This is a genomic window from Embleya sp. NPDC127516, assembly GCF_044765325.1.
In the GTDB taxonomy this organism is placed as follows: Bacteria; Actinomycetota; Actinomycetes; order Streptomycetales; family Streptomycetaceae; genus Embleya.
In genome coordinates, this window is the sequence record NZ_JBIWJT010000003.1 from 1 (window position 1) to 56,326 (window position 56,326).

Consider the following 56,326-nt stretch of genomic DNA (forward strand, 5'->3'; position numbering starts at 1 on the left):
GCGGATCCCGCGCAGTCGTTCCAGCAGACCAAGGAACGCGTCAACCAACTGCACAGCGACGTGATCAAGGCCACCGACGCCGCCAACGGCGTCGAGGAGCAGATCACCAAGCAGCAGGGCACCGCGAACCAGACGCAGGCCCGGATCGCCGAGGAACAGGCCGCGCTGAACGCCCTGCGCGACCAGATCGGTGTCCTGGCGGCCAACCAGTACCGCAGCGGCGGCCTGCCGCCGTCGCTCTCGCTCGCGCTCAGCGGCGACCCCGAGGGTTACCTGCAGAAGTCGCAGATGATGTCCCAGCTCGACGGCCAGCAGGCCGCCAAGCTGAAGCAGATCGCGGCGCAGGCCCGAGTTCTCCAGCAGGACCGCACCGAGGCCTCCTCGCAGCTCGCGGAACTGGAGAAGCTGCGGACCGAGCTGAACAAGAACAAGGCCGACATCCAGGCCAAGCTCTCCGAGGCCCAGCGGCTGCTGAACACGCTCACCGAGCAGCAGAAGAAGGAAGTCCTCGACTCGGACGAGCACGCGGGCGACACCTCGCGTACGCCCGACCGCAGCTCGCGGGACAAGGAGAAGGACACCGCGCCGGCGACCAACATCCCGGCCTCCGGCCGGGCCCAGGCCGCGATCAGCTACGCGTTGGCGCAGATCGGCAAGCCGTACGTCTCCGGCGCCGAGGGCCCCGGCTCGTTCGACTGCTCCGGCCTGACCCAGGCGTCCTGGAAGGCGGCGAACGTCTCGCTCAGCCGCACCACCTGGACCCAGATCAACGACGGTCCCAAGATCGCCAAGAGCGCCCTCCAGCCGGGCGACCTGGTGTTCTACTACTCGGACAACCGGCACGTGGGCATGTACATCGGCAACGGCCAGATCGTGCACGCCCCGCGTCCGGGCAAGACCGTGACCAAGGCGCCGCTGGACTCGATGCCGTTCCTCGCGGCCATTCGACCCGGCTAGGCCCACGGGGACACCGGCGACACGTCGACGGCGCCCGTCCTCGGATTCGTTCCGAGGACGGGCGCCGTCGTGTGTGCCGGGGTATACCGCCGGTCCGGTCAGACCAGCCGGCGGTCGGTCGCCCAGCGGGTCAGCTCGTGCCGGTTGGAGAGCTGCAACTTGCGCAGTACGGCGGACACATGGGTCTCCACCGTCTTGACCGAGATGACCAGCCGCCGGGCGATCTCCTTGTACGCGTAGCCGCGCGCGATCAGCCGCAGCACCTCGCGCTCGCGCTGGGTGAGTCGGTCCAGGTCCTCGTCGATCGGCGGCACGTCGGTGGCCGCGAACGCGTCCAGCACGAAGCCCGCCAGACGCGGCGAGAACACCGCGTCGCCCTCGCCGACCCGGCCGATCGCGCGGATCAGCTCGTCGCCGGTGATCGACTTGGTCACATAGCCCCGGGCGCCGCCGCGGATCACCCCGATCACGTCCTCGGCCGCGTCCGAGACGGACAGCGCCAAAAAGCGCACGGCCGGGATCAACGACGCGCACTGGCGCAGCACCTCGACCCCGCCGCCGCCGGGCAGGTGCACATCGAGCAGGACCACCTCGGGACGGGTCTCGGTGACCACGGCCACCGCGCTCGCGACGTCGTCGGCCTCGCCGACCACCTCGACCGCCTCACCGATCTCGGCGCGCACGCCGGTCCGGAACATCCGGTGGTCGTCGACCAGGACCACCCGGGTACGCGGCGCGTCCTCGGGGTGCTCGGTGCTCGTCTCGGTGGCGTTCACGTGTTCGTCCTTCCCACAGCGGCCCGGCCGGCCTCGGCTCGGCGCATCTCCAGCTCGACCTCGGTGCCCTCGCCGGGTTCGCTGCGGATGTTCGCGGCGCCCCCGTTGCGGCGCATGCGCCCCAGCACGGACTCTCGCACACCGAGTCGGTCGGCGGGCACCGCGTCCGGGTCGAAGCCGGGTCCGCGGTCCCGCACGAAGACGGTGACCGTGTCCTCGTCGGCCTCGCCGAACACCGAGATCGCCGCGCCGCCCGCGTACTTCGCCGCGTTGACCATCGCCTCGCGCGCGGCGGCCAGCAGAGCGGCCAGCTTGTCGTCCACCGGGCAGTCGCCCACGGACACCACCTCGATCGACACGCCGTGCGCGTCCTCGACCTCGGCGGCGGTCGAGCGCAGCGCGGCGGCGAAGGTGCGATCCGGTTCCTCGCCGTCGGGGCGGTACAACCACGCGCGCAGCTCGCGCTCCTGCGCGCGGGCCAGCCGGGCCACCTCGCGCGGGTCGTCGACCTGACGCTGGATCAGCGTCAGCGTGTGCAGCACCGAGTCGTGCACGTGCGCGGCCACCTCGGCCCGCTCCTGGGCCCGGATCCGGGCCCGACGCTCGGCGCCCAGCTCGCGCGTCTGTCGCAGCAGATACGGGCCGAAGATGACCAGCAGCCCGACCAGGAGCAGCCCGGCCCCGCGCATCGCGGCCAGCGCGTCGCCGAGGCCGCCCCGGCCGAACGAGAAGAACACCAGACCGGCCAGCACCAGCGTGGCGCCGACGAAGGTGCGCAGCGCGCCGGCCACCCGGCTGCGCCCGTCCAGCGAGAACCACCGGTTGCGCTGCGACTCGTCCGCCTGGCGCCACAGCAGGATCACCCCGGGGCCGGCCACCAGCAGCGGCCAGATCCAGTCCCCGACCTTGCTTCCGCTCGTGGTCGCGCCCACGCCGGTGAGCATGGTCGCGGCGATCAGCACGATGATCAGGGCGAGTGCCTGATGCCGCTCCCGACCACGTTCGCGCGGTGGCGGGGTCGTGGCCCCCGCGCCCTGCGGTACGAAGATCCAAAAGGCCGCGTAGAGCGCGATCCCCAGACCCGCGAAGAACGCGAGCGCGACGAAGGCGACCCGCAGCAGCAGCACCTCGACACCGAGGTGCTCGGACAGACCACGCGCGACGCCGCCGGCGAACCGGTGGGAGGCGGCGCGCCGGAGCCGCGGGGTCGGCGGCACGGGCCGGACGGGCGCGGCGGGCGGGGGGTGGACGGCGGTCACACGACCGATCGTCACACGCCGGCAAGCCCCGACGCATCAGGGCTCGACCCTGATTCGCCCTCAGGGTCGAACCAGGGGCGGGCCAGGGCGGAGCCCGATGGGAACGGGGCGGCGGGAGCGCCACGATGGACCCATGAACGACGACATGAAACCCGGTATCTCGGCCGGCGACCGGGCCGGCGACGTCCCGGGCGGCCCTCCGGGGTCGTCCGCGGCGCCCACGACGACGCTTCGCCCGCAGCTCCTGCGCAGCACCGAGGACCGGATGGTCTCGGGTGTGTGCGGCGGCCTCGGCGAGCACTTCGGCCTCGACCCCGTGATCTTCCGCATCGTGTTCGCGGTGCTGTCGCTCTTCGGCGGGGTGGGCGTACTGGTGTACAGCCTGGGCTGGCTGTTCATCCCGGCCCGGGGCGAGGAACAGCCGCTGCTGCGGCGGATCCTCTCCAGGAAGTTCGACCACGGGGCATTGGCCGCCGCCGCGGTCGCCGTCATGGGGGTCGCCTTGTTCTTCACCTACCTGGACTCGGGCTTCGGTCCGTCCATCCCGCTGCTGATGATCACCGCCGTGGTGTTGTTCATGGTGTGGTCCGACACGAAGAAGAAGCACGAGGCCGCGGTCCGCACGGCCGGGGTCGTGGCGATGACGCCGGCTCCCACCCAGGTGGACGCCCGGCCGGAGGGCGCGACGGTGCCCGGGCCGCCGATGTGGTGGCAGGTGCCGGGCTCGGGGTCCGCGGAGGAGAACCGGCCCGCCTCGGCGCCGGAGCCGGTGCGGCCCAAGCGCCCGCGCTCGTGGCTGCGGTTGGCCACGCTGTCCGCGGCCACCGCCGCCGGCGGTCTGCTGTGGATCCTGGACCACACGGGGGCCGCGGACGTGACGCTCACCGTCGCGCTCGCGATCCTGCTCGGCATCGTCGGCCTGGGGCTGCTCGCGGGCTCCTGGTTCGGCCGGGCCCGGCTGCTGATCGTGCCCGCCGTCGTGCTCACCGCGCTGCTTGCCGCGGTCACCGCGATCACCGTGCCGCTGACCGGCCCGTCGGGTGAGCGCACCTATACGCCCACCTCGGTCTCGGCGCTGCCGACCTCGTACGAGCTGGGCGTGGGCACGATGGACATCGACCTGCGTCGGCTCGACCTCGGGGCCGGCGGCAGCGCGACGGTCAAGGCCCGGATCGGCGCGGGGCGGATCCAGGTCTGGGTGCCCAAGGACGTCACGGTGGTCTTCCGGGGCGGCGCCGACGTCGGCCAGGTGCGCACTCCGGCGGGCCGGGACGACGGCTACCGACCGCGGCGCGTGGAGACCACGGCTCCGGAGGCGGGGCCGGGGCGCGGGACGATCACGCTCGACCTGAAGGTCGGCGCGGGCGAGGTCGAACTGCTGAACGGCGACGACGGCCGGGAGCCCCGATGAGCGCGCCGACGGCCGACCCGATCGGCATCCGCAGAACCCGACAGTGCACCGCGACCCGGATGGAGGGCGATTTCCGATGAGGCTGAACAGGTACCGCTTCGACCCCATGGCCCTGATCGCGGGCGCGGTCTTCACCGGCATCGCGGTCGCCTACCTGCTGCGGGCGACCGGTGCCGTGTCGGTGAGCGCGCAGTGGGTCCTGGCCACCGCGGCGATCGGGGTGGGGCTGGCCGGGCTGGCGGGGGCGCTGTGGGCGCTGCTGCCCAAGGGCGGGCCGGAGCCGGTGGCGGCGTCGATGCCGCCGATGGCTCCCACGACGACTTCGCCGGAGTCGGTCGCGTCGTTCGAGCCGGGAGCCTCGTCGGAGCCGACCGCGTCGTTCGCATCGAGCGCGTCGCTCGAGCCGCCGGTTTCGCTCGGGTCGACCGCTTCGCTCGCGGTCCACGATGTGAGCGAGGACCTCGCCGAGCCGCACGCCGACGACACGGCCGAGAACGCACCCGGGGCCGAGGCGGCGGGGGACGCGCCGGGCGAGGCCGACACCGGGGACGACCGCCCCGACCCGGAGCCGCCGACGGTGGACCTGGGCAAGTAGGCGCCGGCGGGTACGAGCGCGCGGGGGGCCGACGGCCCCCCGCGCGCTCGTCGTGTCCGCGTTCAGCCGCGTCCGTGCGGCGTGAGCCACAGCGCCGCGTCCGGCCCCTTGGGTACGACGCCGGTCGGGTTGATCATGTCGTGGGTGACGTAGTAGTGCCGCTTGATGTGGTCGAAGTCGACCGTGTCGCCGAAGCCTTCGGTCTGGAACAGGTCGCGGGCGTAGGCCCACAGGACCGGATACTCGGTCAGCTTGCGCAGGTTGGTCTTGAAGTGGCCGTGGTAGACCGCGTCGAAGCGGACCAGCGTGGTGAACAGCCGGATGTCCGCCTCGGTGATCGTGTCGCCGACCAGGTAGCGCCGCCCGGCCAGCCGCTCCTCCAGCGCGTCCAGGCGGGCGAACAGCGCGTCGAACGCGGCCTCGTAGGCCTCCTGCGTGGTCGCGAACCCGCAGCGGTACACGCCGTTGTTGACGTCCCGGAAGACGTCCGCGTTGATCGCGTCGATCTCGGCGCGCAGCGGCCGCGGGTACAGGTCCGGCGCGCCGGCGCGGTGCAGCGCGGTCCAGCGGGTGGCGAGGTCCAGGGTGATCTGCGGATAGTCGTTGGTGACCACGTGCCCGGCCCGCAGGTCGATGATCGCGGGCACGGTCACCCGGCCGGCGTAGGTCGGGTCACTGGCCCGGTAGGCGTCGGCGAGGAAGGCCAGTCCGGTGGCCGGATCGCGCCCGTCGGGGTGATTGGTGAACCGCCAGCCGGTCTCGTCCCGGATCGGGTCCACGACGGACAGCCCGAGCGCGTCCTCCAGCCCGAGCAGGCGCCGCACGATCACTGCCCGGTGCGCCCAGGGACACGCCAACGACACGACCAGCTGGTATCGGCCGGCCTCCGGGTCGGGACGTCCGGTGAACCGATTGGCCTGCCGGACGAACTCCCCGCGCTTTCCCGTCTCGGCCGCGAACTGCGGCTCGGAAGTGGTCATGCGTCCACGGTAGATCGCCGGGGCCCGGACCGGCGGGCGGCGAGCCGACGCCGGCCCGACGGGCCCGCCGTCAGGTCGGGTCGAGGCCGTTCGCGCGGAGCCAGGGGAGCGGGTTGATCGGGGCGCCGCCGCCCGGGCGCACCTCGAAGTGCAGGTGCGGACCGGTGCTGTTGCCGGTGTCGCCGCTGTAGGCGATCACGTCACCCGCCTTGACCGGGCCGGAGCGGATCTTGGCCCGGGTCAGGTGGCAGTACCAGAACTCGGTGCCGTCCTTGGCGGTCAGGATCACCATGTTGCCGTAGGCCGAGTTCACCTCGGTGCGCACCACGCCGTCCATCACCGCGAACACCGAGGTGCCCAGGTCCACCGGGAAGTCGATGCCGGTGTGGGTGTGCGCCCAGCGCGAGCCGGAGGAGCCGAAATAGGCGCTGAGGCCGCGCTGAGTGACCGGGAGGAAGTACTTGGGCCTGAGGGACTCCTTGCGCTGGCGCTCGGCTTCCTGGGCCCGCTGAGCCTCTTCCTGGGCCCGCCGGGTCTCGTCCTGACGCTCCTGGAGGGAGATCCGGGTCTGCGCGCGGCTGGCACGCTCGGCGAAGTCCTCTGCGCCGACCTGGAGATCCACCAACTGCTTGTCCATCGGCGACATCAACGGCAGGTCCTCGCCGCCCGCCACCGGGTCCGCGTCCTTGGTCTCGGCACCCGCGGTGTGCAGGCCGCCGATCGCGGCGACGGCCATCGCCGCCGCGCCCATCACCGCGAGCGGCGCGCCGGCGGTGAGCGGGAGCGCGCGTTTGCGCTTGACCTTGGCCTTGGCCGGGCTCTCCTTCGGTCGCGTGTCCGCGGCCGGCCGGTCCTGTCGCCGACTCCGCTCGTCCGGCTCGTCGGCCGCGTCGTCGTCCGGCTCGACCTCGTTGTCGGTGCGGGCCGGCACGCTGTCGCCGTGGTCACCGAGATCGAAGGCGGGCTCGATCGGCGCGGGCGTCGTGCCGTCGTCGAACAGGTCCGTCGTCGAGCGGTTGCCACCGGACCACATGTCGGCGTCGTCGCGCACCGGGACGGGGGAGAACCAGGTGTCGGACTCCCACGCGGCGGTGTCCGAAGCGGCGTACCACATACCGGTGTTCGAGCCGTTGTCCCAGGACGGGTCGACGTACGGCGCGGCCGGCGCGTCCTGGACCGCGGTGTCGGTCACCGCCCAGGCCCGGGTCTGCGTCTGCGCGTCGTAGGCGGCGTACCCGCCGCTGTCCGGGACCGCCGCGTAGCCGTACGTGCCGGAGCCGTCGTAGCCGGTCACGGCGTCGTAGCCGCCCGAGACGGCGGCGTGCGCGCCGCTGTCGTACCCGTCCGACGACCCGCCCGGGATCGCCCGGCCGTACGCGTCGTAGCCCGACACCGAGGCGTATCCCGAGGCGTCGTAGGCGGGTTGGTACCCGGACGCGTCGTAGCCCGAGGAGCCGTAGGCCGAGGTGTCGTGGCCGGGCGTGGCGTAGCCCGCGGGATCGTGGTTCGTACCGGCGTACGTCGCCGTCGCGTCGTAACCGTCGTACGACGGAGCCTGCGCGCTCCAACCGCCCGAGGAATCGACCGCCGGGTAACCGCCGTTCGTACCGGCCGGGTACACGTTCGCGTCGTACCCCGAGGTCTGGCCGTATCCCTGGTCGTAGCCGCCCTGGAACGAGCCGGACGGGCCGTAGGGGGAGTACGCACCCTCGGCGTCCGGAACGTAGCGACCCTGCTGATCCTCGCTCGGATAGCGAACGTCCGTCACCTACGTCGCCTTCGTCTCGGGGGCTGGTCGGAATCGGACTGTAGTGCTCTTGACGTTCGCAGGACAATCCTCGCGATGAGAACCGCAGGTCAGGCCGCCGAGCGGGTGACGAGGTCCGGCGGCGTCGAAGCCGGTCGCACGGCCGTGGGCGCGGCGTCGCGCCCGATCGGGCGCACGGTGCAGAGCAATCGGGTGATCTCCGCCGACACGGGCGCGTGCACGGTCGGTGTGACATGCCCGGCACCGGGAACCAGGACGTTCACCGCGTCCGGGTCCGGGTGGTCGATCGCGCCCGACCACAACGGCAGTACGAACGGATCCAGGCCGCCCCGGTAGGCCACGAAACGCGTCGCGCAGCCGGGCGCCGGCCCCGCCGGCGCGGCGATCGGCGCGCCGGCCGGGAGCAGTTCCCGGACCAGCGGGTGCGCGCTGAGCAACCGTGCTGTGCGGGTGCCGCCGTGCGGGGTGCCCAGGGTCACCACGGTGCGTACCAGCGCGTCGCCGCCGAGCAACTGGGCGTGGTAGCGGGCGATCAGGCCGCCGAGGCTGTGGCCGATCACATGCACACCGGTCGCGCCGTCACGTGCGCACACCTGCTCGATGTACCGGCCCGGCAGTGCCGCCTTGCCCGCCACGTCGCCGCCGACAGGGTTGTGGTTGACCGCGTGTACGTCCGCACCCGCGCGCAGCAGCGACCGGCGCAGCGGGCCGAAGATCGAACGGTTGTCGGCCGGCCCGTGCACGAGCACCACCGGGAGCCGCTCGCCGGCCTCGATCGGCGCCGGGTCGGCCCGCCCGCCGGTCCCGCGACGGGCGGTCGGGCGCGTCGGCAGCAGGCCGCCGGGGTGGCGGGCGAGGTGTCCGGCGATCAGCACGACCTCGCGCGCCGCGCCACGCAGGATCGCGGCGGGCGGCAGTACGGGGGCGGGGCGGTCGGGAGCGGGGGACGCGAGCGCCATGCGGGCCTCCGGGTGGCGACGCGGGACGGGCCCGGCGGCTGTGGCGCGCGAGGCGCCTACCGACGGTCGCGAACCGCCTACTGGTGGGTATCCCCGACGACACGCGGACGAAGCGGTGGGTTCATCGACATGACGGTCATTCAGGGTCTCTGTTGCCAAAGGGACTTCGCCCGGCGGGTGCTCGTCCCGGGGACCACCCCGGGCGGCCCGCCCCGGTCGGGGGTTACGCTCCGGGCGAGGGCTTCGCGATGTACATGGAGGCAGTGATGGGTGTTCCCGGACCGATCAGGATCGTGGTGGCCAAGCCCGGTCTCGACGGGCACGATCGCGGCGTCAAGGTGGTCGCCCGAGCGCTGCGCGACGCGGGCTTCGAGGTGGTCTACACCGGATTGCACCAGACCCCGGTCCAGATCGTGGAGACGGCCATCCAGGAGGACGCCGACGCGATCGGCCTCTCCGTGCTCTCCGGAGCGCACATGACGCTGTTCGCCAAGGTCATCGAGTTGCTCAAGGAGCGCGAGGCGGAGGACATCCTGGTCTTCGGCGGCGGGATCATCCCGGAGGAGGACGTCCCGGAGCTCGAGCGGATCGGCGTCGCGGCGGTCTTCACGCCGGGCGCGCCGACCACCGACATCGTCGACTGGGTGCGCGCGCACGTGGCGACCACGCCCGCCTGACCGGGCACTTCGCCCGGATCAGGACAACCGGCGGTCGGGTTCGGCCGGCACGTACACACGTGTCGGTGCGGGCCCGTACCGTGACCGTCATGCTGGAACGGTGGACCGCGGAACAGGTGCTGGCTCTCGCTCCCGACGCGGCGTCACGCAAGGCCGGGAGCAAGCTGGCGACAGCACACCCATGGTCGGCCGCAGGTGCCACGACCTTCGCCGGCGGGGGCGGTGCGGTGTGGGGCGTGTGCGCGGGAAGCGGGTCGACGCCCTACCGCACGGTGGTCGACTTGAGCGGACCCGCGTCGCAATGCTCGTGTCCCAGCCGCAAATTCCCGTGCAAGCACGTGCTCGGGCTGCTGCTCCTGTGGGCGGCCGACCCGACGGCCGTGCCCGCCGACGCGGGAGCCCCGGACTGGGCGGACGTGTGGTTGACCGGGCGGCGGGAGCGGGCCGGGAAGGCCGCGTCGGCCGGATCCGCGCCGGCCGACCCCGTCGCGGCCCGACGGCGGGCCGAACAGCGCGCGGCGCAGGTGGCCGAGGGCGCCGAGCGGTTGCGCCGCTGGCTGGCCGACCGGGTCCATCAGGGCCTGGCGGGCACCGAGCGCGAGGGGTACGCCATGTGGGACGGCATCGCCGAGCGCATGGTCGACGCCAAGGCACCGGGGTTGGCGGCCCGGTTGCGCGCGGCCGGCGCGATACCGGCATCCGGGGCGGAGGGCTGGCCGGGCCGACTGCTCGAGGACTACGCCGAGTTGTGGCTGCTGCTGCGCGCCCACGAACACGCCGACGACCTGGACCCGTCCCTGGCGGCCGGGCTGCGGGCGCGGATCGGCTGGACCGTGGACGCGGAGGACGTGCTGCGCAAGGCCCGGGAGGCGGGCACGGTGGTGCGGGATCGCTGGCTGGTGCTGGGCAGCCGGGACAGTGTGGACGGCAATCTGACGGAGCGTCGGATCTGGTTGCGCGGCACGGAATCCGGTCGGCCGGCGCTGGTGCTGGCCTTCGGGCCGCAGGGCCGCGCGCCGCAACTGGCCCTGCCGGTGGGCCGATCGATCGAGGCCGACGCCGCCTTCCACGACGACGCGGTGCCGCTGCGGGCGGCGTTGGGCGAGCGGAGCGGCGCGTCGTTGGAGGGCACGGAGCCGGCGGGGGTCGGGCCGGAGGAGGCCACCGTGGGCTACGCCGAGGCGTTGCGCAGCGAACCGTGGCTGGAGGCCTGGCCGGTGGTGTTGGCCGACGTGGTCGCGGTGCCGGAGCCGATGGGCTGGCGGATCGCGGGAGCGGACGGCTTCTGGCTGCCGGTGGACCGCGCGCGGACCGGCGAACAGGCGCTGTGGCGGCTGTCCGCGATGTCGGGCGGCGCCGGGCTGACCGTGTTCGGCGAGTACGGCGCGCGCGGGTTCGTCCCGGTGACCGCGTGGCACGAGGGCCAGGCCGTGCAGTTGTAGCCGGTCGCGCGGCTCGGCCCGGGTGCGGGACGGCGCCTCGGCGGCCGGCGGCGCCTCGGCGCGCGGTGCGCGGGATCGGTCCGGAAGGGCCCGGAGACCATCGGCGGTGTGTCGGTCGGCGTTGCCGATCGGCCTGTGCGGAAGGGGAGTTCGGATGCGGGTGGCGGATCCGGTGTGGGACGACCTGGTGTCGGCGGCGTTGGTGGGCACCGGACGGCGACCGGCCGCGGAACTACCCGCGCGGGACGCGCTGGGCACACTGGCCGCGCGGGTGGACCGGGCGGACGAAGCGGTGCGGCTGCTCGACCTGGCCGCGATCGTGATGGTGCATCGGCGTGCGGGCCGGCGAGCCCCCGCGGGTGCGCCGCCGGCGCCGTGCACCGAGGTGGACCCCCGGCCGGCCGTGCCGGAGCCGGCCCGGGCGCGGCTGCGGATCCTGCTCGAGGGCGACGGGATGGACTTCCTGCCCGAGTGGCTCGCGCTGGCCCGCGCGGCCGGACTGCGCGCGCCGGAATCCGAACTGCCGGCGTTGTTGACCGCCGCCCGCTCGCGGACCGACCTGCGCGAGACCGTGGCCGACCTGGCCGGACCGCGGGGACGCTGGCTGGCCGGGCTCAATCCGGAGTGGGTGTGGCTGACCCGGATCGCGGCCGGTGCCATCGACGATCCGGTCGAGCAGTGGCGACACGGACGGTTCGGTGAGCGGCTCGCGGCGTTCGAGGTGCTGCGCGGCGACGATCCGGACGCGGCCCGGGGGCTGTTGGCCCAGGTGTGGCACGCCGAGCCGGCCGAGGACCGCTCGGTGCTGGTGGCGGCGCTGCGCACCGGGTTGTCGGGCGGCGACGAGGCGTTCCTGGAGCAGGCCCTGGACGATCGGGCCAAGGTGGTGCGGGTGGCCGCCGCGCGGTTGCTCACCGAGTTGCCCGGTTCGGCCTTCGTGGCCCGGATGCGTGAGCGGGCGCTGGCCTGTCTGCGGCCCGGCGGCGCGGGTCGGGTGCTGGTGGTGCCGCCGAGCGAGTGCGACGAGGCGATGCTGCGGGACGGCATCGCGGAGACCTCGCCGACCGGGCGCGAGGACCACTCGTGGTGGCTGGGCGAGATCGTCGCGGCCACGCCGCTCGGGGTGTGGCGGGAGGTGTTCGGGGCGAGCCCCGAGGAGATCGTGGCCCGCCCGCTGCCGCGCCGTTTCGTGGAGGACGTCCGGGAGGGCTGGGCCCGCGCGGCCGTGCTCCAGCGGGACGTCGCCTGGGCCCGGGCGCTGGCCGGGCGCGGCGCGCCCACCCGGCTGCTGACCGTGCTGCCGGCGGCCGAGTGCGCCGAACAGGTGGCCCGGCACATCGCCGCGCACGGGCTTTCCGAGGCCCTGCAACTGCTGACCAACTGCCCGGCGCCATGGCCGGACACGCTGGGCGACGCGGTCCTGGACGCGCTCGCGAGCGCGGCCGAGGGCGGCGGCTACCCCTGGAGCTTCAGCGGTGCCCGCGACGTGGCCGGCCGCGGCCTGGACCCGAGCACGATCGACCGGGTGGAGCACCTGGCCGAGGGAGAGGGCGAATGGCCCAAGGCCTTCCGCGCCCTGGCCGACACCCTGCGCTACCGGGCCACGATGCGCGCGGAACTCCTGGGCGGCTGAACCTCGGGCGCCCTCGGCCCGGACGCCCGGTGGTCGACCGGGCGGCCGAATCATTCGTCCGGGTGGACCGCCCGTCGTCCCCTCCTCGGCGGACCTCGCCGCGAGAGGATCGGCGGGTGACCGACGACGCGGATCAGATCGACCCACTGGCGAACCTGCGCCTCACCGCCCTGCGGATGCTGCGCGACTCCGGCGAGTTTCCCGAGAGCGTGCGGTGGGAGGCGTCTCCGGCGGGCCTGGTCATGCAGGCATCGCCGGACTGGGAGCATGCCCGGATCCTCACGGGCCTGCGCCATCTGCTCGAACCCTCGCTTCCGGCCGAGATCCTGGTGCTGGAGGGTGTTGCCTTCGTGGTGGGCGTCGGCACCGAGCGCACACCCGACCTCGTCGTCCTCGATCCCCGAAAGAAGGCCGAGTTCCGGGACGGCCACGCGTTGTCCGCGTCCGGGGTCTGGATGTTCGTCGAGGTGACCTCGGACAGCACGCGCCGCGTCGACGTGCGGGAGAAGCCCGGCGAGTACGCACGAGCCGAGGTGCCGGTGATGCTGATCGTGGATCGGCACAAGCACGAGGTGATCGTGCACTTCGAGCCGGTCGACGGGCGCTACACGTTCACCGAGCGAGTGCGGGCGGGCGCCGCGGTGCGCCTGCCCGAGCCGTTCGACGCGACCGTCGAGACCGGGTTCCTGCTCGAACACCTGTGAGATCGGCGGCCCCGAACGTGTCGGACCCGGGCGGCAGGATGGGGTCTGTTCGGGTTTGTTCGAGCCCTGGGGGAGCGCTGTGACCATGTCCGCCGAACCGGTTGAGCAGAGTGTCCTGCGGGCGCACGCCGAGGACGCGTTCGCCGCCGAACTGGCCGCGCTCGCCGCCGCCGACGAGCGGCCCCGGCCGCCGCGCTGGAAGCTTTCGCCGTGGGCGGTGGCCACCTACCTGCTGGGCGGCACACTCGCGGACGGCACGGTGATCTCGCCCAAGTACATCGGCCCCCGGCGGATCGTCGAGGTCGCCGTCACCACGCTGGCCACCGACCGCGCGCTGCTGCTGCTCGGCGTGCCGGGCACGGCCAAGACGTGGGTGTCCGAACACCTTGCCGCCGCCGTGTGCGGCGACTCCACGCTGCTGGTCCAGGGCACCGCGGGCACGCCCGAGGAGGCCATTCGCTACGGCTGGAACTACGCACAACTGCTCGCGCACGGGCCCAGCCGCGAGGCGATGGTGGCCGGCCCGGTGATGCGCGCGATGAGCCGCGGGCAGGTCGCCCGGGTCGAGGAACTGACCCGCATACCGGCGGACGTACAGGACTCGCTGATCACCATCCTGTCCGAGAAGACCCTGCCGGTACCGGAGTTGAACGACGAGGTCCAGGCCGTGCGCGGGTTCAACCTGATCGCCACCGCCAACGACCGCGACCGGGGCGTCAACGAGCTGTCGTCCGCGCTGCGCCGCCGGTTCAACACCGTGGTCCTCCCGTTGCCCGCGACCGCGGACGCCGAGGTGGACATCGTCAGCCGCCGGGTGGCCCAGCTCGGCTCCTCGCTCGATCTGCCGCCGGTGGCCGCCGCCGAGGCCGAACTGCGGCGCGTGGTCACGGTGTTCCGCGAACTGCGCGGCGGTCTGACCGAGGACGGCCGGACCAAGCTGAAGACCCCGTCCGGGACGCTGTCCACCGCCGAGGCGATCTCGGTGGTGACCGGCGGCCTCGCACTGGCCGCGCACTTCGGCGACGGCGTACTGCGCTCGGCGGACGTGGCCGCGGGCATCGTGGGCGCGGTGGTCAAGGACCCGGCCGCGGACACCCTGGTCTGGCGCGAGTACCTGGAGACGGCGGTGCGGCCGCGGGCCGACTGGCAGGACTTCTACCGGGCCTGCCGCGACGCGGACCGTGCCTGATGCCCACCCCCGCGCCCGAACCGCCGATCCTGCTCGGCGTCCGGCACCACGGCCCCGGGTCGGCCCGGGCCGTCGCCGCCGCGCTCGCGCAGGTCGAGCCGGACATCGTGCTGATCGAGGGCCCGCCCGAGGCGGACGTCCTGCTCTCCTTCGCCGCAGACCCCGACATGCGACCGCCGGTCGCCCTGCTCGCGCACGCCGTCGACGATCCGGCGCAGGCCGGATTCTGGCCGTACGCCGACTTCAGCCCCGAGTGGGTGGCCATCCGGTACGCCGGCGCACACGGCGTACCCATCCGGTTCATCGACCTGCCGGTCGCGGTCTCCTTCACGCTCGACCGGGCCCGCCGCGAACGCGCGGCCGACGACCCGCCCCGGGACACCGAGGCCGCGCCCACGCCGCCGCGCCTCGACCCGATCGCGGAGCTGGCCCGACTGGCCGGCCAGGACGACCCGGAGCGCTGGTGGGAGGACGTGATCGAGCACCGGCTGCCCACCGGCGGGGACGCGCTGACCCCGTTCGCGGCACTCGCCGACGCGATGGCCGCGCTGCGCGAGGACGAACCCACGCCCGCCCCCGCCCCCGTCTCCGGGGCCGAGCCCGACGTCGAGCGGCTGCGCGAGGCGTACATGCGCCAGTGCGTGCGGTCCGCGCGCCGTGCCGGACATCGCCGGATCGCCGTGGTGTGCGGCGCGTGGCACCTGCCCGCGCTCGCCGCGCCGGTCTCGGCCGCCGCCGACCGCGCGCTGCTCGCGCCGCACCGGGCCAAGGTCAAGGTGGAGAGCACATGGGTGCCGTGGACGCACCGCCGACTCGCGCACAGCTCCGGCTACGGAGCGGGCGTCGCCTCGCCCGGGTGGTACCGACACCTGTACGCGAGCACCGACGAACGCGAGCTGCTGCCACGCTGGTTCGTGCGGATCGCGTCGCTGCTGCGCGACGCCGGCCACCCGGTGTCCTCGGCGCACGTGATCGAGGCCACCCGGCACGCGAGCGCGCTGGCCGCGCTGCGCGATCGGCCGTTGGCCGGCCTGGACGAGACGATCGAGGCGGTCCGCGCGGTGATGTGCGACGGCGTCACCGGGCCGCTCGCGCTGGTCCACGACGCGCTCGTGGTGGGCGACGTGATCGGCGAGGTGCCCGACGCGGTGCCCGCCGTACCGCTCCAGCGCGACCTGTCCCGCGAACAGCGCCGTCTGCGGCTGCGGCCCGAGCCCTCGGCCCGCGAACTCGAACTCGACCTGCGCAAACCCTCGCACGCCGACCGCAGCCGACTGCTCAACCGACTCGCGCTGCTGGACGTGCCGTGGGGCGTGCCGGCTCGGGCCCGGGAGGGCAAGGGCACCTTTCGCGAGACCTGGCGCCTGGACTGGCAACCGGAGTTGGCGATCCGGGTCGCCGAGGCGGGCGTGTGGGGAACCACCGTGGTCGCCGCCGCCGCGGCCCGCACGGCCGACCTGGCGATCCGGGCCGAATCGCTGGCCGACGTGACCGACGTCGCCGAGCGCTGCCTGCGAGCCGACCTGCCCGGCGCGCTGCCGCTGATCATGCGCGTACTGGAGCAACGCGCCGCGTTGGACACCGACGTGAGCCGACTCGCCGAGGCACTGCCGGGCCTGGTGCGCGCGCTGCGCTACGGCGACGTACGCGGCACCGACACCTCCGCGCTGGGCACCGTGGTGGCCGGTCTGGTGGTCCGGATCTGCGTCGGGTTGCCGCCCGCCTGCGCGGGCCTGGACGAGGACGGCGCCAAGGCGATGCGCCGACGCCTGGACGACGTGCACGCCGCCGTGCAACTGCTGCCCGACGAGCAACAGTTCGAGTGGCACGCGACCCTGGACCGGCTCGCCGACCGGGAGAACCTGCCCGGCCTGCTCACCGGCCGAGCCACCCGGCTGCTCCTGGACCTGGGCCGGCTCGACCCGGAGGCGGCCGCCCCGCGCCTGGCCCGGGCGCTGACCCGAGGCGTCCCGCATCGCGAATCGGCCGCCTGGATCGAGGGCTTCCTGGCCGGCGGCGGCATGCTGCTCGTGCACGACGAACGCCTGCTCGCGCTGGTCGACGAGTGGATCACCGGCACCCCCGACGACCTGTTCACCGAGATCCTGCCGCTGCTTCGACGCACCTTCACCACCTTCGCCGCGGCCGAGCGCCGAATGCTGGGCGAGCGGGTCCGCACCCCGGCGCACGCCGCCGTACAGGCCGCGACCGCCGACCTGTTCGACACCGCGCGCGCCGACGCCGTACTGCCGTTGCTGGCCGGGATCCTCGGCCTCGAACGCCGAGAGGCGGCCACCCGATGAGCGAGAGCACGAGCGACGAGCGACTGCGCCGCTGGCGCCTGGTGCTGGGCGGCGACGCGGACGGCACCGGCTACGGCCTGACCGGCCAGGACACCCGGATCGACCGGGCCCTGGCCGCGCTCTACCGCCCGGGAAACCCGGCCCCGCGCGGCAGCAGGCGCGGCACCGGCCCACGCGCCGCCGGCCTGGGCGCCTCCGCCCCGTCGGTGGCCCGCTGGCTCGGCGACATCCGCGAACACTTCCCGGCGGGCGTCGTACAGATCCTGCAGCGGGACGCGATCGAGCGGCTCGACCTGACCCGGCTGCTTCTGGAACCGGAGATGCTGGCCGCCGTCGAACCGGACGTGCACCTGGTCGGCACGCTGCTCGCGCTCAACAAGCTGATGCCCGAGGCCACCAAGGAGGCCGCCCGCGCGGTGGTCCGCACCGTCGTCGACGACCTGGAGCGCCGGGTCGCGCAGCGCACCACGAGCCTGGTCCAGGGCGCGCTGGACCGGGCGACCCGGATCAACAGGCCGCGGCACCACGACATCGACTGGAACGCCACGATCAAGGCCAACCTCAAGCACTACCAGGCCGAACACCGCACGATCGTGCCGGAGCGCCTGGTCGGCTACGGCCGGCAGCGGCACGGCGTGCGCAAGGACGTGATCCTGTGCGTCGACCAGTCCGGCTCGATGGCGGCCTCGGTGGTCTACGCGTCGGTGTTCGGCGCGGTGCTGGGCTCGATGCGCTCGCTCCGGACCTCGCTGGTCGTCTTCGACACGAACGTGGTCGACCTCACCGGGCAACTGGACGACCCGGTGGACGTGCTGTTCGGCACCCAACTCGGCGGCGGCACCGACATCAACCGCGCGCTGGCCTACTGCCAGTCCCTGATCACCCGACCCGCGGAGACGGTCGTCGTGCTGATCAGCGACCTGTACGAGGGTGGTGTCCGCGACGGGATGTTGCGTCGCGCGGCGGCCATGCAGGCGGCCGGCACCTCGTTCGTCACCCTGCTTGCCCTCTCCGACGAGGGCGCCCCGGCCTACGACCACACCAACGCGGCAGCCCTGGCCGCTCTCGGCAGCCCCGCCTTCGCGTGCACTCCCGACCTGTTCCCGGAGGTGATGGCGGCGGCGATCCAGGGCCTGCCACTCCCGATCCCGGAGCCGTAGCGTCCGGGCCGACGTGTCACGCCGGTTCCCCGGGTGGGGGCAGGACCATCCAGAGCCCTGGAACGTCAGGTCAAGGCAGCGGTGTCCAGGGCGGGGAGGTCGTCGGGGAGTCGCAGCTTTTCGCCGAGCGCCACCGGGTCGGCGGATCGATAGTAGGATTCCTCGCCCCGATCCACCGGGTCCGAGTGGCAGACGGCCAACCTCTTCTGTCGGTCGATGAGGACGTAGATGGGGATACCGGCACGGGCGTACGTGCGGTACTTCCCCTCTCGGTCCACCTTCCCGTTGCTGGGAGACGTGATCTCACCGGCGAGGTGGACCATGCTCGCCGGATACCAGCCGTCGTGACTGGTGCGGTAAGCCTCATCGGAGTCGTTCGGCAGACGGTACGGAATCACGAAATCCGGGATGAAGGCGCCGGTTACGTGCCTTTCCCCGGCCGGTTCCGAGCAGTATCCGTTGCCGATCAGAGCCAAGTCGACGCCTGCCATCCGCAACTGAACGATCAGTTCGACGGCCCAGCGATTGTGCTGGTCGTTTGCCGGCGGTGTCATGTGATAGTTCCCCTCGATGAACTCCACGCGCACGCCCTTCGGGGCCGCCAGCGTTGCGATGAACGCGGTGGGCCGCGTGGTGAAGACATCGAGCGGCGAGGCGATCCCCGGCTCGTGGGCGAGCGCCGTCATCTCGACTCCTTCTTCGGGACTGGGTTGCGTGTCCATGCTGTCCGCTCCGTTCGTCCGTCTGTCGGGATTCCCTGTAAGTGTGATTGTCGGCCGCAGGGCTTCGGCGTGGGATGGGACACATTGCCGCGATCACGGTCCGTTTCGGTGTGTTCCCTGTGTCACGGTGGAACAGGCCTAAACGGGCGGATCTCGACACCCGGCAGGGTTGGTTTCGAGCTTTGCTCGCGGAGTGTGATCAAGACCCTGATTCGGGGCCCGCGCTCTTGCCCGATAACCTGCCAGGCGGATCAGCTACGCGTGCGGACGCCGTCCACCAGAGTCTGGGGGCGAGCCTGCCGGACCCTGCGCGACGACGGACGCGGCTGCGCATGTTCCGCATATCCGATCGCGATCACAAGGACGGACCCGCGTGGACCTGTTCGAGTACCAGGCGAGGGATCTCTTCGCTAAGCACGGTGTGCCGGTTCTGCCCGGTGAAGTCGTCTTCACGCCGGAGGAGGCACGGGCCGCCGCCGAGCGCATGGGCGGCAAGGCCGTTGTCAAGGCGCAGGTGAAGGTCGGTGGCCGCGGCAAGGCCGGTGGCGTCAAGCTGGCGTTCAGCACCGACGAGGTCGTCGAGAAGACCGAGCAGATCCTCGGCCTCGACATCAAGGGCCACATCGTCAAGAAGGTCATGCTGGCCGGGCTGGCCAAGCCGGTGGACGAGTACTACGTCTCGTTCCTGCTCGACCGTACCAACCGCACCTTCCTGGCGATGGCGTCGGTCGAGGGTGGCGTCGAGATCGAGGTCGTCGCCGAGGAGAACCCCGACGCGCTCGCCAAGATCCCGGTCGACGCGATCGAGGGCGTGACCGAGGCCAAGGCCCGCGAGATCGTCGAGGCGGCGAAGTTCCCGGCCGAGCTGCACGACCAGATCGTGGCGACCCTCAAGACGTTGTGGACCGTCTTCGTCGAAGAGGACGCCACGCTCGTCGAGGTCAACCCGCTGATCAAGTCCGAAGAGGGCAAGATCATCGCGCTGGACGGCAAGGTCTCGCTGGACGAGAACGCCGACTTCCGCCACCCCGACCACGAGGCGCTCGAGGACAGGGACGCGGCCGACCCGCTGGAGGCGGCGGCCAAGGCCAAGGGCCTGAACTACGTCAAGCTCGACGGCTCGGTCGGCATCATCGGCAACGGCGCGGGCCTGGTCATGTCCACGCTCGACGTGGTCGCGTACGCCGGGGAGAACCACGGCGGCGTGAAGCCGGCCAACTTCCTCGACATCGGCGGCGGCGCGTCCGCCGAGGTGATGGCGAACGGCCTGGAGATCATCCTGGGCGACGCCGACGTCAAGTCGGTGTTCGTCAACGTCTTCGGCGGCATCACCGCGTGCGACGCGGTCGCGAACGGCATCGTGCAGGCGCTCGAACTGCTCGAGCAGAAGGGCGAGGCGGTCACCAAGCCGCTCGTCGTGCGTCTGGACGGGAACAACGCGGAGCTGGGTCGGCAGATCCTGACCGACGCGAACCACCCGCTGGTCCAGCAGGTGGACACCATGGATGGCGCGGCCGAGCGGGCCGCCGAGCTCGCTGCCGCGAAGTAAGGGAGACCGACCCAGCATGGCTATCTTCCTGACCAAGGACAGCAAGGTCATCGTCCAGGGCATGACCGGCTCCGAGGGGATGAAGCACACCCACCGGATGCTCGCCTCCGGGACGAACATCGTCGGTGGCGTGAACCCGCGCAAGGCCGGCACCACGGTCGACGTGGACGGCACCGAGGTACCGGTATTCGGCACCGTGGCCGAGGCCATGGAGGCCACCGGCGCGGACGTCACGGTGGTCTTCGTGCCGCCGAAGTTCACCAAGGACGCCGTGGTCGAGGCCATCGAGGCCGGGATCGGCCTCGCGGTGGTGATCACCGAGGGCGTGCCGGTGCACGACACCGCGCAGTTCTGGGCGCTCGCCGGCGCCAAGGGCAACAAGACCCGGATCATCGGCCCGAACTGTCCCGGCCTGATCACCCCGGGTCAGTCCAACGCGGGCATCATCCCGGCCGGCATCACCAAGCCGGGCCGGATCGGTCTGGTGTCCAAGTCGGGCACCCTGACCTACCAGATGATGTACGAGCTGGCCGACATCGGCTTCTCGACCGCCGTCGGCATCGGCGGCGACCCGATCATCGGCACCACGCACATCGACTGCCTCCAGGCGTTCCAGGACGACCCGGACACCGACGCGATCGTGATGATCGGCGAGATCGGCGGCGACGCCGAGGAGCGTGCCGCGGCCTACATCGCCGAGCACATCACCAAGCCGGTCGTCGGCTACGTCGCGGGCTTCACCGCCCCCGAGGGCAAGACCATGGGCCACGCCGGCGCCATCGTCTCGGGCTCCTCGGGCACCGCACAGGCCAAGCAGGACGCGCTCGAGGCCGTCGGCGTCAAGGTCGGCAAGACGCCGTCCGAGACGGCGCGCCTGATGCGCGAGATCATGGCGGGCTGACCCACCGGTCGCCCGTAGCCGACGACGCCCCGCGAACCGCTTTCCAGGCGGTTCGCGGGGCGTCGTGGTTTCCTCCAGCCCGTACGGGACCCGGTCAGAGCGGCGGCGTGCGCCGGAGACCGTTGTCCAGGCAGCTCGTGTCGAGCACGAACGCGCTCTTCGGGGCGGGCATCGTGTCCGGCCCGCTCGGGGCCGCCGACGCGAGGGTGAACACCCCGGTCGGGGTCGGCCCGAACGTGCGTTGCACGGTGGGCGCCACCGGCCGGACCAGCGGCTTGATCGGCTGTGTCGGCGCGGCGGCCGGCTCCGGGCCGACGGGCTGCGCCGCCGGTTCCGCCGCGGGTGCCGGCTCCGGTTCCGCGGGCGCCGGCGCGGCCGGCGGAGTGGGTGCCTCCGGCGCCGGCGGTGCGGCGGCCGGTGCGGGCGGTGCGGCGGCCGGCGCCGGTGGGGTCTCCACGTCGCCGGGTACCGGTGGCAGGCGTCGGGCCACCTCGGGACCGGTGATCGGGCGGACCCGGTAGCCGCCTCGCGAGTCCCGCGAGGTGGCCGGGTCGAGCAGCCGGGGCAGCGACGTGATCACGAGGGCGAGGACCGCCGCCGCGACCATCGCGACCAGCACCGAGGTCCGCGTCCTGCTGCCCAGCCTGGCCGCGTGCGGCCCGGGCACACGCGGTTCGTACCGTGCCGCGAGATCGCACGTGATCGTGCTCAGGAAGTCGTGCGCCTCCTGGCAGTTCGGTGACGGCCCGGTCAGCGCCGGGACCAGCTCGGCCAGGTCCTCGTGCGCGTGCACGAGCCGCATCAGGGTCGCCTCGGTGGTCGCCTCGGTCTCGACCGCGACCTGCTCCGGCGACATCCCGAACAGGTGACGCAGCACGAACACCCGCCGACGGTGCCCGGGCACCCGTTGGAGCGCGCGCAGGAGCGCGATGTCCTGCTCGCGACGCGCGTCGTCGTCCGTGTGCGGGACGACCCGGTCGGTGTGGTCCGGATGCGGCACCAGGCGCCACATCGCGCGCCGCAGCAGGAACCGGTGGCCGAGCGCGAGGTCGCCGGCGAGGGTGCGTACGTGGCCGGCGTCGGCCGGAGTGTTCGCGACGTCCGGCAGGTCGCGCCAGACCAGCGCGAAGGCGCGCCGGGTCACGTGTGCGGCCCGGGTGGGGCTCGCGGTCAACAGGTACGCGTAGCGCGCGATGTCGGATGCGATCGCCGCGTGCAGGGCCTCGAAGCCCGGGGCACGCTCGCGGGAGGTGTTCCGCTCGTTGTCGATGCCCATAGGGGCCTGAGGTACCCGAGGGGCGATTGATAATGCATATTAAATGACCCCAATCGAGCAAATGGGGTGTCTTGCCGCGCTCGGCGGCCATATGCGGCCCGGATCGGATCCGCGTTGGCAGCATGGGGCCGTGACCGAAATGCCGGAAAACGAACGCGGCCCGTCGGCGCCCTGGACGGTGGCCCGATCCACCCCGTGGGCCGGCGTCGAGCGCCTTCCGGCCACCCCCGGGATGTCCCCGCCCCAAGCTCTGGGGGAGTCGCCCGGGTCGCTGCCGGAGGCGGAACCCGGGTCGGTCGTCGATCCCCCCGAAACCGCCGAGACGCCGGGACCGTCCGGGCCGCCGGACCCGGTGGACCGGGTGGACCCGGTGGCTCCGGGAGACCCGGGAGACCCGGGAGACCGGGAGGACTCGGTGGACCCCTCCGAACCCGGGGAGTGCGCCGCCGAGTACTCGGGGTCCACCGAGGCCACCAAGCCCGCCGAGGTCCTCCTCGCCCCGCCCCGCCCCGAGACTCCGCCGATCGTCGTCCCGTCCAAGCCGGACCGTCCGCCCGCCGCGCTCCCGGTGCTGAGCCCCGTCGAGACCCCCGGTGGGCCCGAGTCGCCCGCCGATCGCCCGTGGGGCCCACCGGAGCCCGGCCGCTCGCCGGCCGCGGTCCTGGCCGCCCTGCCGGGCCTGCCTGCCCTGGTCGCCCTCGCCGACCGCCGCCCCGACACCGCCCGGATCGCGCAGGCGCTGGCCCGAGGCGTGGTGTCGGCGCTGCTCGCGGTCGGGGCCGGGCTCGGCGGCGTGGCGGTGCTCGTACTGATCGTGGCCACGTGCGGCGCCACCTCGGGCGGCTTCGATCACCCGCAGGCGCTGCTGCGGGTGATCGGCGGCATTTGGCTCGCCGCGCACCACGTGGGCTTCGAGTTCGTCGAGATCAGCCATCGGGCGACCGGATCGGTCGAACCGATCGTGACCGTGGTACCGCTGCGGCTCACCCCGCTCGGCCTGACCGTGCCGCTGATCTGGGTGTTGTGCCGGATCGGCCGGCGGCTCGCGGACGGTCTGGCCGGGACCGCGATCGTGCTCGCGTCCCAGGTGCTGGTGTACACCGGCCTGCTGTACGCGGTCGCCCTCGGCGTCGGTACGGCGAGCGTGCGGCCCGTGTTCGACACGGTCGTGCCGGCCGCGCTCGGGGTCCTGGCGGCCGGGGTGCTCGGCGCGTTCGGGCCCGCGCTGGTCCGGGTGCCCGCCGTCCGGGCCGCCCTGGCCTCGGCCGCGGTGCTCGCGGCGGGCGGGGCGCTCCTGGTGCTCGCGTGCCTGTTCGCGCACGCGGGCCAGGTTCGGGTCGCGCTGGCGCTGACCACCCACGACCCGGTCGGCTTCGCGGCGCTGGCCGTACTGTGCGCCGCGCTGGTGCCCAACGCGATCGTGTGGGCGGTGTCCTACGCCGCCGGCACCGGGTTCGCGCTCGGCGCGGCCACCACCATCGCGCCCACCGGCGGCACCCTGGGCACGCTGCCCACCCTGCCGCTGCTCGCCGCGCTGCCCGGCCCGGCCACGGTGCCCTCCACCGCGTGGGCGCCCGCGGTGCTCCCGGTGCTCGCGGGCGTCGCGGCGGGCTTCTTCGCGGCCCGCGCCGAGCCGCCCCGGGCCTGGCTCGCGGTCACCTCGCACGCCGCGGGCGCGGGCCTGGGTGTCGGCCTGCTCGCCCTCGCCTCGGCCCGGCTCGCCTCCGGCACCGCCGGCCTGGCCAACCTCGCCGACCTGGGCCCGAACGTGTGGCGCACCGCCGCCGCGCTGACCGTCGAGATCGCGCTGATCGCCGCCCCGACCGCGCTGGCCACGACCTGGTGGCGCGGCCAAAAAAGCCCGAAGGCCGCCCCCGCCGAGACGGAGACGGCCCTCGGAACCACCGGCCCTTCCTAGCCGAGCGCGGCACGCAGGAAGAACTCGGCACCCAGCGGCACCCGGCGATACCTAGAACGTGCCGTCCACGACCCAGTGGTAGCGCTCGGGCAGCTTGTCCAGGCAACGCTGCTCGCCGGTCTTGGTGAGCGCGCTGTCCATGCAGTCGTAGTAGTCCTTGTTGACCGCCTCGAACGTCCACACGCCCAGCACGTAGACCACCGCGATCGCGCCGGTGACCAGACCCGCGAGCGCGGCGCCGGAACGGGCGCCCGCCGGTCGGCGAACGCGCGGCCGATGCGCCGGACCGCCCGGGGCGTGCCCCGGATGCCGCGCGGTGCCGCCGGGACCCTCCTCGATTCGCGGTCCGGCCGTGGCCGGCGTCGTCCCGCGCACCGTGCGGATGCCGAGCACCAGCGCGACCACGCCCAGCACCACGCCGAGCACCAGACCCAGGTCGGACGGCAGGAACAGCGCGAAGAACACCGCCCACACCCCCGACCACAGCGCCAGTCGGCCGTTGCGGACCCGGATGTCCTTCGGGTCGGGCTGCTCGCGCGGTTCGCGCGGAGCCCGTTGCGGCCGGTCCTCGCGACCGTGCCGATCGCCCCCGTTGCCGCCGTCCCCTCGCCCGTTGCCGGGCACGTTCCACGGGGCGGCCGGCGGGCGATCGGGCGTACCCTCCGGCGGCGGGGCGTAGGGATCCCGCTCGTCGGTCTCGTTGCCGGTACTCATCCTCTGCCTGCCCTCGTCGTGCCGGATCGCGGGATTCCCTTCCCAGGATCGTACGTGTGCGGGGTGCACCGTAGCCGGGCGGCGGCGCCCAAGTGGCCTCAAGGGCCCGTCGGGCGGATGCCGCCGGGTCCGCCGATGCCGTCCCACCCCGCCGGTTCGGTACTGCCTACCCCCTGACGCTATCGTTGCCGACGTACGGGCGTCGCTCCGTGTTCCCGCCTCTTGTCGGGGAACGCCCGCCGGCCCCGTACGAGATCCCGGCGAGAGCCCGAATCCATGTGGTGCCTCTCCCGCCCTTCCTTCCGGAAAGAGCCTGAAAGCAGTGGCCGTTCACGCCCCGCGCACCCCCGGGCCGGCCCGGCTCGTCGTCCTCGTATCCGGCTCCGGCACCAACCTCCAGGCCCTGCTCGACGCGTGCGCGGATCCCGCGTACGGCGCGAGTGTGGTGGCCGTGGGCGCCGACCGTGACGGCATCGCGGGGCTGACCCGGGCCGAGCGGGCGGGCGTGCCCACCTTCGTCGAACGCGTCGCCGATCACTCGGACCGGGCAAGCTGGGACGCCGCGCTGGCCGACGCGGTCGCCGGGTACGAACCCGATCTGGTGGTGTCGGCCGGCTTCATGAAGATCCTGGGCCCGCGCTTCCTGGCCCGCTTCGAGGGACGCACCCTCAACACCCACCCCGCACTGTTGCCCTCGTTCCCCGGCGCGCACGGCGTCCGGGACGCGCTCGCGTACGGCGCCAAGGTGACCGGTTGCACGGTCCACCTCGTGGACGCCGGCGTGGACACCGGGCCGATCATCGCTCAGGGCGTCGTCACGGTCGAGGACGGCGATCACGCCGACGGCGGCGACGCGTTGCACGAGCGCATCAAGACTGTCGAGCGCACCCTGCTCGTCGAGGTCGTGGGCCGGCTGGCCCGCGAGGGCTACCGCATCGAAGGAAGAAAGGTCCGGATCCCCGCATGACTTCCGCCGCCCCCACCCCCACTCCCGCCACCGAGGACGAGGCTCGCCGCCCGATCCGTCGCGCGTTGATCAGCGTGTACGACAAGAGCGGCCTGGAGGAACTGGCCCAGGGCCTGCACGCGGCCGGCGTCGAGCTGGTCTCCACCGGCTCCACCGCCGGGCGGATCGCCGCCTCGGGCGTGCCGGTGACCAAGGTCGAGGAACTGACCGGTTTCCCGGAATGTCTGGACGGCCGGGTCAAGACGCTGCACCCGCGCGTGCACGCCGGCATCCTGGCCGACCTGCGCCTGGAGTCGCACCGGGCGCAGCTCGAGGAATTGGACGTACGGCCGTTCGACCTGGTCGTGGTCAACCTGTACCCGTTCACGCAGACCGTCGAGTCGGGCGCGACCCCGGACGAGTGCGTCGAGCAGATCGACATCGGCGGCCCGTCGATGGTCCGCGCCGCGGCCAAGAACCACCCCTCCGTCGCGGTGGTGACCAGCCCGGACCGCTACGCCGACGTGCTGGCCGCGCTCGAGGCGGGCGGCTTCGACCTGGCGCAGCGCAAGCGGCTCGCGGGCGAGGCGTTCGGGCACACCGCCGCCTACGACGTCGCGGTCGCCTCCTGGTTCTCGAACAGCTACGCGCCGGCCGACGAGGAGAGCTTCCCGGCCTTCCTCGGCTCGGTCCGCCGCCGGGAGAACGTGCTCCGCTACGGCGAGAACCCGCACCAGGCGGCGGCCCTGTACGTGGACGGCACCGGCGGCCTCGCGGGCGCCGAGCAGTTCCACGGCAAGGAGATGTCCTACAACAACTACATGGACACCGACGCGGCCCGGCGTGCCGCGTACGACCACGAGCAGCCGTGCGTGGCGATCATCAAGCACGCCAACCCGTGCGGGATCGCGATCGGCGCGGACGTCGCCGAGGCGCACCGCAGGGCGCACGCGAGCGACCCGGTGTCCGCCTACGGCGGCGTGATCGCGGTCAACCGACCGGTGAGCGTCGCGATGGCCGAGCAGGTGGCGGGGATCTTCACCGAGGTGATCGTCGCGCCGGACTACGAGGACGGCGCGGTCGAGGTGCTCGCCCGCAAGAAGAACATCCGGGTGCTGCGCGCCCCCGAGGCGCCGCGTACGCCCGCCGAGTTCCGCCAGATCGACGGCGGCCTGCTGTTGCAGAACGCGGACCGCTACCAGGCGCCCGGCGACGACGCCGCCGCCTGGACGCTGGCCACCGGCGAGCCCGCCGACGCCGAGACGCTGCGCGACCTGGTGTTCGCCTGGCGCGCGGTGCGCTCGGTCAAGTCCAACGCGATCCTGCTCGCGTCCGGCGGCGCGACCGTGGGCGTGGGCATGGGCCAGGTGAACCGGGTCGACTCGGCCAAGCTGGCGGTCACGCGCGCGGGCGAGCGGGCGGCCGGTTCGGTCGCCGCGTCCGACGCGTTCTTCCCGTTCGCCGACGGCCTGGAGGTGCTGATCGCGGGCGGTGTGCGCGCGGTGGTCCAGCCCGGTGGGTCGGTTCGCGACGAAGAGGTGGTCGAGGCGGCACGTACGGCCGGGATCACCATGTACCTCACCGGGACCCGGCACTTCTTCCACTGATTCCACCGCTCGATCGCGTCCCGGGTGACCGGGGCGCGGTGAAGGCCCGCGAGGCGCGACCCCGGTCGGGGTCGCGCCTCGCGCGTGTGCTGAGGGTGGTGCTCAGACCTTGACCACGACCGTCGAGCAGACCTTGTCCGCGAACGTCTGCTTCTTGTCGTCCCACAGCGGCCACAGCCAGCCCAGGAAGCACGCGATCGTGTCCAGGAAGTGGGCGAGACCGCGAACGAACGCCATACCGAAGCCGGTCGGCATCCCGTCGCTCTCACGCAGCACCTTGATGCCCACGGCGCGCTTGCCGATGGTCTGCCCGGTCTTGCCCTGGCGGTACAACTGCCAGAGTTGGAAGGCCAGCGAGATCAGGCCGCCGATGACGATCAGGAGGACCGGACCGGCACCGCCGTCGTACTCGGTCGTCTCGCTGCCGTCGAGGTTCTCGGTGACCGTGGTCTTGTCCATGAACCAGATGTAGCCGCCGATATAAGGTATCGAGACCGGCAAGGCGACGAGCGCGTCGACCAGCAGCCCGCCTGCCCGACGGCCCCAGCTCGCGCACCACTCGCCGATGTTCGGCGGCGGGCCGTAGCCGGCGGGTGGACCGTAACCGGGCTGGCCGTAGCTCGGCTGGCCATAGCCCGGCTGGCCGTAGCTCGGCTGGCCGTAGCCGGGCTGACCGTAGCCCTGGCCTTGGCCCTCGGCACCGTAGCCGGACGGCGGGCCGTACGGACCCGGAGGTTGGGACATGCGGAACTCTCCCCTGAGAACGCGCGTACACGCGATACGCGGCGCCGATGGTTCCGGGTTTCGTCGACACGCGAACGCCGAAACGGGCCGCGATGTCGCCCCCACCGCCCGGAGCCTGTTGGAGGCGGCACCCTACACCTCGACGGTTGGCGCGCGGAAGGTCCGCGGCGGCTGCCGTGACCGGGGTCATGGTGGGGGACTTGGCATTCCGTGCGAAAGGTGCGTTGCATAGGAGGATGCAGGATCAGGCGACACCCGGACCCCAGCCGAAACGCGCACCACTCGCGTTGCCGCCGGGGCCCTCGGCGACCTCGTCCGATCCGCCGACGCTGCCGCCGTTCCCGGCGGTGCACCCGCCCGAGCTGGGTCCGCAGAACCAGATCAAGCCGCTGGTCACACTCACCGGCAAGGGCTTCACCTGGGCGTCCGGGGCACGCGCCGCACTCGGCGTGGGCATCCCGTTCGCGATCGTCACCGCGACCCTTGGCCTGGGCTACGCCACCTTCGCCGCGCTCGGCGGCTACACCGTCCTGTACGCGGCCAAGGAGCCGTACGCGCGCCGGGCGATCACCCTCGCGCTGGTGGGTCTGGGGCTGGCCCTGTCGCTGACCCTGGGCTCGCTCGCGGCCGGCACCGCGTTTTTGTACGTCCCGGTGATCACCCTGGTCGCCACCGTCGCCACCTTCCTGTGCGGCGCGTTGCAGGTGGAACGCCCGGGCGGCTACATGTTCACCCTGGTCTGCGCGATGGGCGCGTTTTTGCCGCACCAACCCGACATGGTCCCCGAACGGGCCGCGCTGGTGCTCGCGGGCGCGGCCGGCGCGTGGCTGGTGTCGATGTCCGGCTGGCTGGTGCGCCCGCGCCACCCCGAGCACATGGCGCTCGCGGCCTGTTTCGAGGCGCTCGCCGACTTCTTCGCCGCGATCGGCGACCAGCCCAGCGACGCCGCCCGACACCGCGCGTCCGAGACGGTGCACAGCGCGTGGGTGACCGTGTTGCGCGCGGACACCAAGCGCAACCGGCGTACCGGCGAGGCACGTCGGCTGCGGGTGTTGTGTCGGCGGGCGCTCGACCTGTTCCAGGCCGCGCAACTGCTCGCCGTCGAGCGCACCCGGCCGCTGCCGCCGGAGATCCCGGACACCGTGCGCGCGCTGGCCGGCGCGGTCGGCCGGCCCAAACTGGTCCCGGTCATGCCCGCGGTGCTCGCCGACACCGAGACCGCCGCCGAACGCCTCCTGCGCACGGTGCTCAAGGCCGCCGCCGAGGCGGCCGGCCGACCGGCGGTCAAGGAGGGCGAGATCATCCCCGGTCGGCGGCCCACCGCCGGCGAGCGCATGCGCGCCGCGTTCGACCGCGCGTCGCTGGTCCCGCCGACCGCGCTGCGCACCGGGCTCGGGGTCGGTTCGGCGACGCTGGCCGCCGCGCTGTTGCCGGTGGTGCACCCGGTGTGGGTGGCCATCGCGGCCGGTGCCGCGCTCCAGGGCGGCAATGTCGTGCTCGACTTCGGCCGTGTGTTGCAACGGGCGATCGGCACGCTGGTGGGCGTGGCGGTGATCGCGCTGTTCTTCCACGACCTGATGCCCAACCAGTGGCTGGTGGTGATCGCGGTCGCGCTGCTGTTCGGCGCGACGCAGACGGTGATCGCCCGCAACCTCGCCGTGGCCGCCGCGTGCGTGACCCCCGTCGGCCTCTTCCTGGCCGCCGCCGGCCAACCCGGCGCGCACGTGGGCGATCTGGCCGCCACGCGCCTGATCGACACCGTGCTGGGCCTGGCCGTCGGTCTGACCGCGAGCCTGGTGTTGTGGCCGCGCGCGTCCGCGACCCGACTGCCGCGCCAACTGGGCCGGACCATCCGCGCCGAGGGGCTGCTGCTGCGGGCCACGGTCACCGGGCAGATCGTGGACGATCGCGCGTGGGGCAGCACCCGCCGGGCGGCCCGCCGCGAACTGCTCGACCTGTGGAGCGTGTACGAGGCGGCACTGGGCGAGTTCACCGGCCGCCGACTGGACGCCGAACGGCTGTGGCCCGCGATCGTGACCGCCCAGCGGCTCGGCTACCGGCTGATGACCGCGCCCGAGACCTATCGCAGCACACCGCCCGAACCCATTCCCGAGGACGACCTGGCCCGCCTGGACGCCTATCTCAACGAACTGGCGTCGGCCGCCGAGGAGCGCCGTCCCCCGACGCCGCCCGAACTGCCGGACCTGTGGGGGCATCCGGTGCCGCGCCAACACCTCAAGCGGCTGGCCCAGGCGATCGCCCGGGCGAACGAGCCGGTGCCGACGTGGCAACTGCCCGAGTTCGTCCAGCAGCGCATCCTGGCCCCGCCGGCACGCCTTCTGCACGGGGCCCGCCGCGCGGCCGGCTCGGATACGGGACAATCTCAACGACCGGCCCGGAACCGTGGACCAGGAGACAGAACTTGAAGGCGCAGATCCTCGACGGCAAGGCCACCGCCACCGCCATCAAAGCCGAACTGGCCGTACGGGCCGAGGCCCTGAAGGCCCGAGGCATCACGCCGGGTCTGGGCACCGTGCTCGTGGGCGACGACCCCGGCAGCCACTCGTACGTGCGCGGCAAGCACCGCGACTGTGCCCAGGTGGGCATCGCGAGCATCCAGCGCAACCTGCCCGCGGACGCGACGCAGGAACAGGTCGAGGACGTGGTGCGCGAGCTCAACGCGGACCCGGCCTGTACCGGCTACATCGTCCAGCTCCCGCTGCCCAAGCACCTGGACGCCAACCGGGTCCTGGAGCTGATGGACCCGGACAAGGACGCCGACGGCCTGCACCCGATGAACCTGGGCCGGCTGGTGCTGGGTCAGGAGGCGCCGCTGCCGTGCACCCCGCGCGGCATCGTCGAACTGCTCCGCCGGCACGACATCCAGATCAACGGCGCCGAGGTGTGCGTGATCGGCCGAGGCGTCACCGTCGGCCGCCCGATCGGCCTGCTGCTCACCCGCCGCACCGAGAACGCCACGGTGACCCTGTGCCACACGGGCACCAAGGAACTGCCGTTCCACGTGCTCCAGGCGGACATCGTCATCGCCGCGGCAGGGGTGCCCGGACTGATCAGCGGCGACATGGTCAAGCCCGGCGCGGTGCTGCTCGACGTGGGCATCACCCGTACCGAGCAGGGCCTGGTCGGCGACGTGCACCCGGAGGCGTACGAGAAGGCCGCTTGGGTCGCCCCGATGCCCGGCGGGGTGGGTCCGATGACCCGCGCGATGTTGCTCACCAACGTCATCGAGGCCGCCGAGCGGCAGGTCACCAGCCTGTGATCGGACCGTGCCGGACCCGGGGCGGGGGCCGCGCGGGCACGGGCCCGCGGCGCGCGCCCGTCGCACCCGGGTCCGGCGCGGATCCGCTGCCGGCGAGATGAGAGAGGTGGGACCTGTGGCAACCGCTCGGGGGCGACGCAAGGACGGCAGGAGGAAGGAGCCGGGTACCTACCCGCCGGAGGGCGGTGCCTCGCCGGCCGGACCGGGGCCGTTGCGGGAGTGGCCCGCGATGGTGGTCTTCGGCTGCCTGCTCGCCGCGCTGCTGACCGCCGCGCTGAACGGCTTCCGGATCGCCGCGATCCTGATCGCCGGCACCTTCCTGATCGCGGCGATACTGCGGCTGTTCGTCTCCGACGTGGGCGTGCTCGCGGTCCGCAGCCGGTTCACGGACGTGGGCGTGCTGCTGTTCTTCGGCGTCGCGGTGCTGCTGCTCGGGCTGAGCATCCCCGATCCGCTCGTCGACCTGCCGTGGGTGCCCAAGCGCACCGGCTCCTAGGGGTGTCCTCGATGCCCTCGGCGTGCTCGGTCGCCCGACGGGGGATCGGGGACGCGTCCCGGGCACCGTCGGCGTCCGGCGGCGCGTCGAGGGGTCGGCTCCCGGATGTGCCGGTGGGCGGCGGGGCGGTCAGTACAGCAGGCGTGCGTCGGCCGCGATCTCGCTCGGGGTCATCCCGGCCGAGCGGGCGATCTCGGCGCGGCGGACCGCCGTGATCGCGTCGAACAGGGTCTCGCCGAGCGCCTCGCGCAGTACCGCGCTCGCCTCCAGCGCCGCCAGCGCGGCGGCCGGCGACTCCGGCAGACGGGGCACGCCGGCGACGGCCGACGGGTTGCCCGCCACCTCCACCGGCAGCCGCAGCTCGTCCTCGATGCCGGCCAGTCCGGCCGCGATCACCGTACCCACCACCAGGTAGGGATTGGCCGTCGCGTCGAAGCACTTGAGTTCGGCGTTCGCGGCGTGTTGCCGTTCGCCCGCCATCCCGGTGATCAGCCGCAGCGCCGCCTCCCGGTTCTCCAGGCCCCAGCAGCGGTACGCGCCCGCCCAGCGGTCCGGGACCAGACGCAGGTGGCCGGCCGCGCCCGGGGCGCCGATCGCCAGCAGCGCGGGCAACTCGCGCAGCACCCCGGCCAGGAACGCCTCGCCCTCGCGGGTCAGCCCCCGTGGTCCCTCGCCGCCGTGGCACAGGTTCACCCCGTCGCGCCACGGCGAGAAGTGCAGGTGCGCGCCGTTGCCGACCTCGCCGGGCAGCACGCACGGCGCGAAGGAGACCGCGTGTCCGTGCCGGGCGGCGACCGCGCGGATCGTCTCGCGCACCAGCACCGTGGTGTCCGCCGCGCCGACCGGGTCCTCCGGAGCGACGGAGACCTCCAACTGGCCCGCCGCGTACTCCGGATGCACCTGCAACACGCTCACGTCCTGGGCGGCGAGCGCGCGGATCAGCTCGCGCAGTTGATCGGATACCCGAACCATCCGGGTCATCCCGTACGCGGCCTTGTGGAACGCGGGGACGAAGGAGCCGTCCGGGGCCTCGGTGCCGGTGATCCACTCGACCTCGAAGCCCATCCGCAGCGACAACCCGCGCAGCCCGGCACGCGCGGTCATCCGCCGGGCGAAGGCACGTTGGCAGCCCGGGTAGGGCACGCCGTCCTGGGTGTACCGGTCACCCGGCGCCCAGGCCCAGCCCGGCTGCGCGGCCAGCGGGCGCAGCGCCGCCAGGTCGGGGATCAGCCGCAGATCGCCGGCCGGGCCGCCGACCAGCGAGCCGGCGGTGATCGAGTCGTCGGCGAGGAAGACGTCGAACACGGGGGAGAAGCCCACACCGTGCGTGGCGACCGCGTCCAGGCGCGAGTACGGGATCGCCTTGACCCGGGTGATGCCGGCGTTGTCGACCCAGCCGAGCACGACCGCGTCGATCGTCTCGAGCGCGGCGGGCCGCACCGGCGGCTCGAGTCGGCCGGGGGTGGGCACACAGGTCGTCTCGGGGAGGTCCGACAGGTGCATGTGGTCACCCTCCGGGTGTGGGCGGCTGCGCGGAGTCACGAACCTATCCGCCGGCTCCGCGGAAACGAAAACCGGGCGGTGCAATAGGCTTCGGGGCGAACCTCACACCCGGGGTTGGCCGAGCCGCCCCGGGGCGGGAGTAATGTGGCGGCGAAAAGTATCTCGATGCCGAGCTACCGGCGGACTGCCATCGGCGTCGGATCCCGCCGCAGCAGAGGAGACCCGCGCGCAATGTCCCGTACCCCCGTCAACGTCACCGTCACGGGCGCGGCCGGTCAGATCGGCTACGCGTTGCTGTTCCGCATCGCCTCCGGTCACCTGCTCGGTCCCGAAACCCCGGTGCGCCTGCGCCTTCTGGAGATTCCGCAGGCGGTCAAGGCCGCCGAGGGCACCGCGATGGAGCTCGACGACTGTGCGTTCCCGCTGCTTGCCGGGATCGACATCTTCGACAACCCGACCGACGGCTTCGCGGGTGCGAACGTGGCCCTGCTCGTCGGTGCCCGCCCGCGCACCGCGGGCATGGAGCGCGGCGACCTGCTGGCCGCCAACGGCGGCATCTTCAAGCCGCAGGGCGAGGCGATCAACGCCGGTGCCGCGTCCGACATCAAGGTGCTCGTGGTCGGCAACCCGGCCAACACCAACGCGCTGATCGCGCAGCAGCACGCGCCGGACGTACCGGCCGAGCGCTTCACCGCGATGACCCGCCTGGACCACAACCGCGCGCTGACCCAGCTCGCGAAGAAGACCGGCGTCGCGGTCACCGACATCGCGAAGCTGACCATCTGGGGCAACCACTCGGCCACCCAGTACCCGGACGTCTTCCACGCGCAGATCGCGGGCAAGAACGCCGCCGAGGTGGTCGACGACCAGACCTGGCTCGCGGACACCTTCATCCCGACCGTCGCCAAGCGCGGCGCGGCGATCATCGAGGCGCGCGGCGCGTCCTCGGCGGCGTCCGCGGCGAACGCGGCGATCGACCACGTGCACACCTGGGTCAACGGCACCGCCGACGGCGACTGGACCTCGATGGGTGTCGTCTCGGACGGTTCCTACGACGTGCCCGAGGGCCTCATCTCGTCCTTCCCGGTGGTCTGCAAGGACGGCAAGTGGGAGATCGTCCAGGGCCTGGACATCAACGAGTTCTCCCGCGGCCGGATCGACGCCTCGGTGCGGGAGCTGGCCGAGGAGCGCGACGCGGTGCGCGAGCTGGGCCTGATCTGAACCCGAGCCGAATCCGGGCCGGGAGCCGTTCGCCGATTTCGGACGGGGCCTGGTCGGTGGTGACCAAGGGCGGGCCGAGCGGCCCGCCCTTGGTGTGTTCCGGGAGCCTGCCGAGCACGATCGTGCTGCGGGTGTCGAGCACCAGGGGTTCGTCCCGGAGCCGGTCCGACACCTCCTCCGGGTGCCGTACGTCGGTCGCGGTGGTCCGCGACACCGCGTCCATGTCGCCGGCCACGCTGTCCGCGCCGATCACCTCGGGATGCCGGCGCAGACAGGCGAGCAACTGCGCGGGAGAGGTGCGCGGCGCGCAGGAGATCCGCACGAGCGCCTCGGTGGTCCGGCCCAACGCGTGCGGATCCACCCGGCGTGGAAGCCGCGGATCACGCCGGCCTCGCGCAGTCGGTCCACCCGCCGCTCGACCGCGGGCGCCCAGAGGCCGACCTCGGCCCCGATCCCGGCGAAGCTCGCCCGGGCGTCGCGGACGTGGTGAGCCACGATCTGCTTGTCCAGGCCGTCCGGTCGCACGCCTCCATCGTGACCCCGAACGGCGAGGTTACGGGCGGGTTTGCTCGTGCCGCCCGATTCGACCGGGTTGCTGCCCGGCTCCGAACGGTTCGGCCGGCGCCGCGACCGGGAGCGGCCCGGGGCGGTAGCGGTTCCGTGGCAGTACGCCGCCGGTGTCGACCCAGGTCGGGAGCGGTTCGCGGGCGGCGAGCCAGCTGTCGGGGATGCCGCGCAGGCCCGTGCGCGACGCGACCACGCCGGCCGTGATCGCGCACGTGGTGTCCACGTCGCCCATGCCCCGTGCGGTGTCCCACAGGGCGTCCTCGAGCGCGTCGAGCCGGCGTGCCGCCGTCCACAGCGCGAACGGGACCGTGTCGGGCGCGCTCATCCGGGAGCCGTTGCCCAGCACGCTCACCGCGTGCGGGACCGAGGACGTGGCCGGCAATCGGGACGCGGTCCGAATCCCCGAGGCCACGTCGCCCTCCGGCGTGTGCCCGGCCACCTCGGTCAGGAACTCGACCGGATCCGGGGCCGGTTCGTCCCGCCCCCGGGTCGCCAGCGCCGCCGCGATCGCCACCGCGATCGCGCCCGCCGCCGCCTCCGGGTGGGCGTGCGTGGTCGCGGCCGAGCGCTCGGCCTCGGCCGCGACGTGGGCGAGTCCCGCGTCCGCGTGCCAGGCGCCCAACGGCGCGACCCGCATCGCGGTGCCGTTGCCCCACGAGCCCTGGCCCTCGAATTGACGGCGCGTCACCTCGCGCCACGGTTCACCCTCGCGGATCGCGCGCAGCACGCCGTGCATCGAGGCGCCGTAGCCGCGATGCGGGTCGGCCTCGTACGACGCGGCGAAGTGCGCGGCCAGCGCGTCCTGATCCACGTCGTCGCACAGGTGCAGGATGCGCAGCACGGACAGCGCCATCGCGGTGTCGTCCGTCCACTGCCAGAACGCGGCATCCGGCGCGATCCGGCGCGCCTGACGTTCGGTCGGGTCGGGGTGCCTGCGCCTGAGGACGAACCACTGTTCGCCGAAGGCGTCGCCCAGAGCCAGGCCATGCAGTGCACGTGCCGCGTCGGCGACGCGTCGGGTACGGTCCATACGCTCAGCCTGTCAGCCGGTCCCGAGCCGGACCAGGCATTTCCGGCGCGCCCGAAGCCGCTCGCTTCCGGGAGAAAGGTGTCGGATATTGCTCAGTCTTATCTCGATATCAAGAGGCTTGGCGTCGAACGACTCGCTAGAATGAGTTCATGAAAGACGAGGTCGATCGGCTTGTCGCGGCGTGGAAGCGGGAGCGCCCGGACCTCGACGTCGAACCCCTCGAAGTACTGAGCCGGGTCACCCGACTGGCGCGCCACCTGGACCGCGCCCGGCGTACCGCGTTCTCCGCGCGCGACCTCGAACCGTGGGAGTTCGACGTGCTCTCCGCGCTGCGTCGCGACGGTGCGCCGTATCAGCTCTCGCCCGGCCAATTGCTCACCCAGACCCTGGTGACCTCCGGGACGATGACCAATCGCATCGACCGCCTCGCCGCCAAGGGGCTGGTGTTGCGGCTGCCCGATCCCGACGATCGGCGCGGCGTGCTGGTCCGGCTGACCGACGACGGCCGCGATCGCGTCGACGCGGCGATGGCCGAGCTGCTCGACCAGGAGCGGGCCATCCTGGCCGGCCTGACGATCGAGCAACAGGCGGTCCTGGCCGGGCTTTTGCGTTCCCTTGTCGCGCCGTTCGACAACCACGCCTGAAACAAACCTCTTTGACCATTTCGTAGCCTTGATTCACTCTTAGTGATCAAATGTGTCAAGGACCCGTTGTGTGTCGGGAACGGCTCCCTGTAGACAAGTCCCTGTTGGGAAGCGGACCGCAAGGGTCCGCCTCGGGGAACAGGAGCAGGGCATGACGTCCATCATTCGCCCGGTCGGCGGAACGCGTCGCGAGCGGCGTTCGGCGTACGACCGGACCGACCGACCCACTCCCGCCGAACTCGCCGCACTGACCGGGCACGACTAGCCCCGGTCGACCGGGGCTCGGGCCGGGGGGTCGGCTCGGGGATCGGACTCGGGTTCGGGCCGGGGGGTTCGGGCTCGGGGGTCGGAGGAGCCGGGAGGGGTTTCGTCAGGGGGAGCGACTCCGCACCCGATCCGTGAAGGCGTCTTGGGGAAGTAACGCCGGAGTGGGTCGGAACGCGGTTGTCGAGGAGTGACACGCCGGGGGGCGTGGGGGGTGCAGGGCACAGCGCGAACGCGGGGGACACAGGGGAAATGGGGCGGGGAACCGGGGCGGGGACGACCGGGGCGGAAAAGTGGGAGGGAAACCGGGCGGGGAAGCGCACGCAGGGGGCGATTCGGGGAGAAAGGCAGCCGGGATCACGCACGACGGCGGGCCGGTGGATGACGATCCACCGGCCCGCCGTCGACGTCGTCCATACCCGCGGCGGAGGCCATGGCGACTACGTCTTCGCATGCCTGTCCGACTACGCCTCCGGCGTGAACGTCACCGGCAGCCGTTGCAGCCCGCGCATGATCAGCCCACCCCGCCACCGCAGTTCGTCCTTCGGCAGCGCGAGTCGCACGTCCGGCAGCCGATCCAGCAACGTGCCGATCGCGATCCGGCCTTCGAGCCGGGCCAGCGGCGCGCCGATGCAGTAGTGGATGCCGTGCCCGAACGCGAGGTGCTGGTTGTCCGCGCGTGCCGGATCGAGCAGATCGGGCTCGGCGAACCGGCGCGGGTCCCGGTCGGCCGCCGCGAGTACGACGAGCACCGGTTCGCCCGCCGGGATCAGCGTCCCGCCGATCTCCACCTCGGTGGTGCTGAAGCGCCACGTGGCCACCTCGACCGGCCCGTCGTAGCGCAGCAGTTCCTCGACGGTGGGCGCGAGCAGCGTGGGGTCGGCCCGTACCGCGAGTCGCTCGGCGTCATGCGTGAGCAGCGTCAGCAGGCCGTTGCCGATCAGGTTGACCGTGGTCTCGAAGCCGGCGAAGAGCAGGATGAAGGCCATCGCGGCGGCCTCGTCCTCGGTCAGGTGTTCGCCGTGGTCGCTCGCCCGGATCAACCCCGAGATCAGGTCGTCGTCCGCGTCGGTGAGCGTCGCGCGCTTGCGATGGATCAACTCGGCGAGGTAGGTACGCATGTGCCGTACCGCCCGGGCCACCCCGCCGCGCGGCCCGGAGCCGTGCCGGATCATCATCCCGGCCCAGGTCCGGAAGTCCGCCTGGTCCTCCTCGGGCACTCCGAGCAGGTCGCAGATCGCGTAGATCGGCAGCGGGAACGCGAAGTCGTGGATCAGGTCCGCCTCGCCGGTCCGGGCGAAGTCGTCGAGCAGCCGGTCCGTCAGGGCCTGGATCCGAGGCCGGAAATCCTCGGCCCGACGCGGCGTGAACGCCTTGGACACCAGTCGGCGCAGCCGGGTGTGGTCCGGCGGGTCGAGGTTGAGCAGGTGCGCGCCGACGCCCGAGCGCTGTTCGCCGGGCACCCCGACCTTGCCCTGCTTCCAGGCCGCCTCCGAGTGTCGGGGGTCCTTGCTCAGGCGCTGGTCGGCGAGGGCCTGCTTGGCGTCCGCGTACCGGGTGACCAACCAGGCCTCGACCCCGCTGGGCAGCGTGGTGCGATGCACGGGCGCGTACTCGCGCAGGTGCGCGTACGCCGGGTACGGGTCGGCGATGAACTCCCGGGAGAACAACTCGGGTCCGGCCGGCACCGCGTGCGCCGGGCAGCCCGTGGGGTCGTCGGTCACGGCTGCGGGCTCCGCACCGCGCGCAGGCCCTTGATACCGAGCCAACCGATCGCGTTGCCCGCCACGAACGAGACGATCGTCAGGGCCAGGTGGATCAGGAAGAACGCGGTCGCGCCGTCGTTCCAGGACCGGTCGTCCGCCCAGATGTTCTTGAGGAAGTTCGGCCACAGGATCCAACTCCAGATCCCGAACAACACCAGACAGGTGGAAACACCTCGGCCGATCCTCAACGTGAAGCACCCGTTCCTCGGTCAAAACCTCAGCAAATTTGTCCCGGTTCAGTATGCGGCGGCGCGGTCGACGGACCGCAGCCGGGGGCCGCCAGTACGCTCATCACATGTCTGATTGGTTCCGGGCTTCTCGGAAGCCGGCCGTGTTCTGCGCTGCCGCGCTCGTTTTCACGTTGGGTCTTGTCCCGGCCGCTCGGGCCGCCGGGCCCACCCCGGAACCACAACCGCCGTCACCGATGTCCGATCTCGGCGGCCCGAGGCTGGCCCAGCCGGGCGTACAGAGCGACCTGCCGCCGGGCGCACCCCCGTTGCCCGCCGTCGAGGGCTGGGCGTGGGTGGTCGCGGACGCGGACAGCGGCAAGATCCTGGCGGCGAAGAACCCGCACTGGAAACTGCCGCCGGCCAGCACGCTCAAGATGTTGTTCGCCGACACCGTGCTGCCCAAGATCGACCGCAACACCACCTACCAGGTGACGCCCGCCGACCTGCGCAACCTCGGCGAGGGCAGCAGCCTGGTCGGGATAAAGGAGAACGAGACCTACAAGGTCGAGGACCTGTGGCGCGGCGTGTTCCTGCGTTCGGGCAACGACGCGGTGCGCGTGTTGTGCGCGATGAACGGCGGCGTGCCCGCGACGGTGCAGCAGATGAACGAGCGGGCCAAGCAACTCCAGGCGGGCGACACCAATGTGGTCTCGCCGGACGGCTACGACGCACCCGGGCAGGTCTCCAGCGCGTACGACCTCGCGCTGTTCGCCCGCGAGGGGCTCAAGAACAACGACTTCCGCTCCTACGCGAGCACCAGGGTCGCCGACTTCCCGGGCGTGGCGGGGGCCAAGTTCCAGATCCAGAACACCAATACGATGCTCGGCCAGTATCCCGGCATGATCGGCGTCAAGAACGGCTACACCACCAACGCCGGCAACACGTTCGTCGGCGGTGCGCAGCGCGGTGGGAAAACCCTGCTGGTGAGCCTCATGCACGTCGAGGGCAAGGGGAAGACCTACGAGGACACCGGCAAGTTGCTCGACTGGGGCTTCGCCGCGCTGGCCCAGGCGAAGCCGATCGGCGCGCTGGTCGACCCGTTGTCGAGTCCGGGCGACAAGGGTGACAAGAAGGACAAGGGCTCGAAGCCGACCGATGCCAAGGCGGGCGATGCCAAGACCACGCAGGCGGCGTCCTCGTCGGACGACGGCGGATTCGCCTGGGGGCTGTGGGCGGGCATAGGGGTGCCGGCGGCCCTCGTGCTGGGCGGCGGCGTTTTGTTCGCCCTTCGGCGGCGCGAGGGGGACTCGGGCGTTCGGTTCGAGAATTTGCCGTAGGTGTCGGTGGGCTCGGATCGGCCTCGAACGCCGGCCCGGCTGATGGTGCTCGACCCGGGACGGGTGGCCCCGAGCGTCGGCCGGGCCGGGCGGTGGGTTCAGGGGCGCTTTCGGGTGAAGCGCTCCAGCAGGATGCCGAGTGCGGCGGTGCCGGCGATCGCGAGCCCGTAGGTGCGGGCCGGGTGCGCGTGCTTCCCGCCGTAGCGGGTCAGTTCCAACGGCGGTTCGGCCGCGGCCTTCTCGGCGGCGGCCTCGGCGTTCTCCTCGACCTCCGCGGCCTCTTGCGCGTTGGCCGTCCACGCCGCGCAGAACAGCAGCAGCCGGGTCACGAAGTAGATCCACAGGAGCAGCGCGACCGGCACCCCGAACGCTCCGTACGCGCTCTTGCCCGCGACGCCCGCGATGTACGAGGACACCAGCAGCTTCAACAGTTCGAAGCCGATCGCGCCGATCAGCGCGCCCTTGAGCGCGACCGACCGGCCCATGGTCAGCCGGGGCATGCCGACCAGCAGGTACACGAACAGCACCACACTCGCGCCGACCGCGACCGCGAACGCGGCGATCTGGAGCAGGATCCGGCCGACCGGCTGGTGTTCGAGCCCGATCGAGTCGGAGACCTCCCGGATCACGATGGTCGCGAACGTGGACGCGCCCACCGACAGCGCGAGTGCCAGCCCCAAACCGATCAGCACACCCACGTCGGCGATCTTGCGCACGACCGCGTTGCCGGGTTCCTCGTCCATGTCCCAGAGCGCCCGGATGGACGAGCGGGTCGCGTCCACCCACCCGGTCCCCGACACGAGCAGCACCGCGCCGCCGATCGCCCCGACCGCGCCGGCGTTGCGCACCAGTGCGTCCAGGTCGAGCTTGTCCGCGATGCCGGGGATCTGCTCGGAGATCTTGTTCTGCATGCGCTGGACCTGGGACGGGTCGAGCGCGGCGGCCACCACCGCCGCCGCCAGCGTGATCAGCGGGAACAGCGACAGGAACCCGTAGTAGGTCACCGCCGCGGCCAGCCGATTGCCCTGCCGATCGCCATAACGCGAATACGCCCGCCAGGTGGGGCCGATGACCGGGATCCGGCCGAGTCGTTCCTTGATCGCCACGGCTGACTGCTGCCCAACCGACGCCCGGCCCACACGCGACTCCACTCTGTGACGTCCCGCGTGGCCGAGACGGCGTCACACGGGCAGGGGTCCTGGCAACGATTGGCCGAACGCGAAGTCACGTTGCGGGCGCCACACCCCGTCGGCGCCGTGCTCGTACAGGCTGAAGCCCCAGATCGGGAAGACCGCGTCGTAGTCGACGAGTTCCGCGAAGGCCAGGTCGAGCATATGGTCCGGCAGGTGGTGCGCGACGGTCACGTGCGGGTGGTACGGGAAGTGCAACTCGCGTTCCAGCGGCCCGGACCGCACCGCCGCCTCGATCCGCTCGCACTCCGGGATGCCGCGCGCGACCTGCACGAACACCACCGGCGAGGTGGGTCGGAACGTACCGGTGCTGCGCAGGTGTATGTCGAACGGGGCCTCGCCGGCGGCGACCGCGCGTAGATGTTCCTCGACCTCGGCCATCGCCTCGTCGGCCACCTCGGTGGGCGGCAGGAGGGTCACGTGGGTCGGGATGGCGTTCGCCAGCGGATCTCCGAACCCGGCGCGGCGAGCCTGGAGCTCACTGCCGTAGGGCTCGGGGATCGCGATCGATACCCCGATGGTGCGCTTCGCCATGTGTTGCGCCTCAGACTCCCATCCGGCCGGTCACCGGAGGCAGGAAGCCGACACGGTCGTAGGTTTTGGCCAGCGTCTCGGACGCCACCGCGCGGGCCTTCTCCGCACCTCGCGCGAGCAGCACGTCCAACTCGCCCGGGTCGTCCAGGTACGTGCGCACACGCTCCTGGAAGGGCGTCACGAACTCGACGAGCACCTCGGCCACCTCCTTCTTCAGGTCGCCGTAGCCCCTGCCCGCGAATCGCTCCTCCAACGCGGCGATCGCGGTGCCGGACAGCGCCGAGTGGATGGTGAGCAGGTTGGACACGCCCGGCTTGTCGGTCTCGTCGAAGCGCACCTCGGTGCCGGTGTCGGTGACCGCGCTGCGGATCTTCTTGGCGCTGACCTTGGGGTCGTCGAGCAGATTGACGATGCCCTTGGGCGCCGAGGCCGACTTGCTCATCTTGATCGTCGGGTCCTGGAGGTCGACGATCTTGGCCGTTTCCTTGACGATGAACGGCTTGGGGATGACATACGTCTCCCCGAAGGTCGTGTTGAAGCGCTGCGCGACGTCGCGGGTCAGCTCCAGGTGCTGGCGCTGGTCCTCGCCGACCGGGACCGCGTCCGCCTGGTAGAGCAGGATGTCCGCGACCTGGAGCACCGGGTAGGTGAACAGGCCGACCGTGGTGCGGTCGTTGCCCTGCTTCGCGGACTTGTCCTTGAACTGGGTCATCCGCGCGGCCTCGCCGAAGCCGGTCACGCAGTTCATGATCCAGGCGAGCTGCGCGTGCTCGGGCACGTGGCTCTGCACGAACAGCGTGCAGCGCTCGGCGTCGAGGCCGGCCGCGAGCAGTTGTGCGGCCGAGACCCGGGTGCGCTCGCGCAACTCCTTCGGGTCCTGCGGAACCGTGATCGCGTGCAGGTCGACCACGCAGTAGAAGGCATCGTGGCTGTCCTGGAGCGGCACCCACTGGCGGATCGCACCCAGGTAGTTGCCCAGGTGGAACGAATCCGCGGTGGGCTGGATTCCGGACAGAACACGGGGACGCGTCGATGCCATGACGTCATTCTCTCAGGCGCGTGAGGCGGATCCGGTCAGGGGAGCCACGCGACCCCCGCGCCGGGCGCACAACAAAGCGCACGGGCGCCCCGGGAAACACGCAACGATCGTGCGGGGGTGGACAACACAGGCGCCTTTACTCGCCCTTCGGGCGCGACCTAGGCTGTGCAGGGCCGATACAGAGGGTCGTCGACCGCACATCCACGGTGACGATCGGTGCGGCTCTCGGCCTGCCGCCAAGCACCGGCCTGCCGTCCTGCACGGCTACACCAACGGCACGGCACATCGACGTGGGTCGCGGAGATCCCGCGCCCACGTGTGCCGCCGCCGTCCGCGAGAAGGGGATATCGCGTGCGCCTCACCTCGTGCTGCGGTCGATCGGACCGTTCCGTCCTGCGGTCCGAGCGCATCCGGAGTCGAGCGGAGCCGACTGCCCCGGCAGCGCCGCCGAGGGTTCGTCGCGCCGCGCGCCGCGGAGCTGCGGCACTGCGTGATGTGCCCGCCGGTGTTCTTGGACGCACGCACGGGCGCGGGGGCGGTTCGGGGCTCGGAGGCGCCCTCGGGCACCGAGGCGCTTCGGGGGTCGCGGGAGCTCGTGGGCGCGTCGGAGGTGATCGCGTCGGACGCATGGGTGCCCGCGGGTGAGACCGGGTTCGCGGCGCGGACCACGACCGCGATGGGTCGGTGGGAGCGGTTGCGCGGGACGCTGATCGCGCTGGGGCATCGGGTCAGCCTGGTCGCGGGTCGGGGATTCCGTACGGTCGAACTGGACATGTCGGCATTCGCGGCCCATGGGGCGAGCGTGCGCAGTTGCGTGCCGGAGTTGCGCGCCGGCCGTTGATCACCCGTGCTCGCGGGGTATTCCGTATGTACCTGCCCGGGCATGTTTTCCACATCTTGCGGTCGTTGCGTGATTTCTTCGTCTTCGTACCGTTCTTCGTCGTCGTATCGAGCCCCCACCGTTTCGCGTACCGATCTCCACCGTTGCGAAAGGACGTCATGAGCACGCAGCACTCGCCCGTCCCCACCTCCGAGAACAAGGCCGGTGTCGGCCGCCCGGTCGGCCCCGGGGCCGAGAGCACTCGACTGATCGAGCTGGCCGCGGACTTCAGCGCGCACAACTACCACCCGTTGCCGATCGTGATCGCCGAGGCGCACGGTGCGTGGATGACCGATGTCGAGGGGCGGCGCTACCTGGACATGCTGGCCGGGTATTCCGCGCTCAACTTCGGACACGGCAACGCGCGGCTGATCGACGCGGCCAAGCGGCAGTTGGATCGGGTCACGCTCACCAGCCGGGCGTTTCACAACGACCGGTTCGCCCCGTTCTGCGAGCAGCTCGCGCAGCTTGCCGGCATGGAGATGGTGCTGGTGATGAACACCGGCGCGGAGGCGGTCGAGACCGCGGTCAAGACCGCGCGCAAGTGGGGTTACGAGGTCAAGGGCGTACCGGACGGGCAGGCCAGGATCGTCGTCGCGGCCGGCAACTTCCACGGCCGCACCACCACGATCGTGAGCTTCTCCACGGACGAGGAGGCACGCCGGCACTTCGGCCCGTACACCCCGGGCTTCGACGTGGTGCCCTACGGCGACGCGCAGGCGCTGCGCGCGGCGATCACCGAGGACACGGTGGCGGTGCTGATCGAGCCGATCCAGGGCGAGGCGGGCGTGCTGGTCCCGCCGCCCGGCTACCTGGCCGAGGTGCGGCGGGTCACCCGGGAGCGCGACGTGCTGTTCATCGCGGACGAGATCCAGTCCGGCCTCGGGCGCACCGGCCGCACCTTCGCGTGCGAGCACGAGGGTGTGGTGCCGGACATGTACGTCCTGGGCAAGGCGCTCGGCGGCGGCATCGTGCCGATCTCGGCCGTGGTGTCCTCGCGCGCGGTGCTCGGGGTCTTCGCGCCGGGCGAGCACGGGTCGACCTTCGGCGGGAATCCGCTGGCCTGCGCGGTGGGCCTGGAGGTGCTGGAGATCCTGCGCTCGGGCGAGTTCCAGCAGCGCTCCGCCGACCTCGGCGACCATCTGCACCGCGAACTCGGCGCGTTGCTCGGCCACTCGGTGGTCGCCGTGCGCGGTCGCGGCCTGTGGGCGGGCGTCGACATCGACCCGGCCTTCGGCACCGCACACGAGGTCTCCGAGGCCCTGATGGCCCGGGGGGTGCTGGTCAAGGACACCCACGGCCAGACGATCCGCGTCGCCCCGCCCCTGGTCATCTCCAAGGACGACCTGGAGTGGTCCCTGGACCAACTGAGGGCGGTGCTGGGCTAGCCCGGGGCTCGGGTGGGGACGGTCGCGCAGTCGAGGCATTCGCGGCCGTCCGTCCCACGAACGCGGTCGTCTCGGGACGGCAGGGCGTGGGCGCCTACGGGGCCGCCGTTCAAAAGCACCGCCACGCGGAGACCGAACGGTTCCGCGATTCACTCGGCCCGCCAAGCCCCCAGTAGTTCGGCGGGCCCGAACGTCGCCTGGAGCCCGGAGCAATCGACACCGCTTCGGGAGACGCCGACCAGGGGGATCGACTCGTCGGTGAGCGCCGCTCGGTGTTTGTGCAGCGAGGCCAGGTCGTGGGCGTCGAAGGGGGACGATTCAAGCCACTTGATCGACCCCAGGAACAGCAACCGCTTGGCCACAGGCTGCCGGTCGGCTCCCACCAGGTCGATCTCGACGTCGTTGCTTCGGGTCCAATAACCGCCGATGGCGGGCGCGGCGGGCAGGTCGCCGGCGGGCAGGATCCGGGCCAAGGCCCCTCGGATCAATGGCTCGACGGCGCGTCCTCGCCAACTGGTCCACCCGCCCCTGATCCGAGCCAGCGTGAGATCGCCGCGCATCCGCTCGATCTCTGGCATGTGCGGGTCGAGGAAGGCCAGCCAGAAACGCAGGTATGGATCCGCCACGCGATAGCGGCGCTCCTTCGAGGGACGCAACGAGAGGGGCAGTTCGGTTGCCACGACCCGCTTGTCGACCAGCAGATCCGCCGCCCTGCTCAGGGTGCTGTGCGCGAGCCCGCCGGCGGCGCGCGCGATGTTGGTGAAGGTGCGCTCGCCTGCGCCGATCGCGCGCAGCACCTCCCGGCCCATTGCCTGCGGTGGGAACTCCGCGGCGAGTGAGCGCTCGGCCGAGACCAGGAGAGCGGAGATCGGATTCTCCAACGCCGCCCCCAGGAACTCCCACATCGAAGCCCCCGGCCGCCACTCACGACAGATCAACGGCAGCCCGCCGGTGATCAGTGCGGCGTCGAACGCGTCGGCGGGTGCCAGGTCCAGCATCTCGCCGAGGTCGGCAGGGTTCAGCGGGCCGACGACCATCTCGCGTCCCCGCTGGTGGAACGGGCGCTCGTAGCTGTTGAGCGCCTGCATCATCGACAGATCGGACCCCACCAAGAGCAACAGGACCGGCTTGCGGCAGAGCAAGCGGTCCCAGGCGCGCTGGAGCATGCCCTCGAAGGCCTCGATCCGTTCTATCAGGTATGGCACCTCGTCGATCACCACGACACTCGGCGCGTCATCGGGCAGGATCTCCGCCAGGAGGCGGAAGGCCGCGTTCCACTGGCTCGGAGCCTCCTCCGCGAAGAGTGAGTGATCCGGCAGGGTGGATTGGTTCATCGCGTCGAGGAGCTCCGCCAGCTCGTCCTCGGCCGAGCCGCCACCCGCGGTGAAGAACAGATGGGGGACCGCCGCCTGCCGGAGGAACTCCTCGACCAGGGTGGACTTGCCCACCCGGCGCCTGCCACGCATGAGCACGCATTGGCCGGGCCGTGCCGAGCCGACGGCCTCGTGGACTTCCCGGAGCGTGGTGCGAAGCGTGCGCAGTTCGCGTTTCCTGCCGATGAAGCGATGCACCAGGAGTCCCATCGGGCCGGGCGGTGATGTCGATCCGCCTAATAGTAGCGCAGCAGATACTATCGACAGCGATACTATCTGGATTGGAACCATGGTCCGAATCCGGTCGACCGGGGTAGGCCGGCGACCGTGATCCCGGCCGCCGGCCATGCGTGATTCGCGTCGACATGCGGTTCGGAGCGGACCGGCTGATGACGGCCGTGAGGGGCCGGCCCGATGGGCCGGCCCCTCACGGGTTCGTCGAGATCGTCCTCACGAGCTGCGGCGGCCGACCAGTCTCGGCTTCGGTTCGATGCCGGAGAGGCCGTTCCAGGCCAGGTTGACCAGGTGCGCGGCCACGTCGGCCTTCTTCGGCCGGCGGACGTCGAGCCACCACTGGCCGGTCAGGGCGACCATGCCGACCAGCATCTGGGCGTACATGGGCGCGAGCTTCGGGTCGTAGCCGCGCGACTTGAACTCCAGGCCGAGTACGTCCTCGACCTGCGAGGCGATGTCGCTGATCAGCGACGCGAACGTGCCGGTGGACTGGGCCACCGGCGAGTCCCGGACCAGGATCCGGAAGCCGTCCGTGTTCTGGTCGATGTAGTCGAGGAGCGCGAAGGCGGCCTGTTCCAGCAGTTCCCTGGGGTGCCCGCCGGTCAGCGCGCTCGTCACCATGTCCAACAATGCGCTGGTCTCGCGGTCCACGACGACCGCGTACAGGCCTTCCTTGCCCCCGAAGTGTTCGTAGACCACCGGCTTCGAGACGCCCGCCTTGTGGGCGATCTCCTCGACACTCGTCGCGTCGTAGCCACGCTCCGCGAACAGTGTTCGACCGATGTCGATCAACTGCTCCCGACGCTCTTTCCCGGTCATGCGCACACGACCGCCGCCGCGCGGTGCACTCCGCCTGCTGCTCTCGGTCACTGCCCCATCATGCCGCGCGGCGTGCCGCGACCCGTTCCCGGTCCGGCCAACGCACGTCCCAGACCCAGCCGAGCTTCTCCATCCAGCGGATCGCCCGGGCGCTGCTGTCGAGCTGGCCACGCAGTACGCCGTGCCGTGCGCTGGTCTGATCCGCGTGGTGCAGGTTGTGCCAGGACTCGCCCATCGAGGGGATCGCCAGCCACCACACGTTGCCCGAGCGGTCGCGCGATTTGAACGGGTGGTCGCCGACCGCGTGGCAGATCGAGTTGATCGACCAGGTCACGTGGTGCAGCAGCCCGACCCGGACCAGCCCGGCCCAGAAGAACGCGGTCACCGCGCCCTGCCACGACCACGCCCACAGGCCGCCGACCAGCGCCGGAGCCGCCAGGGACACGGCGACCCAGAGCGGGAACTGGCGGGAGACGCGAATCATGTCGCGGTCCTTGAGCAGGTCGGGCGCGTACTTCTCCTGCGAGGTCTGCTCGACGTCGAACAGCCACCCCATGTGCGCCCACCACAGGCCCTTGGCCAGCGCGCCGACGCTGGTGCCGTAGCGCCACGGCGAGTGCGGGTCGCCCTCCTTGTCGGAGAACTTGTGGTGCTTGCGGTGGTCGGCGACCCACCGCACCAACGGACCCTGCACGGCCATGTTGCCCGCGATCGCGAGCGCGATCCGGACCGGGCGCTTGGCCTTGAACGACCCGTGGGTGAAGTAGCGGTGGAACCCGATGGTGATCCCGTGGCCGGTGATGGCGTACATCACCACGCCGATCACCACGTCGTGCCAGGACAGCCCCCAACCCCATGCCGCCGGCACCGCTGCCACCAACGCGAGGAACGGGATGCCGATGAAGAGCGCCAGTGCGATCTGTTCGGCGACGTGCTTGCGCTCACCGCCGAGCGTGCCGCGCGGGGCCGCGTCGTCGGCGGGCTTCCGTTCGGCTTCGAGCACGCTGGTGCCGGGGGAAGGGGTCATAGGGATTCCCTCAGGTCGGGGACAGGCGATGCTACGGCGACGTAACCTACGGAGCCGTAAGTTCCGCCAGTATGGCAGGTCATGAGCGGAAAGTGAGGTGTCCGCACAGCCTCCGATTTTTCCGGGCACCTTGGTCAAAACCCTTGTGTCGGACGGCTTCCCGGCCCGGTCGGGAGCATGCGCGATGCGTCCGGCGGGCTTTTCGGGACCGCCCCGCGGCCGGCTTCCGCGAGGTTCGATGGGGTCGGCGGGGGGTTATTCGCGCACGAAGCGTCGAGGGGCCGGCATAGTAGGTGCCGTGAAAACGGGATGAGCCCGCCTGCCAAGCGGAATGCCCGATTCATTCCGCTATGGTGTAACTCGGCAGCACACGGGGTTTTGGTCCCCATGGTCCAGGTTCAAATCCTGGTAGCGGAGCCTTTCGGCAGTGCCGACCGCAGCGGCGCGTGGAGCCTTCTCCCGACGGCGCTATCCTCGTAGGGCCCGGTTTGTTCGGCTCGGCTTCGTCGTGCCGTCATTTCGTTTCTCCGGAGTCGGCCTCCGGAGTCGTCGGGCATCCCCCGCCAGCGATGCCGAGGAGCCTTGCTCTGTGAGCCCCATCCGCCCGGCTGCCGTCGTCGTACTTGCTGCGGGTGAGGGCACCCGCATGCGCTCCAAGACCACCCCGAAGGTGTTGCACGCCCTGGCCGGTAGGGCCATGGTCGGGCACGTGGTCGAGGCCGCGCGACGGCTGGATCCCGAAGACCTGATCGTCGTCGTCGGCCACGGTCGCGACCAGGTCGCGAGCTATCTGTCCGAGCTGGACCCGGCCGCCCGAGTGGTCGTCCAGGAACAGCAGAACGGCACCGGCCACGCCGTCCGCGTCGCCTTGGACGGGCTCGCCGAGTCCGGCCGGGAGCCGGACGGAGTGGTCCTGGTCACGTGCGGGGACACCCCGCTGCTCACCTCGGACAGCCTGGCCGCGATGGTCCACACGCACGAGAGCGAGGGCAACGCGGTCACCGTGCTCTCCGCCGTCGTGCCGGATCCGGCGGGCTACGGCCGGATCGTCCGGGAGAACACGCCCGACGGGCGCGGCGCCGTCACCGCGATCGTCGAGCACAAGGACGCCTCCGCCGCCCAGCGCGCGATCGCCGAGATCAACTCCGGCGTGTACGCGTTCGACGGCAAGCTGCTGCGCGAGGCGCTCGGCCGGATCACCCCGCACAACAGCCAGGGCGAGGAGTACCTCACCGACACCCTGCACGTGCTGCGCGAGGCCGGACACCGGGTGGGCGCCGCGGCCGCGGTGGACCACCGGGAGATCCTGGGCGTCAACGACCGGGTGCAGCTCGCCGAGGCACGGCGGGTGTTCAACGACCGCCTGCTCGAGGCCGCGATGCGCTCCGGCGTGACCGTGATCGACCCCGCGACCACCTGGGTCGACGTGGACGTCACCTTCGAGCCGGACGCCGTGATCCACCCCAACACCCAGCTGCACGGCGCCACCAGCGTCGCCGCCGAGGCCGTGGTGGGCCCCAACTGCACGCTGCGCGACACCGTCGTCGGCGAGCGGGCCCACGTATACAACGCCACCACCGAGGGCGCCGAGATCGGCCCCGAGGCGACCGTGGGTCCGTACACCTACCTGCGACCGGGCACCCGGCTCGCGGGCAAGGCCAAGGCCGGCGGTTTCGTGGAGATGAAGAACGCCGTGCTGGGCGAGGGATCCAAGGTGCCGCATCTGACCTACGTCGGGGATGCGACCATCGGAGTGGGTGCCAACATCGGTGCGGCCACGATCTTCGTGAACTACGACGGAGTGAACAAACACCACACGGTGGTCGGGGACCACGTGCGAGTGGGCAGCGACACCATGCTGGTCGCCCCGATCGAGATCGGCGACGGTGCCTACACGGCCGCCGGATCGGTGATCACAGAAGATGTCCCGCCCGGTGTGATGGCGGTGGCGCGGGGGCGCCAGCGCAACATCGACGGGTGGGTCGCACGCAAACGCGCGGGTACGGCCTCGGCGCAGGCCGCCGAACGCGCGCTCGCGTCGAGCCAGGGCGACGCGGGTGACGTGCACACAACGGCCGGGCCGAACGACGGTTCTGCCGAGGCGAATGGCAAGGAGACGGTGCTGTGAGCGGGATCAAGGTGACGCCTGAGCGCAAGCTCATGCTCTTCACGGGCAGGGCCCACCCCGAACTTGCGAAGGAGGTGGCCTCGGAGCTCGGTGCGGATCTCGTTCCCACCAAGGCCTTCGAGTTCGCCAACGGGGAGATCTACGTACGTTTCGAGGATTCCGTACGAGGTGCCGACGCGTTCGTGATCCAGAGCCACACGGCTCCGATCAACACGTGGATCATGGAACAGCTCATCATGATCGACGCGCTCAAGCGGGCCTCCGCCAAGCGCATCACGGTCATCGTGCCGTTCTACGGCTACGCCCGACAGGACAAGAAGCACCGCGGTCGCGAGCCGATCTCGGCCCGACTGATGGCGGACCTGTTCAAGACCGCCGGCGCCGACCGGCTGATGGCCGTGGACCTGCACACCTCGCAGATCCAGGGCTTCTTCGACGGTCCGGTGGACCACCTGTTCGCGCTGCCGCTGCTTGCCGACCACGTCGGCAAGCGGGTGGACCGCGAGCGGCTCACCGTGGTCTCCCCGGACGCCGGCCGCGTGCGGGTGGCCGACCAGTGGACGGACCGCCTCGGCGCGCCGCTGGCGATCATCCACAAGCGTCGCGACCCCAACATCGCCAACGAGGTCACCGTGCACGAGGTGGTCGGTGACGTCGCCGGCCGTACGTGTGTGCTGGTCGACGACATGATCGACACCGGTGGCACGATCTGCGCCGCCGCCGAGGCGCTGTACGAGAACGGCGCCGCCGACGTGATCGTGGCCGCCACCCACGCGGTGCTCTCCGGCCCCGCCGTGGACCGGCTGAAGAACTCGCGGATCAGCGAGGTCATCGTGACCAACTCGCTGCCCATCGAGGAGGAGCGTCAGTTCGACAAGCTGACCGTCCTGTCGATCGCGCCGATGGTCGGCCGGGCGATCCGCGAGGTCTTCGAGGACGGTTCGGTCACCAGCCTCTTCGAGGGCCACGGCTGACCCAGCACGCCGTCGACGGCCGCCCCCGAACGGGTCGTCGAGCCTTGACTCACGTACGCCGCCCGGCCGTTCGGCCGGGCGGCGTACGTGTGCCCGCCTGCTTTTCGAGGTATCTTGCGTCGAATGGGGCGCGCGCCATCACTCGTTCGAGTGGCGCTCCCCGCGACCCGATTTCGGGGTGACCGAGAAGAGCGGGTAGGCTAACGGGGTTGCCCGGCGAGGGATGCGCGCTACTTGCTCCGTGATCGACGCGGTAGTTGTGTGTCGTGTACTCCTCCAAGGCTTTTACAGGGGACCCGGTGCCACTCGGGCACCTACGAACCGACTCCGGCCATCACCGTCCGCAGTCGATCCGCACCATGGGGACCCCGCCCCGCCATCCGCCACCGCGTCGTTCGAGGAGTACCCGTCGTGTCCGAGGTCCGTATCGTCGCCGAGCCGCGTTCCGAGTTCGGCAAGGGTGCCGCCCGTCGCGCCCGTCGCGCGGGTAAGGTGCCGGCCGTCCTCTACGGTCACGGCTCCGCTCCGCTCCACCTTGCGCTTCCGGGCCACGAGCTCATGCTCGCGCTCAAGACCCCCAACGTCCTGTTCTCGCTGGACATCGACGGCAAGGCGCAGCTCGCCCTGCCCAAGGACGTCCAGCGCCACCCGATCAAGCGGCACCTCGAGCACGTCGACCTGCTGATCGTCCAAAAGGGCGAGACGGTCACCGTCGAGGTTCCGGTCAGCACCGTCGGCGAGATCGCCCCGGGCGGCCTGCTCGAGACCGTCGTCCCGGCGCTCCCGGTCGAGGCCGACGCCACCGCCCTCCCCGGCACCATCGAGATCGACGTGACCGGCCTTCAGCCGGGCGCCTCGGTGCACGCCAAGGACATCAAGCTGCCCAAGGGCACCGCGCTCGCGGGCGACCCCGAGGCCGTCATCCTGCACATCCTCACCCCGTCGGCGCCTGAGCCGACCGCCGAGGAGACCGCGGCGGCCGACGAGGCCTGATCCGGTCCGTTGTCGTAGGACGAACGCGGGGACAACAACATCATGAGTGAGTCGCAGGCCCACGCCGGCACGGAGAACAGTCCGTGGTTGGTCGTGGGCCTCGGCAATCCCGGGCCCGAGTACACCGGGAATCGCCACAACGTCGGGTTCATGGTCGTCGATCTGCTCGCCGAGCGGGATCGATCGAAGTTCAAGGCGCACAAGTCGCGCGCGCAGGTGGTGGAGACCCGGATCGGTCCGCACCGGGTGGTGCTGGCCAAGCCGATGTCGTTCATGAACCTGTCCGGCGGTCCGGTGACCGCGCTGCGCGACTTCTACAAGATCCCGGTCGCGAACATCATCGCGGTCCACGACGAGTTGGACGTCGACTTCGGCGTGCTGCGGCTCAAGCGCGGTGGCGGCGACAACGGGCACAACGGTCTGAAGTCGATCACCAAGTCGCTCGGACCCGACTACCTGCGGGTGCGGTTCGGCATCGGTCGTCCATCCGGGCGGATGGACGTGGCCGCGTTCGTGCTCAAGGACTTCTCCGCGACCGAGCGCAAGGAACTCGCGTTCGAGGTGGACCGGGCGGCCGACGCGTGCGAGGCACTGGTGCGCGAGGGCCTGGAGCGCGCGCAGAATCGGTTCAATACCTGACCCGACGGGTCGCGACGTGCACGAGGGCGGGTCTCCCACGGGGACCCGCCCTCGGGCGTCCGGGCCGGCTACCAGCGGCCGTCGTCGCGGATGCGCACCGGGGCGTGGCCCAGCACCAGCGCGCTGATCGCGCTGTCCATCGACGAGCCGATGAACCACTCGCCGGTGTGGTCCAGGCCGAACACCCGACCGCTCGGGTCGATCGCCAGATAGCCGCTGCCGCCGTCCTCGTCGCCGAGGGGGGCCAACGGGGTGCCCAGCGCGCGGCCCACGTCGGTGAGCGTGCGCGGCAGGTGCAGGCCCCGGGTGGGGTCGATGGTGAACGGCCGGCGCAGCACGTCCTTGCCCGCGCCGCCGATGGCGAAGTGCAGCGTGCCGAACTCGGCCCAGGCCACCAGCGCCGCCGGGAACACGCTGTGCCGGTGCCCGTCGGGTGACTCGTGGTCGCTGATCTGCCGGGCCCACGCCTCGGCCTGGGCCAGCCGGCGCCGGCCCACGGTCCAGCCGGCCCGTTTGAGTTCGTGCACCACGTCGGAGGAGAACCGCGACACGTCAGCCGCTTTCCGTCGAGGCGACGCCGAAGTGCTCGAGCATCGCCGCGCACGACCGACACGGCGGTTGATACGTGTCGTGCTGCGGGTCGCCGTCCTCGCGGATCCGCCGCAGGGTCAACTTGGCCCCCTTGAGCGAGCGCCGCGCCTCCTGCACGGTGAACGGCCGCCGGGCCGCCCGCTTGGTACGCGCCGCCTCGGCCTCGAAGAGGTGCTCGGAGACCAGCTCGACCTCGGGGCAGCGGCCCCGCCAGCGCTCGCGCGACTCGACCGGGAGCGCCGCCAGGAAGTCCCGGACCAGCGGATGCGCCGTCGGCACGGTGTCACCCTTGGCGCCGGCCCGGGTGCGGATGCGCTTGCCGACGAACAGCGCGGCCGCCACGGCCGGGAGGATGCTCTCGCGGGTCCCTCGCGGGCCGCCGCTCTCGCGCGGCTCGAAATCCGCCGGCTCCAGGTCCGGATCCACTTCCGCCGTACGTTCCTTCGCCAGGGTCGTCGTCGGAGTACCCGCGGCCACGTGGCGTTCCCTTCTCGTTCATGTGCTGCTTCGGTCGGCGCTGCCTGTGTCGAGATCTCGATCATGCCGGCGCCGCAATCGGTGACTGTGCGTGTAACAGCGTGCCAAACGTCTCGGTGACCCGTGCAACCGGGACTCCCGCAAGGATCTTCGCAGTTCGGTCCGACCCGCGGATTTCCCGGTTGACCCCCGGCGGAGCGAATCGGGCGCTAGCTTCGTTCGAGTGGGGGTGCCGTGCGGCGGCTGGGCCCGTGCGGCCGGGGGGAGCAGGGGAGTTGACGTTCCGTCATGTCGAATTCCGGGTCTGGGCGGGCCATCGGGCTCGCCGTCATAGGGGCCGGCTATTGGGGGCCCAATCTGGTGCGCAACGCGCAGGCCACACCGGCCCTGCGGGTGGAGTGGTTGTGCGACCTCGACGAGGTCCGGGCCCGTGCGGTCCTGGGTGAGTACAGCACGGTCCGGGTGAGCACGTCGTACCAGGACGTCCTGGCCGACCCGCGTGTGCAGGCCGTCGCGATCGCGACGCCCGCCGGAACCCACTTCGACCTGGTCGCGGCGGCTCTGGAGGCGGGCAAGCACGTCCTGGTCGAGAAGCCGATCACATCCGATCACGCGGACGCGGTCAAGCTGGTCGAACTGGCCGAGCGCAACGGTCTGACGCTGATGTGCGACCACACGTTCTGTTACATGCCGGTGGTTCGGCACATCCGCGACTTGATCCACGGCGGCGAACTGGGCGACATCCGCTTCATCGACTCGGTGCGGATCAACCTGGGTCTGGTCCAGCCGGATGTGGACGTGCTGTGGGATCTGGCGCCGCACGACCTGTCGATCCTGGACTTCATCCTGCCGCTCGGGGTGCGACCGGTGTCGGTGTCCGCGCATGGCGCGGACCCGCTGGGCACCGGCCGGGCCTGTCTGGCCTACCTGGTGGTGCGGCTGAACACCGGCGCCATCGCGCACATCCATGTGAACTGGCTCTCGCCGACCAAGGTGCGCACCACCATCATCGGCGGTTCGCGGCGCACCCTGGTGTGGGACGACACCAATCCCACCGCCCGCCTCCAGGTGCACGACAAGGGCATCGATCTCGCCGAGGACGCCGCGCTCAGCCCGGAGGCCCGGCGGGAGAAGCAGATCTCCTACCGGGTGGGCGACGTCGTCTCGCCCGCGCTGCCCGAGCGGGAGGCGCTGCGCGCGGTGATGGCCGAGTTCGCCGAGGCGATCGGTACGTCCCGGCCCGCGCTCACCGACGGCCGCGCGGGTCTGCGCGTCCTGGAACTGCTGGAGGCCGCCACGCGCAGCCTGGAACTGGGCGGCGTCACCGTCGCGCTGGGAGAACTCCGATGAGTGTCGAGATGGCCGGTTCGCGCTGTGTGGTCACCGGGGGGGCCGGGACCATCGGATCCACCATCGTGGACCACCTGTTGGCCGCCGGCGCGGCGAAGGTGGTCGTGCTGGACAACCTGACCCGGGGGCACCGGGGCAACCTGGCCCGGGCGCTCGCCGACGAGCGGGTCGACCTGGTCGAGGGCGACATCCGCGATCGCCCGCTGCTCGCCCGCCTGATGC

General features: G+C 71.9%; 52 protein-coding genes and 1 tRNA gene (1 of these 53 cut by a window edge). 30 read left to right on the top strand and 23 right to left on the bottom strand.

Annotation, left to right across the window (positions count from 1 at the left end):
* Window positions 1–957 (top strand): NlpC/P60 family protein (locus ACIRL2_RS05230; protein ID WP_402230299.1); only part of this gene is annotated, 957 nt, incomplete at its 5' end.
* A gap of 98 nt (window positions 958–1,055) precedes the next feature.
* Here ACIRL2_RS05230 and ACIRL2_RS05235 read toward each other — a convergent pair.
* Window positions 1,056–1,733: a LuxR C-terminal-related transcriptional regulator gene (locus tag ACIRL2_RS05235; protein ID WP_395869989.1), complete on the bottom strand. Its 678-nt coding sequence runs from the start codon at window positions 1,731–1,733 to the stop codon at window positions 1,056–1,058.
* Window positions 1,730–2,992: a PspC domain-containing protein gene (locus tag ACIRL2_RS05240; protein ID WP_395869987.1), complete on the bottom strand. Its 1,263-nt coding sequence runs from the start codon at window positions 2,990–2,992 to the stop codon at window positions 1,730–1,732. Before ACIRL2_RS05240 ends, ACIRL2_RS05235 begins: the two co-directional genes overlap by 4 nt.
* A 133-nt stretch (window positions 2,993–3,125) precedes the next feature.
* Between ACIRL2_RS05240 and ACIRL2_RS05245 the strand changes: the two genes are divergently transcribed.
* A complete protein-coding gene (locus ACIRL2_RS05245) occupies window positions 3,126–4,403 on the top strand; it encodes a PspC domain-containing protein (protein ID WP_395869985.1) in 1,278 nt (425 codons plus the stop codon).
* 76 nt (window positions 4,404–4,479) lie between these two features.
* A complete protein-coding gene (locus ACIRL2_RS05250) occupies window positions 4,480–4,998 on the top strand; it encodes a hypothetical protein (protein ID WP_402230302.1) in 519 nt (172 codons plus the stop codon).
* 62 nt (window positions 4,999–5,060) lie between these two features.
* Here ACIRL2_RS05250 and ACIRL2_RS05255 read toward each other — a convergent pair whose 3' ends face one another.
* The 3 genes from ACIRL2_RS05255 to ACIRL2_RS05265 form a co-directional block, all read right to left on the bottom strand.
* The gene (locus ACIRL2_RS05255) at window positions 5,061–5,978 is read right to left on the bottom strand and encodes a glutathione S-transferase family protein (protein WP_395869981.1); all 918 of its coding nucleotides are present in this window, start codon (window positions 5,976–5,978) and stop codon (window positions 5,061–5,063) included.
* A gap of 70 nt (window positions 5,979–6,048) precedes the next feature.
* Window positions 6,049–7,746: a peptidoglycan DD-metalloendopeptidase family protein gene (locus ACIRL2_RS05260; RefSeq protein ID WP_402230305.1), complete on the bottom strand. Its 1,698-nt coding sequence runs from the start codon at window positions 7,744–7,746 to the stop codon at window positions 6,049–6,051.
* Between the two features lie 89 nt (window positions 7,747–7,835).
* On the bottom strand, window positions 7,836–8,705 hold the full coding sequence (locus tag ACIRL2_RS05265; protein WP_395869978.1) for an esterase/lipase family protein: 870 nt from the start codon (window positions 8,703–8,705) through the stop codon (window positions 7,836–7,838).
* 266 nt (window positions 8,706–8,971) lie between these two features.
* Between ACIRL2_RS05265 and ACIRL2_RS05270 the strand changes: the two genes are divergently transcribed.
* The 7 genes from ACIRL2_RS05270 (at window position 8,972) to ACIRL2_RS05300 (ending at window position 17,813) form a co-directional block, all read left to right on the top strand.
* Window positions 8,972–9,382 carry a cobalamin B12-binding domain-containing protein gene (locus tag ACIRL2_RS05270; RefSeq protein WP_395869976.1) on the top strand — a complete coding sequence of 137 codons (411 nt, stop codon included), beginning with the start codon at window positions 8,972–8,974 and terminating at the stop codon, window positions 9,380–9,382.
* A gap of 89 nt (window positions 9,383–9,471) precedes the next feature.
* The gene (locus tag ACIRL2_RS05275; RefSeq protein WP_395869974.1) at window positions 9,472–10,824 is read left to right on the top strand and encodes an SWIM zinc finger family protein; all 1,353 of its coding nucleotides are present in this window, start codon (window positions 9,472–9,474) and stop codon (window positions 10,822–10,824) included.
* Window positions 10,825–10,978: 154 nt separating this feature from the next.
* Window positions 10,979–12,457: a DUF5691 domain-containing protein gene (locus ACIRL2_RS05280; protein WP_402230309.1), complete on the top strand. Its 1,479-nt coding sequence runs from the start codon at window positions 10,979–10,981 to the stop codon at window positions 12,455–12,457.
* 116 nt (window positions 12,458–12,573) lie between these two features.
* On the top strand, window positions 12,574–13,161 hold the full coding sequence (locus ACIRL2_RS05285) for a Uma2 family endonuclease (RefSeq protein ID WP_395869970.1): 588 nt from the start codon (window positions 12,574–12,576) through the stop codon (window positions 13,159–13,161).
* A gap of 85 nt (window positions 13,162–13,246) precedes the next feature.
* Window positions 13,247–14,350 carry an AAA family ATPase gene (locus ACIRL2_RS05290; protein WP_395869968.1) on the top strand — a complete coding sequence of 368 codons (1,104 nt, stop codon included), beginning with the start codon at window positions 13,247–13,249 and terminating at the stop codon, window positions 14,348–14,350.
* On the top strand, window positions 14,350–16,653 hold the full coding sequence (locus ACIRL2_RS05295; protein WP_402230312.1) for a DUF5682 family protein: 2,304 nt from the start codon (window positions 14,350–14,352) through the stop codon (window positions 16,651–16,653). Before ACIRL2_RS05290 ends, ACIRL2_RS05295 begins: the two co-directional genes overlap by 1 nt.
* Window positions 16,650–17,813: a VWA domain-containing protein gene (locus tag ACIRL2_RS05300; RefSeq protein ID WP_402230314.1), complete on the top strand. Its 1,164-nt coding sequence runs from the start codon at window positions 16,650–16,652 to the stop codon at window positions 17,811–17,813. The genes ACIRL2_RS05295 and ACIRL2_RS05300 overlap by 4 nt, the downstream gene beginning before the upstream one ends.
* Window positions 17,814–17,878: 65 nt before the next feature.
* Here ACIRL2_RS05300 and ACIRL2_RS05305 read toward each other — a convergent pair whose 3' ends face one another.
* Window positions 17,879–18,499, bottom strand: a complete 621-nt coding sequence (locus ACIRL2_RS05305; protein WP_402230317.1) for a Uma2 family endonuclease — start codon at window positions 18,497–18,499, stop codon at window positions 17,879–17,881.
* A 409-nt stretch (window positions 18,500–18,908) separates the two neighbouring features.
* Between ACIRL2_RS05305 and sucC the strand changes: the two genes are divergently transcribed.
* Entirely contained in the window at window positions 18,909–20,084 is a 1,176-nt protein-coding gene (gene sucC / locus ACIRL2_RS05310) for an ADP-forming succinate--CoA ligase subunit beta (protein WP_395869960.1), read from the top strand.
* Between the two features lie 16 nt (window positions 20,085–20,100).
* Window positions 20,101–20,985, top strand: a complete 885-nt coding sequence (gene sucD / locus ACIRL2_RS05315) for a succinate--CoA ligase subunit alpha (RefSeq protein WP_402230319.1) — start codon at window positions 20,101–20,103, stop codon at window positions 20,983–20,985.
* Between the two features lie 94 nt (window positions 20,986–21,079).
* Here the strand turns inward: sucD and ACIRL2_RS05320 are convergent, their stop codons facing one another.
* Window positions 21,080–22,261: an RNA polymerase sigma factor gene (locus tag ACIRL2_RS05320; protein ID WP_402230322.1), complete on the bottom strand. Its 1,182-nt coding sequence runs from the start codon at window positions 22,259–22,261 to the stop codon at window positions 21,080–21,082.
* 139 nt (window positions 22,262–22,400) lie between these two features.
* On the opposite strand from ACIRL2_RS05320, the gene ACIRL2_RS05325 reads away from it, so the two are divergent.
* Entirely contained in the window at window positions 22,401–24,179 is a 1,779-nt protein-coding gene (locus tag ACIRL2_RS05325; protein ID WP_402230841.1) for a DUF6350 family protein, read from the top strand.
* Window positions 24,180–24,230: 51 nt separating this feature from the next.
* Here the strand turns inward: ACIRL2_RS05325 and ACIRL2_RS05330 are convergent, their stop codons facing one another.
* Window positions 24,231–24,893, bottom strand: coding sequence for a hypothetical protein (locus ACIRL2_RS05330; protein ID WP_402230324.1), 663 nt, complete (start codon window positions 24,891–24,893; stop codon window positions 24,231–24,233).
* Between the two features lie 322 nt (window positions 24,894–25,215).
* On the opposite strand from ACIRL2_RS05330, the gene purN reads away from it, so the two are divergent.
* Window positions 25,216–25,860: a phosphoribosylglycinamide formyltransferase gene (purN, locus tag ACIRL2_RS05335; RefSeq protein WP_395869952.1), complete on the top strand. Its 645-nt coding sequence runs from the start codon at window positions 25,216–25,218 to the stop codon at window positions 25,858–25,860.
* On the top strand, window positions 25,857–27,446 hold the full coding sequence (gene purH / locus ACIRL2_RS05340) for a bifunctional phosphoribosylaminoimidazolecarboxamide formyltransferase/IMP cyclohydrolase (protein WP_395869949.1): 1,590 nt from the start codon (window positions 25,857–25,859) through the stop codon (window positions 27,444–27,446). The genes purN and purH overlap by 4 nt, the downstream gene beginning before the upstream one ends.
* Window positions 27,447–27,548: 102 nt before the next feature.
* On the opposite strand, the gene ACIRL2_RS05345 is transcribed toward purH, so the two are convergent.
* A complete protein-coding gene (locus tag ACIRL2_RS05345) occupies window positions 27,549–28,190 on the bottom strand; it encodes an RDD family protein (RefSeq protein ID WP_402230328.1) in 642 nt (213 codons plus the stop codon).
* Window positions 28,191–28,426: 236 nt separating this feature from the next.
* Between ACIRL2_RS05345 and ACIRL2_RS05350 the strand changes: the two genes are divergently transcribed.
* The 3 genes from ACIRL2_RS05350 (at window position 28,427) to ACIRL2_RS05360 (ending at window position 31,966) form a co-directional block, all read left to right on the top strand.
* A complete protein-coding gene (locus ACIRL2_RS05350; RefSeq protein ID WP_395869945.1) occupies window positions 28,427–30,616 on the top strand; it encodes an FUSC family protein in 2,190 nt (729 codons plus the stop codon).
* Entirely contained in the window at window positions 30,613–31,470 is an 858-nt protein-coding gene (locus ACIRL2_RS05355) for a bifunctional methylenetetrahydrofolate dehydrogenase/methenyltetrahydrofolate cyclohydrolase (protein ID WP_395869944.1), read from the top strand. Before ACIRL2_RS05350 ends, ACIRL2_RS05355 begins: the two co-directional genes overlap by 4 nt.
* Before the next feature lie 115 nt (window positions 31,471–31,585).
* Window positions 31,586–31,966: a DUF3017 domain-containing protein gene (locus ACIRL2_RS05360; RefSeq protein ID WP_395869943.1), complete on the top strand. Its 381-nt coding sequence runs from the start codon at window positions 31,586–31,588 to the stop codon at window positions 31,964–31,966.
* Window positions 31,967–32,095: 129 nt separating this feature from the next.
* On the opposite strand, the gene ACIRL2_RS05365 is transcribed toward ACIRL2_RS05360, so the two are convergent.
* A complete protein-coding gene (locus ACIRL2_RS05365) occupies window positions 32,096–33,469 on the bottom strand; it encodes a glutamine synthetase (RefSeq protein WP_402230330.1) in 1,374 nt (457 codons plus the stop codon).
* A gap of 231 nt (window positions 33,470–33,700) precedes the next feature.
* Between ACIRL2_RS05365 and ACIRL2_RS05370 the strand changes: the two genes are divergently transcribed.
* Entirely contained in the window at window positions 33,701–34,690 is a 990-nt protein-coding gene (locus tag ACIRL2_RS05370; protein WP_395869939.1) for a malate dehydrogenase, read from the top strand.
* On the opposite strand, the gene ACIRL2_RS05375 is transcribed toward ACIRL2_RS05370, so the two are convergent.
* From ACIRL2_RS05375 to ACIRL2_RS05385, 3 genes are read right to left on the bottom strand one after another with little or no spacing between them, the layout of a single operon-like run.
* Window positions 34,602–35,051: an Lrp/AsnC family transcriptional regulator gene (locus ACIRL2_RS05375; protein ID WP_402230331.1), complete on the bottom strand. Its 450-nt coding sequence runs from the start codon at window positions 35,049–35,051 to the stop codon at window positions 34,602–34,604. The two genes, ACIRL2_RS05370 and ACIRL2_RS05375, sit on opposite strands and share 89 nt — an antisense overlap.
* The gene (locus ACIRL2_RS05380) at window positions 34,940–35,215 is read right to left on the bottom strand and encodes an Lrp/AsnC family transcriptional regulator (RefSeq protein ID WP_395869936.1); all 276 of its coding nucleotides are present in this window, start codon (window positions 35,213–35,215) and stop codon (window positions 34,940–34,942) included. The genes ACIRL2_RS05375 and ACIRL2_RS05380 overlap by 112 nt, the downstream gene beginning before the upstream one ends.
* Before the next feature lie 28 nt (window positions 35,216–35,243).
* A complete protein-coding gene (locus tag ACIRL2_RS05385; RefSeq protein ID WP_395869934.1) occupies window positions 35,244–36,287 on the bottom strand; it encodes an ADP-ribosylglycohydrolase family protein in 1,044 nt (347 codons plus the stop codon).
* A gap of 149 nt (window positions 36,288–36,436) precedes the next feature.
* Between ACIRL2_RS05385 and ACIRL2_RS05390 the strand changes: the two genes are divergently transcribed.
* Window positions 36,437–36,931: a MarR family winged helix-turn-helix transcriptional regulator gene (locus ACIRL2_RS05390; protein ID WP_395869932.1), complete on the top strand. Its 495-nt coding sequence runs from the start codon at window positions 36,437–36,439 to the stop codon at window positions 36,929–36,931.
* 728 nt (window positions 36,932–37,659) lie between these two features.
* Here ACIRL2_RS05390 and ACIRL2_RS05395 read toward each other — a convergent pair.
* Together ACIRL2_RS05395 and ACIRL2_RS05400 are read right to left on the bottom strand one after the other, a co-directional pair.
* Complete coding sequence (locus ACIRL2_RS05395) at window positions 37,660–38,919, bottom strand: cytochrome P450 (RefSeq protein ID WP_402230333.1); 1,260 nt, start codon at window positions 38,917–38,919, stop codon at window positions 37,660–37,662.
* A complete protein-coding gene (locus ACIRL2_RS05400; RefSeq protein ID WP_402230335.1) occupies window positions 38,916–39,149 on the bottom strand; it encodes an SCO4848 family membrane protein in 234 nt (77 codons plus the stop codon). The genes ACIRL2_RS05395 and ACIRL2_RS05400 overlap by 4 nt, the downstream gene beginning before the upstream one ends.
* A 236-nt stretch (window positions 39,150–39,385) precedes the next feature.
* Between ACIRL2_RS05400 and ACIRL2_RS05405 the strand changes: the two genes are divergently transcribed.
* Entirely contained in the window at window positions 39,386–40,468 is a 1,083-nt protein-coding gene (locus ACIRL2_RS05405; protein ID WP_395869926.1) for a D-alanyl-D-alanine carboxypeptidase family protein, read from the top strand.
* Between the two features lie 98 nt (window positions 40,469–40,566).
* Here the strand turns inward: ACIRL2_RS05405 and ACIRL2_RS05410 are convergent, their stop codons facing one another.
* The 3 genes from ACIRL2_RS05410 to trpS form a co-directional block, all read right to left on the bottom strand.
* Complete coding sequence (locus ACIRL2_RS05410) at window positions 40,567–41,574, bottom strand: YihY/virulence factor BrkB family protein (protein ID WP_402230337.1); 1,008 nt, start codon at window positions 41,572–41,574, stop codon at window positions 40,567–40,569.
* Between the two features lie 75 nt (window positions 41,575–41,649).
* The gene (locus ACIRL2_RS05415; protein WP_391585317.1) at window positions 41,650–42,192 is read right to left on the bottom strand and encodes a 2'-5' RNA ligase family protein; all 543 of its coding nucleotides are present in this window, start codon (window positions 42,190–42,192) and stop codon (window positions 41,650–41,652) included.
* 10 nt (window positions 42,193–42,202) lie between these two features.
* Window positions 42,203–43,231 carry a tryptophan--tRNA ligase gene (trpS, locus tag ACIRL2_RS05420; protein ID WP_402230339.1) on the bottom strand — a complete coding sequence of 343 codons (1,029 nt, stop codon included), beginning with the start codon at window positions 43,229–43,231 and terminating at the stop codon, window positions 42,203–42,205.
* Window positions 43,232–43,826: 595 nt separating this feature from the next.
* Between trpS and ACIRL2_RS05425 the strand changes: the two genes are divergently transcribed.
* Both ACIRL2_RS05425 and rocD read left to right on the top strand, forming a co-directional pair.
* Window positions 43,827–44,072 (top strand): hypothetical protein, encoded by a 246-nt coding sequence (locus ACIRL2_RS05425; protein ID WP_402230341.1) that lies wholly within the window; start codon window positions 43,827–43,829, stop codon window positions 44,070–44,072.
* A 158-nt stretch (window positions 44,073–44,230) separates the two neighbouring features.
* Window positions 44,231–45,499, top strand: a complete 1,269-nt coding sequence (rocD, locus tag ACIRL2_RS05430) for an ornithine--oxo-acid transaminase (protein ID WP_395869919.1) — start codon at window positions 44,231–44,233, stop codon at window positions 45,497–45,499.
* 149 nt (window positions 45,500–45,648) lie between these two features.
* Here rocD and ACIRL2_RS05435 read toward each other — a convergent pair whose 3' ends face one another.
* The 3 genes from ACIRL2_RS05435 to ACIRL2_RS05445 all read right to left on the bottom strand — a co-directional run bounded on the left by ACIRL2_RS05435 (window position 45,649) and on the right by ACIRL2_RS05445 (window position 48,952).
* A complete protein-coding gene (locus tag ACIRL2_RS05435; RefSeq protein ID WP_402230844.1) occupies window positions 45,649–47,070 on the bottom strand; it encodes an ATP-binding protein in 1,422 nt (473 codons plus the stop codon).
* A 252-nt stretch (window positions 47,071–47,322) separates the two neighbouring features.
* Window positions 47,323–47,925 carry a TetR/AcrR family transcriptional regulator gene (locus tag ACIRL2_RS05440; protein WP_020554598.1) on the bottom strand — a complete coding sequence of 201 codons (603 nt, stop codon included), beginning with the start codon at window positions 47,923–47,925 and terminating at the stop codon, window positions 47,323–47,325.
* Between the two features lie 58 nt (window positions 47,926–47,983).
* A complete protein-coding gene (locus ACIRL2_RS05445; RefSeq protein ID WP_395869917.1) occupies window positions 47,984–48,952 on the bottom strand; it encodes an acyl-CoA desaturase in 969 nt (322 codons plus the stop codon).
* Between the two features lie 344 nt (window positions 48,953–49,296).
* Here ACIRL2_RS05445 and ACIRL2_RS05450 point away from each other — a divergent pair.
* The 5 genes from ACIRL2_RS05450 to pth all read left to right on the top strand — a co-directional run bounded on the left by ACIRL2_RS05450 (window position 49,297) and on the right by pth (window position 53,686).
* Window positions 49,297–49,369 (top strand) — tRNA-Gln (locus ACIRL2_RS05450).
* 172 nt (window positions 49,370–49,541) lie between these two features.
* On the top strand, window positions 49,542–51,080 hold the full coding sequence (gene glmU / locus ACIRL2_RS05455; protein ID WP_395869915.1) for a bifunctional UDP-N-acetylglucosamine diphosphorylase/glucosamine-1-phosphate N-acetyltransferase GlmU: 1,539 nt from the start codon (window positions 49,542–49,544) through the stop codon (window positions 51,078–51,080).
* Entirely contained in the window at window positions 51,077–52,054 is a 978-nt protein-coding gene (locus tag ACIRL2_RS05460) for a ribose-phosphate diphosphokinase (protein ID WP_395869913.1), read from the top strand. Before glmU ends, ACIRL2_RS05460 begins: the two co-directional genes overlap by 4 nt.
* 411 nt (window positions 52,055–52,465) lie before the next feature.
* The gene (locus tag ACIRL2_RS05465; RefSeq protein ID WP_395869911.1) at window positions 52,466–53,047 is read left to right on the top strand and encodes a 50S ribosomal protein L25/general stress protein Ctc; all 582 of its coding nucleotides are present in this window, start codon (window positions 52,466–52,468) and stop codon (window positions 53,045–53,047) included.
* A gap of 42 nt (window positions 53,048–53,089) precedes the next feature.
* Window positions 53,090–53,686 (top strand): aminoacyl-tRNA hydrolase, encoded by a 597-nt coding sequence (pth, locus tag ACIRL2_RS05470; protein WP_402230344.1) that lies wholly within the window; start codon window positions 53,090–53,092, stop codon window positions 53,684–53,686.
* A 68-nt stretch (window positions 53,687–53,754) separates the two neighbouring features.
* On the opposite strand, the gene ACIRL2_RS05475 is transcribed toward pth, so the two are convergent.
* On the bottom strand, window positions 53,755–54,237 hold the full coding sequence (locus tag ACIRL2_RS05475; protein ID WP_395869907.1) for an SUKH-3 domain-containing protein: 483 nt from the start codon (window positions 54,235–54,237) through the stop codon (window positions 53,755–53,757).
* Window position 54,238: 1 nt separating this feature from the next.
* The gene (locus ACIRL2_RS05480; RefSeq protein WP_395869905.1) at window positions 54,239–54,754 is read right to left on the bottom strand and encodes a YwqJ-related putative deaminase; all 516 of its coding nucleotides are present in this window, start codon (window positions 54,752–54,754) and stop codon (window positions 54,239–54,241) included.
* A gap of 288 nt (window positions 54,755–55,042) precedes the next feature.
* On the opposite strand from ACIRL2_RS05480, the gene ACIRL2_RS05485 reads away from it, so the two are divergent.
* Both ACIRL2_RS05485 and ACIRL2_RS05490 read left to right on the top strand, forming a co-directional pair.
* The gene (locus ACIRL2_RS05485; protein ID WP_395869903.1) at window positions 55,043–56,104 is read left to right on the top strand and encodes a Gfo/Idh/MocA family protein; all 1,062 of its coding nucleotides are present in this window, start codon (window positions 55,043–55,045) and stop codon (window positions 56,102–56,104) included.
* On the top strand, window positions 56,101–56,326 hold the beginning of the coding sequence (locus tag ACIRL2_RS05490; RefSeq protein ID WP_395869901.1) for an NAD-dependent epimerase/dehydratase family protein. The gene runs 740 nt beyond the window's last position; only the first 226 of its 966 coding nucleotides appear in the window; its start codon is at window positions 56,101–56,103; its stop codon lies off the right edge, out of view. Before ACIRL2_RS05485 ends, ACIRL2_RS05490 begins: the two co-directional genes overlap by 4 nt.

Bases quoted from the DNA above. Each gene is read 5' to 3' on its own strand.
- ACIRL2_RS05245 (WP_395869985.1), top strand. From the start codon at position 3,126: ATGAACGACGACATGAAACCCGGTATCTCGGCCGGCGACCGGGCCGGC.
- ACIRL2_RS05250 (WP_402230302.1), top strand. From the start codon at position 4,480: ATGAGGCTGAACAGGTACCGCTTCGACCCCATGGCCCTGATCGCGGGC.
- ACIRL2_RS05255 (WP_395869981.1), bottom strand. From the start codon at position 5,978: ATGACCACTTCCGAGCCGCAGTTCGCGGCCGAGACGGGAAAGCGCGGG.
- ACIRL2_RS05265 (WP_395869978.1), bottom strand. From the start codon at position 8,705: ATGGCGCTCGCGTCCCCCGCTCCCGACCGCCCCGCCCCCGTACTGCCG.
- ACIRL2_RS05270 (WP_395869976.1), top strand. From the start codon at position 8,972: ATGGGTGTTCCCGGACCGATCAGGATCGTGGTGGCCAAGCCCGGTCTC.
- ACIRL2_RS05275 (WP_395869974.1), top strand. From the start codon at position 9,472: ATGCTGGAACGGTGGACCGCGGAACAGGTGCTGGCTCTCGCTCCCGAC.
- ACIRL2_RS05280 (WP_402230309.1), top strand. From the start codon at position 10,979: ATGCGGGTGGCGGATCCGGTGTGGGACGACCTGGTGTCGGCGGCGTTG.
- ACIRL2_RS05290 (WP_395869968.1), top strand. From the start codon at position 13,247: ATGTCCGCCGAACCGGTTGAGCAGAGTGTCCTGCGGGCGCACGCCGAG.
- ACIRL2_RS05295 (WP_402230312.1), top strand. From the start codon at position 14,350: ATGCCCACCCCCGCGCCCGAACCGCCGATCCTGCTCGGCGTCCGGCAC.
- ACIRL2_RS05300 (WP_402230314.1), top strand. From the start codon at position 16,650: ATGAGCGAGAGCACGAGCGACGAGCGACTGCGCCGCTGGCGCCTGGTG.
- ACIRL2_RS05305 (WP_402230317.1), bottom strand. From the start codon at position 18,499: ATGACGGCGCTCGCCCACGAGCCGGGGATCGCCTCGCCGCTCGATGTC.
- sucD (WP_402230319.1), top strand. From the start codon at position 20,101: ATGGCTATCTTCCTGACCAAGGACAGCAAGGTCATCGTCCAGGGCATG.
- ACIRL2_RS05320 (WP_402230322.1), bottom strand. From the start codon at position 22,261: ATGGGCATCGACAACGAGCGGAACACCTCCCGCGAGCGTGCCCCGGGC.
- ACIRL2_RS05325 (WP_402230841.1), top strand. From the start codon at position 22,401: ATGCCGGAAAACGAACGCGGCCCGTCGGCGCCCTGGACGGTGGCCCGA.
- ACIRL2_RS05330 (WP_402230324.1), bottom strand. From the start codon at position 24,893: ATGAGTACCGGCAACGAGACCGACGAGCGGGATCCCTACGCCCCGCCG.
- purH (WP_395869949.1), top strand. From the start codon at position 25,857: ATGACTTCCGCCGCCCCCACCCCCACTCCCGCCACCGAGGACGAGGCT.
- ACIRL2_RS05345 (WP_402230328.1), bottom strand. From the start codon at position 28,190: ATGTCCCAACCTCCGGGTCCGTACGGCCCGCCGTCCGGCTACGGTGCC.
- ACIRL2_RS05350 (WP_395869945.1), top strand. From the start codon at position 28,427: ATGCAGGATCAGGCGACACCCGGACCCCAGCCGAAACGCGCACCACTC.
- ACIRL2_RS05365 (WP_402230330.1), bottom strand. From the start codon at position 33,469: ATGCACCTGTCGGACCTCCCCGAGACGACCTGTGTGCCCACCCCCGGC.
- ACIRL2_RS05370 (WP_395869939.1), top strand. From the start codon at position 33,701: ATGTCCCGTACCCCCGTCAACGTCACCGTCACGGGCGCGGCCGGTCAG.
- ACIRL2_RS05385 (WP_395869934.1), bottom strand. From the start codon at position 36,287: ATGGACCGTACCCGACGCGTCGCCGACGCGGCACGTGCACTGCATGGC.
- ACIRL2_RS05390 (WP_395869932.1), top strand. From the start codon at position 36,437: ATGAAAGACGAGGTCGATCGGCTTGTCGCGGCGTGGAAGCGGGAGCGC.
- ACIRL2_RS05405 (WP_395869926.1), top strand. From the start codon at position 39,386: ATGTCCGATCTCGGCGGCCCGAGGCTGGCCCAGCCGGGCGTACAGAGC.
- ACIRL2_RS05415 (WP_391585317.1), bottom strand. From the start codon at position 42,192: ATGGCGAAGCGCACCATCGGGGTATCGATCGCGATCCCCGAGCCCTAC.
- trpS (WP_402230339.1), bottom strand. From the start codon at position 43,231: ATGGCATCGACGCGTCCCCGTGTTCTGTCCGGAATCCAGCCCACCGCG.
- rocD (WP_395869919.1), top strand. From the start codon at position 44,231: ATGAGCACGCAGCACTCGCCCGTCCCCACCTCCGAGAACAAGGCCGGT.
- ACIRL2_RS05440 (WP_020554598.1), bottom strand. From the start codon at position 47,925: ATGACCGGGAAAGAGCGTCGGGAGCAGTTGATCGACATCGGTCGAACA.
- ACIRL2_RS05445 (WP_395869917.1), bottom strand. From the start codon at position 48,952: ATGACCCCTTCCCCCGGCACCAGCGTGCTCGAAGCCGAACGGAAGCCC.
- pth (WP_402230344.1), top strand. From the start codon at position 53,090: ATGAGTGAGTCGCAGGCCCACGCCGGCACGGAGAACAGTCCGTGGTTG.
- ACIRL2_RS05485 (WP_395869903.1), top strand. From the start codon at position 55,043: ATGTCGAATTCCGGGTCTGGGCGGGCCATCGGGCTCGCCGTCATAGGG.